This window comes from Periweissella beninensis (genome assembly GCF_016908275.1).
In the GTDB taxonomy this organism is placed as follows: Bacteria; Bacillota; Bacilli; order Lactobacillales; family Lactobacillaceae; genus Periweissella; species Periweissella beninensis.
Genome location: NZ_JAFBDN010000003.1, coordinates 1 through 57,671, shown reverse-complemented (window position 1 = coordinate 57,671; position 57,671 = coordinate 1). Strand labels below are relative to the sequence as shown.

53 protein-coding genes, 1 tRNA gene and 1 riboswitch (1 of these 55 running past the window's edge) are annotated in these 57,671 nt (G+C 35.2%); of the genes, 9 read left to right on the top strand and 45 right to left on the bottom strand.

The window, feature by feature from the left end; translation table 11 throughout:
• The 17 genes from mreB to JOC59_RS01770 all read right to left on the bottom strand — a co-directional run.
• A protein-coding gene (gene mreB / locus JOC59_RS01850; protein WP_205143102.1) for a rod shape-determining protein crosses the window boundary here: on the bottom strand, positions 1–602 show its 5' portion. It extends 397 nt beyond the left edge of the window; the window shows 602 of its 999 coding nt (coding positions 1–602); it begins with the start codon at positions 600–602; its stop codon lies off the left edge, out of view.
• Positions 603–711: 109 nt separating this feature from the next.
• The gene (locus JOC59_RS01845; protein WP_205143101.1) at positions 712–936 is read right to left on the bottom strand and encodes a DUF1146 family protein; all 225 of its coding nucleotides are present in this window, start codon (positions 934–936) and stop codon (positions 712–714) included.
• An 82-nt stretch (positions 937–1,018) separates the two neighbouring features.
• Positions 1,019–1,444: a F0F1 ATP synthase subunit epsilon gene (locus JOC59_RS01840; RefSeq protein WP_205143100.1), complete on the bottom strand. Its 426-nt coding sequence runs from the start codon at positions 1,442–1,444 to the stop codon at positions 1,019–1,021.
• 10 nt (positions 1,445–1,454) lie between these two features.
• On the bottom strand, positions 1,455–2,858 hold the full coding sequence (atpD, locus tag JOC59_RS01835; RefSeq protein WP_205143099.1) for a F0F1 ATP synthase subunit beta: 1,404 nt from the start codon (positions 2,856–2,858) through the stop codon (positions 1,455–1,457).
• 36 nt (positions 2,859–2,894) lie between these two features.
• Positions 2,895–3,794: a F0F1 ATP synthase subunit gamma gene (locus JOC59_RS01830; RefSeq protein WP_205143098.1), complete on the bottom strand. Its 900-nt coding sequence runs from the start codon at positions 3,792–3,794 to the stop codon at positions 2,895–2,897.
• Between the two features lie 31 nt (positions 3,795–3,825).
• Positions 3,826–5,340, bottom strand: a complete 1,515-nt coding sequence (gene atpA, locus JOC59_RS01825; protein ID WP_205143097.1) for a F0F1 ATP synthase subunit alpha — start codon at positions 5,338–5,340, stop codon at positions 3,826–3,828.
• A 22-nt stretch (positions 5,341–5,362) separates the two neighbouring features.
• Complete coding sequence (gene atpH, locus JOC59_RS01820; protein WP_205143096.1) at positions 5,363–5,908, bottom strand: ATP synthase F1 subunit delta; 546 nt, start codon at positions 5,906–5,908, stop codon at positions 5,363–5,365.
• Positions 5,898–6,419 (bottom strand): F0F1 ATP synthase subunit B, encoded by a 522-nt coding sequence (gene atpF / locus JOC59_RS01815; RefSeq protein ID WP_205143095.1) that lies wholly within the window; start codon positions 6,417–6,419, stop codon positions 5,898–5,900. The genes atpH and atpF overlap by 11 nt, the downstream gene beginning before the upstream one ends.
• A gap of 39 nt (positions 6,420–6,458) precedes the next feature.
• The gene (gene atpE / locus JOC59_RS01810; RefSeq protein WP_205143094.1) at positions 6,459–6,689 is read right to left on the bottom strand and encodes a F0F1 ATP synthase subunit C; all 231 of its coding nucleotides are present in this window, start codon (positions 6,687–6,689) and stop codon (positions 6,459–6,461) included.
• A gap of 59 nt (positions 6,690–6,748) precedes the next feature.
• The gene (gene atpB / locus JOC59_RS01805; RefSeq protein ID WP_420875264.1) at positions 6,749–7,468 is read right to left on the bottom strand and encodes a F0F1 ATP synthase subunit A; all 720 of its coding nucleotides are present in this window, start codon (positions 7,466–7,468) and stop codon (positions 6,749–6,751) included.
• A gap of 288 nt (positions 7,469–7,756) precedes the next feature.
• Complete coding sequence (locus JOC59_RS01800; RefSeq protein WP_205143092.1) at positions 7,757–9,055, bottom strand: solute carrier family 23 protein; 1,299 nt, start codon at positions 9,053–9,055, stop codon at positions 7,757–7,759.
• Between the two features lie 236 nt (positions 9,056–9,291).
• Positions 9,292–9,921 (bottom strand): uracil phosphoribosyltransferase, encoded by a 630-nt coding sequence (gene upp / locus JOC59_RS01795; RefSeq protein ID WP_205143091.1) that lies wholly within the window; start codon positions 9,919–9,921, stop codon positions 9,292–9,294.
• A gap of 99 nt (positions 9,922–10,020) precedes the next feature.
• Positions 10,021–11,256: a serine hydroxymethyltransferase gene (glyA, locus tag JOC59_RS01790; protein WP_205143090.1), complete on the bottom strand. Its 1,236-nt coding sequence runs from the start codon at positions 11,254–11,256 to the stop codon at positions 10,021–10,023.
• A gap of 208 nt (positions 11,257–11,464) precedes the next feature.
• A complete protein-coding gene (locus JOC59_RS01785) occupies positions 11,465–12,490 on the bottom strand; it encodes an L-threonylcarbamoyladenylate synthase (protein ID WP_205143089.1) in 1,026 nt (341 codons plus the stop codon).
• A 20-nt stretch (positions 12,491–12,510) separates the two neighbouring features.
• The gene (gene prmC / locus JOC59_RS01780; protein ID WP_205143088.1) at positions 12,511–13,323 is read right to left on the bottom strand and encodes a peptide chain release factor N(5)-glutamine methyltransferase; all 813 of its coding nucleotides are present in this window, start codon (positions 13,321–13,323) and stop codon (positions 12,511–12,513) included.
• Positions 13,316–14,404 carry a peptide chain release factor 1 gene (gene prfA / locus JOC59_RS01775; RefSeq protein ID WP_205143087.1) on the bottom strand — a complete coding sequence of 363 codons (1,089 nt, stop codon included), beginning with the start codon at positions 14,402–14,404 and terminating at the stop codon, positions 13,316–13,318. The genes prmC and prfA overlap by 8 nt, the downstream gene beginning before the upstream one ends.
• Before the next feature lie 61 nt (positions 14,405–14,465).
• On the bottom strand, positions 14,466–15,041 hold the full coding sequence (locus JOC59_RS01770; RefSeq protein WP_205143086.1) for a thymidine kinase: 576 nt from the start codon (positions 15,039–15,041) through the stop codon (positions 14,466–14,468).
• 192 nt (positions 15,042–15,233) lie between these two features.
• Here JOC59_RS01770 and JOC59_RS01765 point away from each other — a divergent pair, with 192 nt between their 5' ends.
• Positions 15,234–16,586 (top strand): Mur ligase family protein, encoded by a 1,353-nt coding sequence (locus tag JOC59_RS01765; RefSeq protein ID WP_205143085.1) that lies wholly within the window; start codon positions 15,234–15,236, stop codon positions 16,584–16,586.
• On the top strand, positions 16,586–17,299 hold the full coding sequence (locus JOC59_RS01760) for a type 1 glutamine amidotransferase (protein ID WP_205143084.1): 714 nt from the start codon (positions 16,586–16,588) through the stop codon (positions 17,297–17,299). The genes JOC59_RS01765 and JOC59_RS01760 overlap by 1 nt, the downstream gene beginning before the upstream one ends.
• An 87-nt stretch (positions 17,300–17,386) precedes the next feature.
• On the opposite strand, the gene htpX is transcribed toward JOC59_RS01760, so the two are convergent.
• The 4 genes from htpX to JOC59_RS01740 all read right to left on the bottom strand — a co-directional run bounded on the left by htpX (position 17,387) and on the right by JOC59_RS01740 (position 20,945).
• Entirely contained in the window at positions 17,387–18,283 is an 897-nt protein-coding gene (gene htpX / locus JOC59_RS01755) for a zinc metalloprotease HtpX (protein WP_205143083.1), read from the bottom strand.
• Between the two features lie 17 nt (positions 18,284–18,300).
• On the bottom strand, positions 18,301–18,870 hold the full coding sequence (locus JOC59_RS01750) for a LemA family protein (protein WP_205143082.1): 570 nt from the start codon (positions 18,868–18,870) through the stop codon (positions 18,301–18,303).
• A 64-nt stretch (positions 18,871–18,934) separates the two neighbouring features.
• A complete protein-coding gene (locus JOC59_RS01745) occupies positions 18,935–19,579 on the bottom strand; it encodes a JAB domain-containing protein (protein WP_205143081.1) in 645 nt (214 codons plus the stop codon).
• Positions 19,580–19,634: 55 nt separating this feature from the next.
• Entirely contained in the window at positions 19,635–20,945 is a 1,311-nt protein-coding gene (locus JOC59_RS01740; RefSeq protein ID WP_205143080.1) for a bifunctional folylpolyglutamate synthase/dihydrofolate synthase, read from the bottom strand.
• Positions 20,946–21,066: 121 nt separating this feature from the next.
• Here JOC59_RS01740 and JOC59_RS01735 point away from each other — a divergent pair, with 121 nt between their 5' ends.
• Positions 21,067–21,534, top strand: coding sequence for a GAF domain-containing protein (locus JOC59_RS01735; RefSeq protein ID WP_205143079.1), 468 nt, complete (start codon positions 21,067–21,069; stop codon positions 21,532–21,534).
• A gap of 286 nt (positions 21,535–21,820) precedes the next feature.
• On the opposite strand, the gene adhE is transcribed toward JOC59_RS01735, so the two are convergent.
• The 3 genes from adhE to JOC59_RS01720 form a co-directional block, all read right to left on the bottom strand.
• On the bottom strand, positions 21,821–24,511 hold the full coding sequence (adhE, locus tag JOC59_RS01730; protein ID WP_205143078.1) for a bifunctional acetaldehyde-CoA/alcohol dehydrogenase: 2,691 nt from the start codon (positions 24,509–24,511) through the stop codon (positions 21,821–21,823).
• Positions 24,512–24,877: 366 nt separating this feature from the next.
• On the bottom strand, positions 24,878–25,858 hold the full coding sequence (pta, locus tag JOC59_RS01725) for a phosphate acetyltransferase (RefSeq protein ID WP_205143077.1): 981 nt from the start codon (positions 25,856–25,858) through the stop codon (positions 24,878–24,880).
• A 30-nt stretch (positions 25,859–25,888) separates the two neighbouring features.
• Positions 25,889–26,560 carry a uracil-DNA glycosylase gene (locus JOC59_RS01720; protein ID WP_205143076.1) on the bottom strand — a complete coding sequence of 224 codons (672 nt, stop codon included), beginning with the start codon at positions 26,558–26,560 and terminating at the stop codon, positions 25,889–25,891.
• 150 nt (positions 26,561–26,710) lie between these two features.
• Between JOC59_RS01720 and JOC59_RS01715 the strand changes: the two genes are divergently transcribed.
• Positions 26,711–27,304, top strand: a complete 594-nt coding sequence (locus tag JOC59_RS01715) for an LURP-one-related/scramblase family protein (protein WP_205143075.1) — start codon at positions 26,711–26,713, stop codon at positions 27,302–27,304.
• 135 nt (positions 27,305–27,439) lie between these two features.
• On the opposite strand, the gene JOC59_RS01710 is transcribed toward JOC59_RS01715, so the two are convergent.
• The 4 genes from JOC59_RS01710 to pepV form a co-directional block, all read right to left on the bottom strand.
• Entirely contained in the window at positions 27,440–28,894 is a 1,455-nt protein-coding gene (locus JOC59_RS01710; RefSeq protein WP_205143074.1) for an ABC transporter substrate-binding protein/permease, read from the bottom strand.
• A gap of 231 nt (positions 28,895–29,125) precedes the next feature.
• On the bottom strand, positions 29,126–29,863 hold the full coding sequence (locus JOC59_RS01705) for an amino acid ABC transporter ATP-binding protein (protein ID WP_205143073.1): 738 nt from the start codon (positions 29,861–29,863) through the stop codon (positions 29,126–29,128).
• Positions 29,864–29,888: 25 nt separating this feature from the next.
• Positions 29,889–31,337 (bottom strand): amino acid ABC transporter substrate-binding protein/permease, encoded by a 1,449-nt coding sequence (locus tag JOC59_RS01700; RefSeq protein WP_205143072.1) that lies wholly within the window; start codon positions 31,335–31,337, stop codon positions 29,889–29,891.
• Positions 31,338–31,674: 337 nt separating this feature from the next.
• Entirely contained in the window at positions 31,675–33,087 is a 1,413-nt protein-coding gene (pepV, locus tag JOC59_RS01695; protein ID WP_205143071.1) for a dipeptidase PepV, read from the bottom strand.
• Positions 33,088–33,211: 124 nt separating this feature from the next.
• On the opposite strand from pepV, the gene JOC59_RS01690 reads away from it, so the two are divergent.
• A complete protein-coding gene (locus JOC59_RS01690; protein WP_205143070.1) occupies positions 33,212–34,045 on the top strand; it encodes an NAD(P)H-hydrate dehydratase in 834 nt (277 codons plus the stop codon).
• Between the two features lie 171 nt (positions 34,046–34,216).
• On the opposite strand, the gene JOC59_RS01685 is transcribed toward JOC59_RS01690, so the two are convergent.
• From JOC59_RS01685 to leuS, 4 genes are all read right to left on the bottom strand, one after another.
• Entirely contained in the window at positions 34,217–35,443 is a 1,227-nt protein-coding gene (locus tag JOC59_RS01685) for a carboxylate--amine ligase (RefSeq protein ID WP_205143069.1), read from the bottom strand.
• 23 nt (positions 35,444–35,466) lie between these two features.
• A complete protein-coding gene (locus JOC59_RS01680) occupies positions 35,467–37,131 on the bottom strand; it encodes a putative polysaccharide biosynthesis protein (protein WP_205143068.1) in 1,665 nt (554 codons plus the stop codon).
• A 256-nt stretch (positions 37,132–37,387) separates the two neighbouring features.
• Positions 37,388–38,425 carry a lipid II:glycine glycyltransferase FemX gene (locus JOC59_RS01675; protein WP_205143067.1) on the bottom strand — a complete coding sequence of 346 codons (1,038 nt, stop codon included), beginning with the start codon at positions 38,423–38,425 and terminating at the stop codon, positions 37,388–37,390.
• A gap of 363 nt (positions 38,426–38,788) precedes the next feature.
• Positions 38,789–41,206, bottom strand: a complete 2,418-nt coding sequence (gene leuS, locus JOC59_RS01670; protein WP_205143066.1) for a leucine--tRNA ligase — start codon at positions 41,204–41,206, stop codon at positions 38,789–38,791.
• A 473-nt stretch (positions 41,207–41,679) separates the two neighbouring features.
• Between leuS and JOC59_RS01665 the strand changes: the two genes are divergently transcribed.
• Complete coding sequence (locus JOC59_RS01665; protein ID WP_205143065.1) at positions 41,680–42,321, top strand: phosphatase PAP2 family protein; 642 nt, start codon at positions 41,680–41,682, stop codon at positions 42,319–42,321.
• A gap of 2 nt (positions 42,322–42,323) precedes the next feature.
• The gene (gene mnmM / locus JOC59_RS01660) at positions 42,324–42,884 is read left to right on the top strand and encodes a tRNA 5-(aminomethyl)-2-thiouridylate-methyltransferase MnmM (protein WP_205143064.1); all 561 of its coding nucleotides are present in this window, start codon (positions 42,324–42,326) and stop codon (positions 42,882–42,884) included.
• Between the two features lie 262 nt (positions 42,885–43,146).
• On the opposite strand, the gene metK is transcribed toward mnmM, so the two are convergent.
• Positions 43,147–44,352, bottom strand: coding sequence for a methionine adenosyltransferase (gene metK / locus JOC59_RS01655; RefSeq protein ID WP_205143063.1), 1,206 nt, complete (start codon positions 44,350–44,352; stop codon positions 43,147–43,149).
• Positions 44,353–44,435: 83 nt separating this feature from the next.
• A riboswitch (SAM riboswitch) is annotated at positions 44,436–44,530 on the bottom strand.
• 95 nt (positions 44,531–44,625) lie between these two features.
• Here metK and JOC59_RS01650 point away from each other — a divergent pair.
• Complete coding sequence (locus JOC59_RS01650) at positions 44,626–45,420, top strand: hypothetical protein (RefSeq protein ID WP_205143062.1); 795 nt, start codon at positions 44,626–44,628, stop codon at positions 45,418–45,420.
• A gap of 75 nt (positions 45,421–45,495) precedes the next feature.
• On the opposite strand, the gene JOC59_RS01645 is transcribed toward JOC59_RS01650, so the two are convergent.
• The 12 genes from JOC59_RS01645 to JOC59_RS01590 form a co-directional block, all read right to left on the bottom strand.
• Positions 45,496–46,500 (bottom strand): LTA glycolipid anchor biosynthesis glycosyltransferase, IagA/BgsA family, encoded by a 1,005-nt coding sequence (locus JOC59_RS01645; RefSeq protein WP_205143061.1) that lies wholly within the window; start codon positions 46,498–46,500, stop codon positions 45,496–45,498.
• Entirely contained in the window at positions 46,500–47,318 is an 819-nt protein-coding gene (locus JOC59_RS01640; RefSeq protein WP_205143060.1) for a Cof-type HAD-IIB family hydrolase, read from the bottom strand. The genes JOC59_RS01645 and JOC59_RS01640 overlap by 1 nt, the downstream gene beginning before the upstream one ends.
• A gap of 196 nt (positions 47,319–47,514) precedes the next feature.
• Positions 47,515–47,585: transfer RNA gene (locus JOC59_RS01635), tRNA-Cys, on the bottom strand.
• A gap of 63 nt (positions 47,586–47,648) precedes the next feature.
• Positions 47,649–48,443, bottom strand: coding sequence for an alpha/beta fold hydrolase (locus JOC59_RS01630; protein WP_205143059.1), 795 nt, complete (start codon positions 48,441–48,443; stop codon positions 47,649–47,651).
• A complete protein-coding gene (gene citG / locus JOC59_RS01625) occupies positions 48,443–49,294 on the bottom strand; it encodes a triphosphoribosyl-dephospho-CoA synthase CitG (RefSeq protein WP_205143058.1) in 852 nt (283 codons plus the stop codon). The genes JOC59_RS01630 and citG overlap by 1 nt, the downstream gene beginning before the upstream one ends.
• The gene (citX, locus tag JOC59_RS01620) at positions 49,272–49,835 is read right to left on the bottom strand and encodes a citrate lyase holo-[acyl-carrier protein] synthase (protein ID WP_205143057.1); all 564 of its coding nucleotides are present in this window, start codon (positions 49,833–49,835) and stop codon (positions 49,272–49,274) included. Before citX ends, citG begins: the two co-directional genes overlap by 23 nt.
• Before the next feature lie 79 nt (positions 49,836–49,914).
• Positions 49,915–51,453 (bottom strand): citrate lyase subunit alpha, encoded by a 1,539-nt coding sequence (gene citF, locus JOC59_RS01615; RefSeq protein WP_205143056.1) that lies wholly within the window; start codon positions 51,451–51,453, stop codon positions 49,915–49,917.
• Complete coding sequence (gene citE / locus JOC59_RS01610; RefSeq protein WP_239516982.1) at positions 51,443–52,357, bottom strand: citrate (pro-3S)-lyase subunit beta; 915 nt, start codon at positions 52,355–52,357, stop codon at positions 51,443–51,445. The genes citF and citE overlap by 11 nt, the downstream gene beginning before the upstream one ends.
• Positions 52,357–52,650, bottom strand: coding sequence for a citrate lyase acyl carrier protein (citD, locus tag JOC59_RS01605; RefSeq protein WP_205143054.1), 294 nt, complete (start codon positions 52,648–52,650; stop codon positions 52,357–52,359). The genes citE and citD overlap by 1 nt, the downstream gene beginning before the upstream one ends.
• On the bottom strand, positions 52,640–53,695 hold the full coding sequence (citC, locus tag JOC59_RS01600) for a [citrate (pro-3S)-lyase] ligase (RefSeq protein ID WP_205143053.1): 1,056 nt from the start codon (positions 53,693–53,695) through the stop codon (positions 52,640–52,642). The genes citD and citC overlap by 11 nt, the downstream gene beginning before the upstream one ends.
• A gap of 26 nt (positions 53,696–53,721) precedes the next feature.
• Positions 53,722–55,029, bottom strand: coding sequence for a 2-hydroxycarboxylate transporter family protein (locus JOC59_RS01595; RefSeq protein WP_205143052.1), 1,308 nt, complete (start codon positions 55,027–55,029; stop codon positions 53,722–53,724).
• Positions 55,030–55,043: 14 nt separating this feature from the next.
• Positions 55,044–56,195, bottom strand: a complete 1,152-nt coding sequence (locus tag JOC59_RS01590) for an NAD(P)-dependent malic enzyme (RefSeq protein WP_205143051.1) — start codon at positions 56,193–56,195, stop codon at positions 55,044–55,046.
• Positions 56,196–56,424: 229 nt separating this feature from the next.
• On the opposite strand from JOC59_RS01590, the gene JOC59_RS01585 reads away from it, so the two are divergent.
• A complete protein-coding gene (locus JOC59_RS01585) occupies positions 56,425–57,375 on the top strand; it encodes a sugar-binding transcriptional regulator (RefSeq protein WP_205143050.1) in 951 nt (316 codons plus the stop codon).
• The last annotated feature ends 296 nt before the right edge of the window (positions 57,376–57,671 follow it).

Below are 57,671 nucleotides of genomic sequence, written 5' to 3'. Positions count from 1 at the left end.
GTCCGTTCACCAATAACCAAATTATGATTATGTTTAATATACCCTACAATGTCAGAATTCATCCGATCACCAGCAACACGAATTGATTCTGATGCTACAATATCACCAAGTGATAAAACTGCAATATCTGAAGTTCCACCACCCATGTCAATAACCATATTACCAGATGCTTTAAAAATATCTAACCCTGCACCAACTGCTGCAACCTTTGGTTCATATTCAAGATAAACTTTAGCACCACCTGATTTTTCAGCTGCTTGAATAATTGCTTTTCGTTCAATTTCAGTAATATTGGTTGGTGCACAAATCATAATATTTGGCTTTGACATAAAACCCTTTACATTTAATTTATTAATAAAGTATGTTAACATCGCTTCAGTAACATCAAAATCCGAAATTACTCCATCACGTAATGGCCGAATTGCACGAATATTGCCTGGAGTCCGGCCAACCATTTGATATGCATCTTCCCCAACCGCTAACACACGATCAGTTTTAGCATCAACCGCAACCACCGATGGCTCGTTTAATACAATTCCTTTTCCTTCGACATAAATCAGAACGTTTGCCGTTCCTAAGTCGATTCCGATATCTTTTGCCATTTTTTTTATATCTCCCTTTGTTATCTAAAAATTCAAAATATAAACAATTATAACATTACCAACCGCTAGCTTCAAAACTATCCTAAGGTCTTTTGAACTTCTTTAAATTTTATTGCACAATTCCGTGTAAATCTTGCACCTGTTGAATAAAAGTTATTAAGAATGAACTAACTAAAAAGCCTAACCCAATTGCCAAAAACAGTTTTAAGATTGGCACAAATTTAGCATTTTTAACAATATGTTCAAATGGAATTTGATTAATAATTAAAAATGTAACATAAATAAACAATAACTCTATACTAATATTAAAAAGTGCTACTAATCCGGTCGTCATTTTATTACTCCTTTAATTGTCTCTAGTCAAATTATAATATGTATCAAAAAAGATTGGCACTAAAAATGCCAATCTTTTTTGTTTATTTACCGCCAGTAACAATTCTAATCCGATTAACGGCACGTGCTAAAGCAACCTCTGCTCTAGCAAGTTCATTTGGATCATGCACCTCATTAGCATGGCTAATATGTTCTTGTGCCCGTTGTTGGGCAGCTTGAGCACGCGCTAAATCAATATGATCTGGCGTTTCCGCACTGTCAGCAACGATTGTCATTGTATTGTTTGAAAATTCCGCAAAGCCACCATTAACAGCTACATGTTGTTCTTTATCATCAACCAACTTAATTTTGACATCATCAATTTTAAGGGCTGAAACGATTGGTTGGTGGTTGGCCATAACCCCAACATTCCCACTCAATGTATTCAAAACAACTAATTTAGCAGTATCTTGGCTATAAATAACACCATCTGGAGTTACAATACTAACAGTTAAGGTATGTTCAGCCATAAGAGCCTCCTTACTTAGCAGTCATTTTCTTAGCTTTTTCAACCGCTTGTTCAATTACACCAACATTCCGGAAAGCATCTTCTGGTAAGTTATCATGCTTACCTTCAAGAATTTCTTTAAATGAGCGAACAGTTTCAGCAACTGGAACATATTCCCCATTTAAACCTGTAAATGTCTCAGCCACTGAGAATGGTTGTGATAAGAAGAACTGAATCCGACGAGCCCGGTTAACCGTAGTCTTTTCTTCATCAGACAATTCATCCATCCCTAGAATTGAAATGATATCTTGCAATTCTCGGTAACGTTGTAAGACGTGTTGAACTTCTGTTGCAACATCATAGTGTTCTTGCCCAACAATTTGTGGATCAAGTGCGGATGATGTTGATGCCAATGGATCAACCGCTGGATAAATACCTTGTTGTGTTAAGGCACGTTCCAAGTTAGTAGTTGCATCCAAATGGGCAAAAGTTGTTGCTGGTGCGGGATCAGTGTAATCATCAGCAGGCACATAAACCGCTTGAATTGAAGTAACTGATCCCCGCTTTGTTGAAGTAATTCGTTCTTGTAATTGACCCATTTCAGTCGCCAATGTTGGTTGATACCCAACTGCTGATGGAATTCTTCCAAGTAGCGCTGAAACTTCTGAACCAGCTTGTGTAAATCGGAAAATATTGTCAATGAACAATAACACATCTTGCCCATTAACATCACGGAAGTGTTCAGCAATTGTCAAGCCGACTAATGCTACACGCATCCGGGCACCAGGTGGTTCGTTCATTTGCCCATAAACCATGGCTGTTTTCTCCAAAACGCCTGATTCCTTCATTTCATAATACATATCATTACCTTCACGAGTTCGTTCACCAACCCCCGTAAAGACTGAAATACCATTGTGTCCAGAAGCAATATTGTGGATCAATTCTTGAATTAGAACTGTTTTACCAACTCCCGCTCCTCCAAACAATCCAATTTTACCACCTCGGATATATGGTGCAAGTAAATCAATAACCTTAATTCCTGTTTCCAAGATTTCCGTTGAAGTTGCTAATTGGTCATAATCTGGGGCTTCCCGATGAATTGGATCACGTGGAGCATCAGGGCCAAATTTTTCGCCACTATCGATTGTTTCTCCTAAGACATTAAACACCCGACCAAGGGTGGCTTCACCAACTGGTACAGAAATTGGTTTACCGGTATCAGTAACTTCCATTCCCCGTTGTAACCCATCTGTTGAATCCATCGCGATGGTTCTAACAACCCCATCACCTAGAGCTAATGAAACTTCAACTGTTAATGTTGCTGTTTCATCTTTCTTAATGATTAAAGCATTGTTAATATCTGGCAACTTATTGTCTAAAGGAAATTCAATATCGACAACTGGACCGATAACTTGTAAAACTTTACCAGTACTCATAGTTACGTTAGTTCCTTTCTCAAATTAAGTTAAATTTTATTCTAAGGCTGCCATACCACCCGTAATTTCAGTAATTTCGGTGGTAATTGCGGCTTGTCGTGCACGGTTAAATTGTAATTCTAAATGTGCAATTACATCTTTAGCATTATCTGATGCTGAACTCATAGCATTTGAACTAGCAGCATGCTCAGCTGTTTTAGCATCTAAAATTGAACCATATAGAACGCTTTCAGCATATTGAGGTAATACGGCTGCTAAAATTTCTTCAGGTGATGGGTCCATCTCATAACTCGCCGTTAGTTTGGTAGCCTCAGTTACATTCTCTGCGACTTTGGTTAACGACTCACTCGTAATTGGAAATAGCTGATGTACCTGAAACTCATTTGAAATTCGGTTAATGTAGTGATTAAAGGCAACAAATAAGCGATCATAATCTTCATTAGTAAACATCGTTGAAACTGCTTTCACAATTGTCCGAATTTCATTAAAGCGTGGTACATCACTAACACCACGATATTCATATGCTACCTTATATCCACGTTTTTTGAAGAAATCAGCACCTGTTCCACCAACTGCCAAAATAACTGTATTTTCTGAATTTAGCTGATTAGATGCAATAAAATCAAGTGTTTGTTTTAGCACATTACTATTGTAACTTCCAACTAAACCTCGATCAGAAGTAACCACTAATATACCTGTCTTAGTGACCTCACGTACAGCCCATAATGAACCGGCTTGTGATTTAGCTAAAACATTACTTTGTGCAATGTGGGCAACTACACTTTCAATTTTTTCAGCATATACCCGATAACCTGCCGTGTGATGTTGAATTTGATTTAACTTAGCTGTTGACACCATTTGCATTGCGCTAGTAATTTGACCGGTTTTTTTAGTCGACCCGATACGCCGTTGAATATCTTGTAATGAAGCTGGCATTTATTAACCCTCCTAACTTTTAAATTTGCTATTACTTAGCGTCTGAAGCTCGGAAGGTTTCCTTGAATTCTTTAATAGCTGCATCCATCTTATCTTCCGCAGGTAAATTCTTTGTTTCTAAGATTTCATCAAAAAGCACTTGATGTGATGCACTAACGGCCTCAATCAACTCATCTTGGAAGCGTTGAATATCATCAACTGCTACATCATCAATAAAGCCATGTGTCAATGCATAGAGAACCAACACTTGGTGTTCAACTGGCATTGGCTTATGTAATGGTTGCTTTAAGACTTCAACAGTACGGCGTCCACGTGCTAATTTAGCTTGTGTAGCTGCATCTAAATCAGAACCAAATTGTGCAAATGATTCCAATTCATGATAGGAAGCAAGATCAAGCCGTAACGTACCGGCAACTTTCTTCATTGCTTTGATTTGTGCATCCCCACCAACTCGGGAAACAGATGTTCCGGCATCAATCGCTGGGCGAACACCTGAATAAAATGAATCAGCATCCAAGAATATTTGCCCATCGGTAATTGAGATAACATTGGTTGGAATATATGCTGAAACATCACCTGCTTGTGTTTCAATAAATGGTAAAGCCGTCATTGACCCACCACCTAATTCATCACTTAGCTTAGCAGCTCTTTCAAGCAACCGTGAGTGAAGATAGAAAACATCACCAGGATATGCTTCACGACCAGGTGGCCGACGAAGAATTAATGATAATTCACGATAAGCGGTTGCTTGTTTTGACAAATCATCATATACGATTAAAACATGTTTACCGTTGTACATGAATTCTTCACCAATCGCAGCACCTGCATATGGGGCAATAAACAACATTGGTGCAGGTTCTGAAGGCCCAGCCGTAACTACAATTGTATAGTCCAATGCGCCTAGTTTACGAAGCGTTTCCACTTGCGTTCTTACTGTTGAATCTTTTTGTCCAATCGCAACATAGATAACAATCATGTTTTGATCTTTTTGATTTAAAATAGCGTCAATGGCTAATGAAGTCTTACCAGTCTTACGGTCACCGATAATTAGTTCACGTTGGCCACGACCAATTGGTACTAAAGCATCGATCGCCTTAATCCCTGTTTGTAGTGGTTCAAAGACTGACTTACGTTGCATAACCCCTGGAGCTTTTACTTCGACAGGGCGTGTTTTATCTGTTTTAATTTCACCAAGCCCATCAATTGGTTGACCTAACGCATTAACTACACGTCCAATCATTGCTTCCCCAACTGGTACTTCCATGATACGGCCAGTTCTTTTAACAATATCGCCTTCGCGAATGTTTGAGTAATCACCTAAAATAACGATACCAACATCATTTGATTCTAGGTTTTGTGCCATACCATAAACACCATTAGAGAATTCAACCAATTCACCAGCCATCGCATTATCTAAGCCATGAGCACGCGCAACACCGTCACCAACATATGTTACGGTTCCAGTCTCTTCAACTGTAAGCTCATCTTGATAATTTGCTAATTGCTGCTTGATGAGAGCACTGATTTCCTCAGCTTTAATGCTCATACCGGTTTCACCTCTTTATTGTTTATTTAACAACTAACATGCGTTTTAACTTAGCAATTTTTGTAGCAACACTTCCATCGATAATCCGACCGGCTGATTCGATAATAACTCCACCAATAATCGAACTATCAATTGTTGTGTTAATAACAACTTGCTTTGCGCCAACACGTTTAGCATATTCTGTCGCTAAGCGTTGTTTTTGTTCAACTGTAAGTTCTACAGCTGAGACAACGTTCGCTGCGATAATTTGTTTTTGTTCATTAACTAATGTTTCAAAAGCTACACTAATTGCAGGCAAAGCTGCGAAATGGTTATAATCAAAAACCATTTGAATTAAGTTAGCAACTAACTTATGAGCATCTTGCTTTAAAGCAACAATTATTTGTTGTTTTGCAACTTGCGGTAAGTTAGGACTATCGATTGCAGTAATAAAATCAGGATTATTTTTTAAAATTATAACTAGTGATTTTAAATCTGTCATAACTTCATCGGTTTGCTGATTTTCAATTGCCAATTCAAAAAGGGCTCGTGAATAGCGTTTTGCTATAGTTTGTTGATCAAGCTTCATGCTTTGTACCTAACCCTTCAATATAAGAGTCGATCAATGCTTTTTGATCTTCAAGTTTTAATTCTTTTTGAATAATCTTTGTTGCAATTTCAACTGATAAGGCTGCCACGTCATTTTTGACACCATCCAAAGCATCACGACGCTCTTGCTCGATTTCCGCACCAGCTGTTTTCTTCATTGCAACAACGTCATTTTGCGCATTTGCAACAATTGTTTCACGTTGCTTATTTCCTTGCGTTTTAGCGTCGGCGACAATTGTTGTTGCTTCTTGACGAGATGCTTGAAGCTGTTGTCTGCGTTCCGTTGCAAGTTTTTCGGCATCATCACGTGCATTTTCAGCTGCATCAATATCATCAGCAATCTTATCCGCACGATCGGCCATCATTTTTGTAACAGGACCCCATGCAAATTTTTTAACAAGCAGTAATAAGACAATGAATGAAACGATAATAAAAAACATATCACCCGAATTTAGGCCTTCTGCTGTTGTTAAAACATCAACTGAAAACATTTTGCTACCTCACTTTCCACTAAATTTTATAAGGATTTCTTACTTGCTAAGTAAGAGTAATGAGATAACGAATCCAAGGATTGGCACAGCTTCAACAAGTCCAACCCCAAGGAACATTGCTCCACGTAATTTACCTTCTAATTCAGGTTGACGTGCAGTTCCTTCAATCATAGCAGCAATAACATGTCCGTTACCAATACCGGCACCAATAGCGGCTCCACCAGCAGCAATACCTGCACCAATTTGAGCTAAGTGACCAATGTTTTCCATTTTGATACTTCCTCCGATTAAATAATTCTATACTTTAATAAATTAAAAATAACGCAAAATTAAACTTCTTCGACTACCGTCTTTTCAGAAATATAAACCATTGCCAATGTAACAAATACATATGCTTGCACACTACCGATAAATACTGAGAAACCTTGCCAGATAACTTCAATTGCAAGGGCTGGGATAAAGCTTAATACCCCATGTGAATATGCTATTCCCGCAATCAAATTAAGCAACATTTCACCAGCCATAATATTACCAAACAACCGAAGTCCTAATGTTAGGAAACTCGTAAATTCTTCGATAATATTAATGGGTAATAAAAATACGAATGGACTTAAGTAATTATTTTTAAAATATTTCTTAAATCCTAGCGTTGCTACCCCTAAGTAATGTGCCATAACAAGCATTACAAGTGCTAAAGTCATTGTAACAATTGGATCAGCCGTCGGACTCTTTAGATAAGTAATATCGCCAAGCTTGACTTGTAAAATCAAACCTATTTGGTTACCTATAAAGATAAAGACAAATAATACAAATGCTAATAATCTTAGACCTTGTCCTGTACGGTTTGGCAATGAAGATTCTACAATTCCATTTGTAAAATCAATAATCCATTCTAAAACATTTTGTCGTTTACCTGGCCTAATTTGCGGACTTCTAGATAACCAGAAAATCAGCAAAAAAGTCAAAATGGTAACAACTGTTATCGAAATTAGATTAGTCCCATTAAACGTTAGCCCCAGAAATTTGAACATAGGAGCTTTTTCACCCACAAAATTTCACCTCTTTTCTATTACTAAATTTGTCAATCGATATTTTGCAATAGTTTAATAAACAACGCACTAGTTAGTTTAAATAAATACCTCAAAATACAATGGATATATTACTCCATTGTTTCCAAACTTACAATATTAATATCTGAAAATAAAAACCGCTTATAAACTAAATCCTTGATTTAAAAAGATTGTAAGCGGTTAAAAAATATTTATTTTTTCTTATAAATTATCCTATAAATATCGTTAATAAGGTTAAGTAGTCATGATTTAAAAATTGCTCAACTTTTAATTAGTTAGTTCTTTTTCAGAAGCAGCCACTTTGGGTAATATTAAATTAAGCATAATGCCTAACACAGTCGCAACTGCTAAGCCAGAAAATTGTGTGCTACCAATTTGTAAATATGCATTCCCAATCCCAATAACCAAAATAGCAGAAGCAATCATTAAGTTTCTTTTTATATTAAAATCAATTTTATTATCAACAATAATTCGCAATCCTGATGAAGCAATTACCCCAAATAACAAGAAACTGATCCCACCAATTACCGCACCTGGAATTGATTGAATTAGTGCTGATAATTTACCAACGAAGGCAAATAATATCGCAAATGTGGCTGCCCCACCTAAAACCCATACTGAATGAACCCGTGTAATCGCTAAAACTCCTATGTTTTCACCATATGAAGTCACTGCTGGTCCCCCAAAAAAGCCAGCAATAATTGAAGCGGTCCCATCACCAGCTAAAGTTCTTTTTAAGCCTGGGTCTTGAAAAAAGTTACGATTTGTCAATTTATTTAAAACCATAATATGGCCCATATGCTCAGTCATCGTGACCAACGCTAATGGTGCCATTGCTAACATTGCACCAAAATGCCAACTGGGTTGATAATTCAAAAATGGAATTTGAAACGCTGGCAATGCAAACCAAGGCGCTGCAATTACCTTACTAAAATCAACTAAATGTGCTGGAATAGCTATCAAGTAACCACTAACAATGCCTAACAGAATTGGAATTAAGCCTAAAAAGCCCTTCAAGAACATATTAAAAGCAATTGTAACTAAAAGAGTTGCTATTGCTACCAAAAATACTCGAATATCGTAAACACTCTTAGTTGTACTTATTTGCAGTAGTGTCGCATTTTTAGCTGCTGAACCAGCTAATGATAAGCCAATCACCATAACAATTGGTCCGACCACAATCGGTGGTAAAATATAGTCAATCCATTTGGAACCAATAACAGAAACAATAATTGCTACTATTAAGTAAACTAGTCCCACTGACCAAATCCCTTGGGCAATACCTGGATAACCAGTGGTTGACATCAAGGCTAACATGGGTGTAATAAAGGCAAAACTTGATCCCATATATGCGGGAATCTTACCTTGTGTAATCAGTATATACATTAGCGTTCCAACCCCAGAACTAAATAAGGCCACCCCTGGATTCATACCAACTAATAATGGAACTAATACCGTTGATCCAAACATTGAAAACATATGTTGCAATGAAAGGCCCATCCACGCACCAAATTTTGGTCGATCAGCAATATCCAGTACGACGTTTCTTGTTGTTTTATTTTCCATTTTTTCCTCCAGATTATCTAAAAAAGCCCCAAGCCAGTATTAGGCTTAGGGCTTTCATCAATATGCTTGGTCACAATTAGTTGTGTCTTTGTAATCTTAAATATTAATTGATGAAATCCTTAAGCGCCTCACTGGACGACTTTTAAAGGATTTAGTATTTCTAAATATATTACATAAAAAGCGCTGCTTAGTCAATATCTTTTCAACTAAGCACCGCTCATATTCTAATTTTTTAATTATTTAGTACCAAACAAACGATCACCGGCATCACCTAAACCTGGCACAATGTAACCTTCAGCATTTAGTTTTTCATCTAACGCTGCTGTAAATATATCAACGTCTGGATGCGCTGCTTGGACAGCTTTAACGCCTTCTGGCGCTGATACTAATACAACTAATTTAATAGTCTTTGCACCACGCTTCTTTAAAGCCTCAATCGCCATATTTGCTGAGCCACCGGTCGCCAACATTGGATCAACTACTAATACCTCACGTTGATCAATATCTTCTGGTAATTTAACAAAATATTCAACTGGTTGTAGGGTTTCTTCGTCACGATACATCCCAATATGCCCAATTCTTGCCGCTGGAATCATGTTAACAATCCCATCTACCATTCCTAGCCCAGCTCGTAAAATTGGCACAACTGCTAGCTTTTTACCAGCTAACCGTTTTTTCACTGTCGTTGTAATTGGTGTTTGAACTTCAACATCTTCCAAAAGCATATCACGTGTTACCTCATATGCCATTAACATAGCAATTTCATTCACCATTTCACGGAAAACCTTTGTTCCGACCTCTTTATCGCGAATAATTGTCATTTTGTGCTGAATTAAAGGATGATCTAAAACTTCGAACTTACCCATTTTTACCTACCTCTTATTGTGTTTATTTAAGTATAGCAAACTAGCAACTTTCTTGAAACTGAAAGTTATTAATATTGTTGGATTCACATTTTTTTGCAATTAACGTGTAATTGGATGTGCATTTGTAAGTGCTTTTACCGCTTCTGCGACTTCATTTAATTCAGTCTCATCTGTTGGCTTAGCTAAAACACGTAGGATTAATTTAGCTACTTCGATACAATCTGTTTCTTTAAAGCCACGCGATGTAATTGCCGGTGTCCCTAAACGTAAGCCTGACGTTTTAAAAGGGCTTAGTGTTTCATTAGGTATTGCCTCTTTATTAGTAGTAATTGCGACCGTATCTAATAAATCTTGTGCCTGTTTACCGTTTAAACCTGTTTTCGTTAAATCAATTGTCATAAGATGATTATCAGTACCACCTGAAATCACTCTAACTAATCCTGACACATTAAATACCTTAGCCATTACTTGTGCGTTCTTAATGACTTGCTTACTATAATCAATAAATTCTGGTTGTAAGGCTTCTCCAAAAGCAACTGCTTTTGCAGCAATGACATGTTCTAATGGACCACCTTGTGTGCCAGGAAAAACTGCTGAATTTAGTTTTTTAGCATATTTTTCTTTAGCTAAAATCATCCCACCGCGTGGTCCCCTTAGCGTTTTATGAGTAGTAGTTGTAACAACATCCGCAACTTCGACCGGATTAGGATGTAAACCGGTCGCTACTAAGCCCGCAATATGAGCCATGTCAACCATCAAATATGCGCCTACTTCATCAGCAATTTTTCTAAATTCATTAAAATCAATTAATCGACTATAGGCTGAGGCCCCCGCCACGATTAATTTAGGTTGATGTTCTCGAGCAAGCTTTGCAATCGCTTGATAATCTAATAATTCGGTTTCTAAATTAAGCCCATAAGGCACAAAATTATATAATTTTCCTGAAAAGTTAACCCTTGAGCCATGTGTTAAATGGCCTCCCGCATTTAAATCCATTCCTAAGACAGTATCACCCGGCTGTAATAATGCTTGGTATACAGCAGCATTAGCTTGTGATCCTGAATGCGGTTGAACATTCACATATTCAGCTGAAAATAATTTTTTAGCTCGTTCAATTGCTAAATTTTCAACCTCATCAACATATTCAGTCCCCCCATAGTAACGTTTTCCAGGAAATCCTTCTGCATACTTATTCGTCAGAACTGACCCCTGTGCTGCTTGGACACCTTGTGAAACAATGTTTTCTGATGCAATTAACTCAATATTTTGGGCTTGCCGTTTTTCCTCACGGGCAATTGCATCCCAAAGTTTTCGATCTAAATCTCGATAATTCATGCTGTGTGACCTCACTTTTTAAATGGTAATAACACCTTAAATATAGCTCATTAATACGTTCTTTAGCAAGCTTTTCCTAGTTCTATCTTTAACTAATGTTTAGGTATTAATTTACGTCCGTTCCTATTAGTAACCCTACTCAATATATCTAGAACGCAAAAAGGCCGAAAAATTTATTTCCGCCTTTTTGGCACTTTTGTTCAATTTTTTAGTTTTCATTTACAAAAAATTGACCACTTGCTGCTTTCCCTAAACGATTATCATAGGCTAAGGCCAACCCATCCTGCTCAAAATAATGAACTAGGATTAACTTAACATCATCTCGATTGTCAAAATAGCGTAAGCCAGCAAATAATTTAGCATTGGCAGTTGCTACACCACTTCCTAATGACCACACAAAGTCCATTCCTTTTAATTGTTGGGCAGCGATTATGTCATCCGGTGCCATAATACCAACGGTAGATAACTGTTGTTGCGCCCAAATGATTGCTGCCTTCCAGTCATTTGGTTTAACCATATAGACGGGGACGTCTGGCGCATAGTGCCGATACTTCATTCCGGGAGCTTTCGGTGTTTCCTTTTGTCCCACTTTTCTTTTTTCTGAAGCTACTAGCCCTATAACTGCTTCAAGCTGTTCTGGTGTAACTGCACCTGGTCTTAAAATAGTTGGTACGGGGGTTGTTACATCTATAACAGTTGACTCAACACCAATTTCTGTTGCACCATCATTAATAATTGCTGCAATTTTGCCTTGCATATCATGCAAAACATGTTGCGCAGTAGTTGGCGAAGGCTTTCCAGAAATATTAGCACTTGGTCCAACAATTGGAGTATCCGCTAATTCTATCACCTTTTGTGTCATTGGATTAGCTGGTAACCTAAAGGCAACGGTTGTTAAACCACCGGTCACAATTGGTGACAAAGCACCTTCTTTAAACCTCATAATAATTGTTAATGAACCCGGCCAAAAATTTGCAATCAATTTTTTGGCAATATCAGGAATCTCTGATACAAAACGTTCAACCATTGCTACACTAGCGACTGTTACAATTAAGGGATTATCACTTGGCCGATTCTTAGCTGCAAAAACTTTTTTAACTGCTTCTTCACTTGTGGCATCTGCGCCTAATCCATAAACTGTTTCTGTCGGAAAAGCGACAACTTGGCCTTGATTAATTAATTGAGCTGCTAGTTCCAAATCACTTGCACTTGTTGATAACATTTTAGTTTCCAAAATAATTCCTCCTTAATTTTTTATACACCAACTTTGATCATCCGATCATTACCAGCCATATCTTTTTGCAAACTAACAGTTGCATCTGGTAGAGCTTTTTTAAAAATTGCTATAATTTGTGGCCCTTGTTGGTAGCCAATTTCAAAATATGCCGTTCCATTTGTTAATAAATGGTCCTTTAAATTAAGCGCAATTTGCTGATAAATCGCTAACCCATGATTGGGTGCAAATAATGCTAAATGTGGTTCATACTTAAGTACTGTTTGATCCATAACCGTGATTTCGGTATCGGCAATATATGGCGGATTTGAAATAATTAAATCATACTTATCGTCGATATTATTAAAAACATCGCTTACAATAAAATCAACATTTGCTTTTAAACTTGTACTATTCTGCTTAGCAACCGCAATCGCATCTTTTGAAATATCACTAGCTGTAACTTGCCAACTGGGTTGCTCACATTTAAGCGTTATAGCAATTGCCCCTGAGCCAGTACCAAGATCCAATACTTTTTGATGACTTTGCTGATTATCCGCTAAAACCCATTCAATTAATTCTTCAGTTTCCATTCTTGGGATCAAAACTCGTTGATCAACATAAAAAAAACGATCATAAAAATGTGCTTGCTTTAAAATATATTGAATTGGCTCATCATTACGCGCACGCCTAACATAGGCTTCAAAAATTGGCCAATTTTGGCATTCATCCCTTAAATGTAGAATTAATTGGCTATATGTCCAATCATTTAGCCCCATTAATAGCAAATCAACATCAGCTTGATTAAGATAAGAAAAAGCCCACTGACGGACTTCAAAATTTGTTTTAGTCATTGTTTTTTAAGTTTTCTAATTTAGCAGTTTGATCAGCAATAATTAAAGCATCAATCACATCATCTAATTCACCATTAACAATACGATCTAATTTATTTAATGTTAAACCAATTCGATGATCAGTTACCCGATTTTGTGGGTAGTTATAGGTCCGAATTCGTTCAGACCGATCCCCAGTTCCGACTGCTGATTTACGTTCTTGTGCATAAGCAGATTCATTTTGTTGCGCATAAAAATCATATACTCGCGCTTTCATAACTTGTAATGCTTTAGCTCGGTTTTGTTGTTGTGATCGTTGATCTTGCATTGAAACTACAATTCCAGTTGGTAAGTGCGTCATTCGAACAGCTGAACTAGTTTTATTAATATGTTGACCACCGGCCCCAGAAGCGCGGAACACATCGACACGTAAATCCTTATCTTCAATCTCAATATTTACATCTTCATATTCAGGCATTACACCAACCGTTGCAGTAGACGTGTGGACTCGCCCAGCAGATTCAGTTGATGGTACCCGCTGTACACGATGGGCACCACTTTCATATTTAAGTTTAGAATAAACTGAAGTACCAGTAATCATCACAACAACTAATTTGTATCCACCGACTTCCGTCATTGTTTCATCGATAATCTCAGTTTGCCATCCTTGATTTTCAGCATAGCGCATGTACATATTTAATAAATCACCAGCAAATAATGAAGCTTCATCTCCACCAGCAGCACCATGAATTTCCATAATAATATTCTTATCATCATTAGGATCTTTAGGTAACAATAAAATTTTTAAAGTTTCTTCCAATTCAACTTTTTCTTTTTTTAGTTCACTAAGCTCTTCTTTGGTCATTTCAGTTAATTCAGCATCTAACTCTTCTTCTGATAACATTTCTTCGTCATCAGTAATTGTTTGGATTACTTCTTTATAATGTTTATAAACTTCATTTGTTTCACGTAATGAACCCTCTTCTTTTGAAAGTTCCATAAATCTTTTTGTATCACTAATTACATCAGGATCACTTAGCATTTCTGCGACTTCATCATAGCGATCCACTACTGATTGTAATTTTTCAAACATTTCATCCATGTAAAAATTCTCCTAAATATCTTGGCCTATCTTGGCAATTGAACATAACTAGCATTGCTTGCTATTTATTTAATAGTGGGTGAAAATAGTGTTCACGACAAACTGGGTAATAACTTTCATTACCACCAATTTGTACTTGTTCACCTTCATAGACAGGTCCATTGTCATTTACTCGTAAGTTCATGGTTGCCTTGCGACCACAGAACCAACAAATAGTTTTGATTTCTTCAATTTTATCAGCAAATAATAATAATGCTTCTGAGCCTTCAAACAAATGATTTTGGAAATCATTTTTTAAACCAAATGCCAAAACGGGAATATGTAGTTGATCTACAATTTTCGTTAATTGCAAAACATTATCACGTGTTAAAAATTGTGCTTCATCAACCAAAATAGCCGAAATATTTTTGACATTTCTACTAATTTCACTATAGATATCAGTTTCAGGAAAAATTGGTTGGGCATCTCTTTTCATCCCAATGCGCGAAGATACTTTGCCTAACCCATCACGATTATCTAAACCACTTGTCATAATGATGACATGTTTTCCTTGTTCTTCATAATTGTGGGCAACTTTCAAAATTTCAATTGTTTTACCGCTATTCATTGCACCATATCGAAAATATAATTGTGCCAAAATTTTCCCCCTAACAAAATGAACTTTGTTATCTACTTTTAATAATACCGCCTACCATTATAGCGGAAATTTCAACAAATGGTAATTAAAATCTTCTAAAAAAAAGCAAAGGATTACGAAAAATTGTCATGCTTGCTAGGAAACATGTATAATATTAAGAATAATATCGCTTTAGGAAAGGAAGTCGTCGTAATGTCACTTCGTAGTTCATTAGCTACTGCTGCTGGTAAATCTAGTTACTGGCTCTTACACGATATTTTACACCGTGGTGGAACATCACTTCCGGGTAAAATTGCTACCAAATTAGATCCCACTGTCTTAAAAACAATTGCTAACAAATTCGATTTTATCATTATTACTGGTACTAATGGTAAAACACTCACAACTGCTTTAACGACTCGCGTTTTACGTGAAAAATTCTCACAAGTAATCACTAATCCTTCAGGTTCAAATATGATCCAAGGAATTACTGGTACGTTACTAACTGCTAACGCGAGTAAGTCTGGTGTAAAGCCTTTAGCTGTTTTAGAAGTTGATGAAGCAAACGTTGCTTTAATTACTAAATATATCAAACCCAAAGTTTTTTTAATCACTAATATCTTTCGTGATCAATTAGATCGCTATGGTGAAATTTATAGTACATATCAAAAAATTATTGATGGTATTAAACAAGCACCTGATGCGGTTGTAATTGCCAATGGTGATTCGCCAATTTTTCAGCGCGATACTTTAAAAAATCAAAAAATTTTCTATGGTTTTAATCATCAGCCAATGGTCGGTGATATCAAAGCACCTGCTAATACAGATGGTATTTTATCACCAACTGATGATTCAATATTACATTATCACTATATTACGTATGCTAATTTGGGCAGTTATTTTTCAACTACCGATAATTTCAAACGCCCTCATTTAACCTATGCCGTTACTAAGTTACATGAGTTGACACCACTTAGCTCCACATTTGATATTGATAACTCATCGTTTAAAATTGAAGTTGGTGGCCTTTATAACATTTATAATGCCTTAGCGGCATATGCTGTTGGTCGCTATCTAGGTGTTTCTAATGAACAAATTCATACCGCTTTTGATGCTGATGCTCAGATTTTTGGCCGCCAAGAATCAATTAAGGTTGATGATAAAGAAGTAACCATTGTCTTAGTTAAAAATCCTGTTGGTGCTAATCAAACAATTGATATGATTGCAACTGAAAATGCTGATTATTCATTAATGGCCCTTTTAAATGCTAACTATGCTGATGGTATCGATACTTCATGGATTTGGGATGCTAATTTTGAAAAATTACACGCTACTAATATTAAAGCGGTGATTACTGGTGGTGAGCGCTATCAAGACTTTAATGTTCGTCTTAAAATGGCCGGTTTTACGCAACAAAGTGTTTATCCCAATTTGGCTGATGCCCTTATGGCAATTAAAGCAGTTCCCACCAAAAAAGTTTACATTATGGCAACTTACACCGCGATGCTTCAATTAAGAGCACTTTTAGCACAAAAAGGTTATATCAAAGGAGGAATGGGGGAATAATGCTAACTGATAACTATGCAATTAACGTTGCTCATTTATATGGCGACCTAATGAATACTTACGGTGATTACGGCAATATAATTGCCTTGAATTATTATGCTAAGCAAGTTGGTGTTACCGTAAATTCACAACTAATTTCCTTAGATGATGCATTTAACGCCGATGATTTTGATTTTGCACTTTTTGGTGGTGGGCAAGACTACGAAGAATCAATCGTAGCGCAAGACTTACCGCGTATTTCAAGCGAAATTACCCGTTTCATTGAAAATGATGGCCCCATGGTTGCTGTTTGTGGTGGTTATCAATTACTAGGTGAATATTTTTTACTTGCTGATGGTACTAAAATTAAAGGAATTGGTGCGCTTAAACACTATACCTTAAATCAAAGTGATAATCGCTTTATTGGTAATATTACTATCAAAAATGCGGAAACTGGTGAGGAATACCATGGCTTTGAAAACCATCAAGGTAAAACATTTCTCAGTGATAATGAACGAGCCCTTGGTACGGTATTAAATGGTAATGGTAATAACGGGACTGATAAGACGGAGGGCGTGATTTATCGTAATGTCTATGGAACCTACTTTCATGGTCCTATTTTAACCCGGAATGGCAACCTTGCCTTACGGTTACTTAAAATTATCTTGCTTCGAAAATACCCTAATGTTGATTGGCAACGTAAATTAGCCAATATAACTCCTGAATTTTTCTAATATTAATTAGTTCTTTGATTCCTCTAAAAAGCGGCTACAGCAATCCAAAACTCGATTGCTGTAGCCGCTTTTAATTTGGTATTTATATCACATTTTTTCTAGTCGAGCAATTCTATCACTTGTTGCTGGGTGTGTTGAAAATAGATTTGCAAATGATTTTTTCTTAAATGGATTTTCAATATACAATGCAGCTGAATTGGGATCAGCATGTTGCATAGGCTCTGAATTAGATATTTTTTCTAAGGCACTTATCAATCCTTGTGGATTTCTGGTTAACGCGACGGCACTTGCATCAGCTAAGTATTCACGATTTCGTGATATTGCTAATTGAATTATTGTCGCTACTAATGGCCCAAATATCATCAATAATACCGACAATAGCATTACCAATATTTGAAATTGACCACCTTCTTTGCGTTCATCTTCATCTCGATTTCCCCCACCTAGAAACCAAAAATTAGATCCAAAATTTACAAGCATTGAAATAACTGCTGTTAAAGCCAATGCAATTGTAGAAATGCGAATATCGTAGTTACGAACATGACTCATTTCATGGGCCATCACACCCTCTAATTCTTCACGGTTTAAACGATCCAAAATACCAGTCGTTGCAGCAACTGCTGCTTTTTTGGGATTACTACCTGTTGCAAACGCGTTAGGACTAGCATCATCAATAATGAATACCCGTGGCATTGGCACTTGTGCGACCATCGCCATATCCTCCACTACATTCCACAATTGGGGCGCTTGACTAGGATTAGTAATTTCTTGTGCATTATTCATATTCATAATGATCTCAGTCGACTGTTCAATCATCAACCAAGCATATATTGCTCCACCAACTAGTGCAATAAACGCCCCAGTTTCTAGTGAATTAAAAAACAAATACCCAATGGCTGCTCCCACCAAAGTCACTAAAATCATAAAGCCTAATAGTAAAAAAATAGTTTTACGTTTATTACGTGCAATTTGTTCAAATAACATTTTAATTTCCTCAGTTACTATTTACCATCAGGTCCAAAAGAAACTTTAGGTACTTCTTTTTCAGCAGTTGGTGTTTCCAAAAACTCACTTGGTTCAAAATGGTGAACCTTAGCTACAATGTTAGTTGGAAACGATTGTAATTTACCATTATAGTTAGCGGTACTTGAATTAAATAATTGTCGTGAATATGAAATTTTATTTTCAGTATTCGTTAATTCTTCCATTAATTGACTGTATTGAACGTTAGCCTTTAAATCTGGATATGCTTCTGCTACGGCGAAAATGCCTTTTAATGAAGATGACAATTGATCCGATAATTCCATTTTTTCATCATGATTAGCATTTGGCACCTGTGCAATTTGATTACGTAACCCAATTACTTTTTCTAAAGTTCCTTGTTCAAAATTGGCGTAACCCTTAACAGTTTCAACTAAATTAGGAATCAAATCGTTCCGTCGCTTTAATTGAACGTCAATTTGACTCCATGTTTCTTGTGTATTCATGCGTGTGCGGACTAAACCATTGTAGATGCTAATCCACATAAAAATAAGTACCGCAATGATTATTATTGTAATAATTATTGACATTATCTTTTCCTCCATTTTGGTATACTTAATATTTTAACATAGTTTTAAATAATCTGAAAACCAGTTATCCTTCAACAAATAAGCCTAATTCTCGCAAACTACTATAATTTTGATTACCAATAATAAATGAATCTAACAACTTTATATCTAATACTTTTACAATATCTGCTAGACGATTAGTCAACGCAATATCATTTTTAGATGGATTTGGATGCCCACTGGGATGATTATGCGCAATAATGATACTTTGACTATTATATTTCAAAGCGTATCGCACGATATCTCGAATAAAAAACGGGCAAGAAGTAATCGATCCAATATGAACAGTCTTTTTCATGATAATTTCATGTTTCGCCGTTAGGCCATATAACCATAACTCTTCTTGGGGTAATAGACCCATACTAGCTATCAATAATTCACCAAAGGATTGGCTTGATACTACATTGCCAATTTTCAAAGGTGTTGCCCGTTCAATTCGTCGACCTAACTCAATTGCCACAAATAATCCCGCTTGTAAGCATGGATTCTTATCTAATAATTTTTGATAGTCCGTGATACATGCTTGTCGATAAGCTAATTCATTCTTAAAACAAGCTTGATATTGATTTATAATTAACTGCCTTTTGGTATTACTTAACCCGTGTGACCAATAGAATATATTTAATAACTCAGTGACTGAATATTCATCTAACTTACTAATTTTAAACATTATCCGTGTTTCCTTTTATTTACTTTTTTAAATAAAATACGGATATTATCCTTCGTTAGTGTGTTAATATCGTGCGAACCTCACTAATAAAATATAATGAACCAGTTACTAAAGTTAACGTCATTGGGTTATTCTTAGCTACGTCCCTTAACGTTTCTTCCCAATTATCACTAAGATTAACCGCTGGTAACATTCGTTTAATCAGCATTTCATCTGCAATTTGCCGATTACCAGGACCACTAAATTCTGTCACGTACAAGCTTACATTTGGAATATTAATTAAAATTTTAGCCATTGCTATAAACTGTTTATCCGCTAAGGCTGCAAAAATAATATTAATTTGTTGATAATTTTTGAATTTACGCATTAATAATTCACTCAGACCATTCATTGCCGGTACATTATGTGCCCCATCAATCACAATTTGTGGCTCTTTGCTTAACACCTCAAAACGCCCGGGCCAAGTTGTATTCGCTAATCCTAACTGTAATTTAGCTAAACTAAATGACACTATTTTCTTTTCAACCAATAATAAATAAGCCATAATTGCTAGGATGGCATTATCGATTTGATATTTCCCTAATAACTTAATCGTAAATAAACTTTTAGCCATGTCTAACTTTTTGTTACTTATAGTAAATGTCTCTGTCCACTGATCGGAATTAACTATTTCGATAGTATTATCTTCCATTGTATATAATGGAACTTTCTGTGCAATGGCTTTTTGCGTGATAACTTTTCCCGCCTCATCTTGCCGCCTTCCACCATAAATCACAGGACTATTCTTAATAATACCCGCCTTTTGTTGTGCAATAGCTGTAATTGTGTGCCCTAAAACATGCATATGATCAAAACCAACATTCGTTATGATACTTAGTAACGGTACTAAAACATTAGTTGAGTCATAAATGCCACCAATCCCAACTTCTACAAGCACAATATCAACTGGATTTTGGCTAAAATATAAAAACATCATCGCTGTAATAACTTCAAATTCAGTTGGTGCTACTTCATCATTTTTTAGTTCGTGCTCAATTTCAGTAACAATTGGTTCAATTTGTTGGACTAATTGTAACAGCACAGCATCACTTATCATCTGATTATTTACTGAAATTCTTTCGTTAAATTTAGTAATATAAGGTGATGTAAAACTACCTACTTTCAGTCCGTTCATTTGCAAGATATTATTTAAAAAACTAGTTGTCGATCCCTTGCCGTTGGTACCTGTAATATGAACAAACTTATTTTTAGTTTCTGGATTTCCTAGTAATTTTAATAAATGTCTAATGCGGTCCAATGTTGGTGTTTTTTTCCAAACAGAACGACCATGAATATATTCAATTGCTTGTTCATAAGTTGTTATCATTATTAATTATTCTCCCAGTAAAATTATATTCCTTAGCATGCCGCAATAATTAAAAATAAAAAAGAAACTTTGTTTTTTCTAATAAAATTGTTACAATTAATTAAAAAAAATGAGGCTTTCTATGGAAAATTCAACCCCCCTTTTAGTACAACAACTAGATGCATTATTAGCAAATGAAAAAAATAGTATCGCAAATTTAGCAAATGCATCAGCATTATTAATGGATACGCTTCTTGATATCAATTGGGCTGGGTTTTACCTTTTTGATAAAAATGCTAATGAACTAATCCTTGGGCCCTTTCAAGGCAAAGTTGCTTGCATGCACATTGCTCTTAATAGTGGTGTCGTTGGCAAGGCATATGCTACTAAGCAAACAATCATTGTCCCCGATGTTCACGCTTTCCCCGGTCATATTGCTTGTGATAGTGCATCAAATGCTGAAATTGTAATTCCAATAGTTGTAAATAATCAATATTACGGTGTTTTAGATATTGATTCGCCAAGTTTAGATCGTTTCTCTGAGCAAGATGCTAAAACACTTGAAATATTTGTCACCACGCTCGCTAGCCATCTAGCAGAGTCACGTTAACTTTAATAAAGCACTCAACTCATAAATTATTTAAGTGCACCAAATAGTTAACTTATGAGTCAGGTAAGCTATTTCGCTATGTCAATATATATTTTAGAATATTTGAAACTAAATGTTAAACAATAGATTATACCATAGTGTCCTGATAATAGTTATTTACTACCAAAACAAGTGCTACAACCATAAAATACGAAAAAGGACTGAATTTTAAAAATTCAGTCCTTTTTATATTTTCGCTTTAGCATCCTGATAATTTTTTTCCAGATGTTATTTTAGCCATTTTTTATTAAAACTCTGCCTTAAGTAATTCTTTAATTTCGGCTAATGAAGGTTGGCGAGGATTTCCTGGTGTACATTGATCGTTGTACACTAGATCAACTAATTTATCCAACGACTCTTCAAAATGTTTCTTATCAACGCCATTAGCTGATAGTGTAGTTTCTACTTCGACACTCTTAGCCAATTGAGCAATTTTATCAAGCAATGCCGTCACTAATTTTTCATCGTTATCACCTGTTAGTCCTAGATACCGGGCAATATCTGCATAATCTTTTTGTGCAGTATATGTTTCATAGCGTGGATATGGTGTCCGTTTAACATTACCTGTAACTGCATTAAATTTAATTACGCGTGGCATGGCAATTGAAATTGCCAAACCGTGTGGTAGGTTAAATTCACCTCCGATTTTATGTGCCAACGAGTGATTTAATCCTAAGAACGCATTCGCAAATGACATTCCGGCTAGTGTTGATGCGTTATGCATATTTTCTCTGGCAGCAATACCTTCTTTGGTTGGATGTTTTGGATCATAGTTATATGATGCAGTTAAGTTTTCAAAAATTAGCTTAATTGCGCGTAATGCCCATGGTCGATTGTAGTCAGAAGACATAACTGAAACATATGATTCCAAGGCATGTGATAAAGCATCTAAGCCTGAGAATGCAACTGTACGCTTAGGTACGGTCATTACAAATTCTGGATCAACAATAGCTACTTGCGGTGTCAATTCGTAATCTGCTAATGGATACTTAACATGCGTTTCATCATCGGTAATAACAGCAAATGGGGTTACTTCAGAACCAGTCCCTGATGTAGTTGGAATTGCAACCATTTGTGTTAAATCTTGATGTTCAAATTTAACAATTCGCTTCCGAATATCCATAAATTTTTGTTGTAGTTCTTTAAATAAGTCACGTAAAGCAACTGCGTCTTGTAAAACGCCTTCATGAGTTGCTGAATATTCATATAATAATCGTGCAATTTTGGCAGCATCTAGGGCTGATCCACCACCAATTGCAATAACTGTATCAGGTTTAAAATCAGCCATTTGTTGCGCAATTTCAATAGCTTGATCAATGGTTGGATCAGGTTTCACTGCTCCATAAATTGATGTTTTTACATGATCAGGTCGTAATTCAAATTGATCAATAATTTTATCAACAAAACCAAACTTAACCATCCCAGGATCAGCAACAACAAATGCTCGATCTACATGTGGTAGTTCTTGTAAATATGTGATTGCGTTACTTTCATAGTAAATATCTTTTGGTAAGCGTACCCATTGTGGCCGATTACGACGACGAGCTACTGTTTTTACATTTAAAAGGTCATATGTTGATAAATTATGTGACAATGAATTTTTCCCCCATGATCCAGTTCCAAGTGTTAAACTAGGCCGTAGTGCATCAGTATAAATGTCTCCAACACCACCTATAGAGTCTGGTTGATTTACTAAAATTCTTGAAGCTTCAACAGCATCGGCATATTCTTTAACAAATGGATCATTTTGCGCACCAATTTGAATAGCAGCATTGTGCCCGGCCCCTTGGTAAGTAAGTAATGCACGCACGATTGCAATTGCATTTTCACGTGATTTTGATTTATATAGTGATAAAATTGGGCAGAGTTTTTCTGAAGACAACTTTTCACCAATATTTTTTTCATCTAGTTCAACTAATAAGACATCTTTACCTTCGGGTAAGGAAATACCGGCTTGTTTTGCAATCCACCGACCACTCATACCGGCCACTTTTCCATTAACACCATGGCCTTCTGTAAAGACAAAATCAGCTAATTTATCGTATTCAGCTTTTGGTACTAAATATGCTCCTTGTTCCATTAATTGCTTAACAAACTGATCATAAATTTTTTGATCAATGACCGCTGAGTTTTCAGTTGCACAAATCATCCCATTATCAAATCTTTTTGAAAGTAATAAGTCTTCAGCAGCACGTTGAATATTTGCCGTATAATCAATGTAAATTGCACCATTACCAGCACCAACACCCATTGATGGATTTCCTGATTTCAAAGCTGCATTTACCATTGCTGGTCCCCCAGTTGCTAAAATAGAAGCAATATCGGGATTCTTAATTAAGGCACTCGTATTATAAAGTGATGGTGTTTCAATCCATTGAATAAAGTTTTTTGGCGCCCCTGCTGCAACTGCCGCTTCGTAAACAACCTTAGCAGCATGAACTGATGATTTTTGTGCTTGGGGATGGAAAGCAAAAATTATGGTGTTTCGCGTTTTTGCTGTTAACATTGATTTAAAAATAGTAGTTGATGTAGGATTAGTTGTTGGCACAATTCCAGCTAAGACTCCAAGTGGTGCTGCAAGTTCGACTTTACCATTCACTGGATCTTCACTAATAACACCGACTGTTTTATCATTTTTAATTGCGTGAAAAACTGACTCTGAGGCAAAGCGATTTTTGGTATCTTTATCTTCAACTACACCACGTCCAGTCTCATCATGCGCTTCATGTGCTAATAATAATGAATTTTCACTACCTGCTAATGCCATTGCTGCGACAATTTTATCTACCTGTTCTTGTGAATAGCTCGCAAATTCAGTCAATGCTTTCTTTGATTTTATAACTAAGTCATTGGTAAGTTTCTCAGCTTCTAGTGCTAGTTGTGCTTTTTCTTCTTCAGTCAAAACTTTCTTTGGAGCTTTTTTTGTTGTAGTTGCCATAATTATTCTCCCTATACTAGTTTGTTCAATTCTTAACAAAGTTAATAATAAAACACTTTTAAATATATTGCAAGTACTTTTTTTTATAAAAAAATCAGTGAAAAAGGCCTTTTAGACACGTTTTATAACGGTTGTAAGCGCTTTCTGATTAAATAAAACAAAAGTTATTAAATTCACAATATCTAGATAAATGCACCCCATTTTATTTTTAAATAATTTATCCATCATCTTACATAATATATAGACGTAAATTTAGCCTAAAAATACACTAATTTAATATAAAAAATAAAAACCATCAATGTTATACCTCAAATAACATTAATGATTTAAATAATTAATTATTAATAAACAAAATAATCGTCGCTCTTAAGCATCTAGCGCCTGTGCTGCAGTTATTAATGAAACTTTATACACATCATCTTCATTACAACCACGTGACAAATCAGAAATCGGTTTAGCTAATCCTTGTAAAATAGGCCCAATAGCTTCAAACCCGCCCAGTCTTTGAGCAATTTTATAACCAATATTGCCAGATTGTAAATCAGGAAAGATAAAGACATTTGCATATCCCGCTACTTGCGAGTCTGGCGCTTTAGCTTGCCCTACACTCGGAACAAAAGCAGCATCAAACTGTAATTCGCCATCAAGCACTAACTCTGGTGCTAATTGATGGGCAATTTCTGTTGCTTGAGCAACTTTAGTAACTTGGTCAGCCTTGGCTGATCCCTTTGTTGAAAATGATAGCATTGCTACTTTGGGATCAATTCCAAAAATTTTAGCCGTATTTGCAGATTGCACAGCAATCTCAGCCATTGTTTCCGCATCAATATCAATATTGATTGCAGCATCAGAAAAAACATAGCGTTGATCTGCTTTTTGCATAATAAAAGCACCTGATATTCTTTTAGAGCCTGGCGCCGTTTTCACAATTTGTAATGCTGGTCGTACCGTATCACCAGTCGGATGTGTCGCCCCAGAAACCATCCCATCAGCAATTCCCATGTAAACTAGCATGGTTCCAAAGTAGTTTACATCAGTTAGCCATGCTTTAGCTGTCTCTTTGTCTGTTTTACCATTACGGCGCTTTACCAATGCTTCAATCATTGTCGTTAATTTTTCAGTTGGATATATTTTGGGATCGATTACTTCCAATACATCTAAATTATATTGATTAGCTTGAGCAGTGGCTTTAATTGCCGTTAAATCACCTAATAGAATAGGCTTTACTAAGCCATCTTGTGCTAAGCGCAAAGCTGCACCCTGAATTCTAATGTCATCACCTTCTGGAAAAACAATAACTTTTCCTTGACCTGCGACTTTTTTCCGTAATTCTTCAAATAATCCCATTATAGGACCTCCTCGGTTACTTTTAAAATTTTATGGTAATTGCCAATTAATTGGCGTTTGGTTTGATGCAATTAAAAATGCATTAGCTTGCGAAAAAGGCTTGGAACCAAAAAAGCCCCGATATGCTGACAATGGTGATGGATGGGCACTCATTATGACAAGATTTTTTGTTTGATCGATTAATTTTAATTTACTTTGTGCTGGTTTGCCCCATAAAATGAATACGACTGGTGTTGGTTTATCAGATAATGCTTTAATTGCAACATCACTTAATACCTCCCAACCAATATTTTTATGTGAATTAGCTACTCCTTGCCGGACTGTTAGGACATTATTCAATAATAGTACCCCTTGTTGCGCCCATGCTTTTAATGAACCAGTTGTGGGTTTTGGCACACCCAAATCATCGCCTAATTCCTGATAAATATTTCGTAGGCTTGGTGGCAATTTACTCTTATCTGCTACCGAAAAGCTTAGACCTTCAGCTTGACCACGACCATGATACGGATCTTGACCTAGAATAACTACTTTAGTAGCGCTAAAAGCAGTTAGATTAAATGCCATAAAGACCTTTTCTTTGGGCGGAAATATTATTTTTTCTTGATATTCACTGTGTAAATAATTAAATAAATCTTCAAATTGTTTTGACCTTAATACTGGTGCCAATATTTGCCACCAATCATTATGAATGTATGGCTCCATGTCTTTCTCCTAAAAATTAAATGGATTAACTACTCTTACGTTTCCTATTATAAACTTAATTAGTTTATTTACACAATAAGCATAATTTACTTTATCATGCTAAAATAATCATTATTAGGTAATATTTAATTTTGTTACTAGGAGGTTAATATGCGTAAGTTGTATTTAAAACAACAACACAGTCATAATTTACAAACTGCAACAACTGTTCGAGATAGCGACGGCAAGGCGCAATATTTAGTAACTGGACAATTTGGCCGTAAAAATGCATTCATTCATGTCTATAATAGTATAGGCACGTTAGTCGCTGAATTTCGGCAAGTATCATATGGTGTATTACCTCGATTTACCATCAAAATAAATAATAAAATAGTTGCCTCAATTGGCTTATCATTTGGTTCTTTATTAGATGTCATCTATATTCGTAATCTTAATTGGCTAATTAGTGGCAGTTTAATTAATGGTACGTATCATGCTCACCACCGTCAAGAGTTATTGCTTGCAGTAAAACCTGCTAGATTGTTAGGAACACAGTACAACGAGTTACGTATCACATATTTTGAACATGAACCAATTTTTATCGGCATCGTTGTCATATTAAATCGTTGGTTATTCAATACAAAACCGACCGTTTTAAAAAATATTTTACGTTATCCTGTTACCCTCGCTTATCAGCAGCAAACAATCACTAGTCACAGACAACCATTACGCAAAATTGCTAAAAATAACCAGACTAAATCATAATATTTAACCTTTTAAAAAATTTTTTACATAATTTATGTACGATTTATCTATAAAATACGAAAAGGAACTAAATTTTATTAAACTCAGTTCCTTTTCGTATTTTATTTGATATTTAGTTGACTTGTGACACGTTCTCTAGTGCTTTAATTTTTTATTGGCCCAATTTGCGAAAAATGTTAATAAAGTAATCATTACTAAGTACATAATTGCTACAATAAACCAAATTCTAAAGCCTTGCATATTACGTGAAATAATCACCGTACCGGTTTGAGTTAATTCAATAATGCCAATCGCTGATAAAATTGAAGTATCTTTTAGCGTGATGATAAATTGATTAATAAAAGATGGCACAATAATTCTAAAACCTTGTGGCATTACAATGCGGCGCATGGCTTGCCAATAACTTAGTCCTAATGATCGGGCTGCTTCCATTTGACCATTATCCACTGCCTTTAATCCACCCGCAACAAAGGCAGCAATGTATGCTCCTTCATTCAAGGTTAGTGTCAATAAACCAGCAAACATTGCCGGTAATTTATGTCCAGTTAACGATGGGATCCCAATGTAAATGAAGAAAGCCAAAACTAATAACGGTAATCCTCTAAAAATATACACAATAATACCTGAGATTGCTTGGCATAGTTTGTTAGGTACAATTGCTAGTAGTCCTAAAATTACCCCCAAGATTGTCGCAAAAATAATTCCTAAAATCGTCAATTGAATTGTCTTTAATAAACCACTAAGGAATTGATCTTTATTTTGTTTAACTAAACCCCAAATTGAGTTATTTGTTTTGGCACTACCTGAAAATTCAGACTGACTAGCTCCTAAATATTTTTTTACAATTTTATTGTAGGTTCCATCGGCTTTAATTTTGGCAAAACCACTATTAAAGCGACGAATCAATTCTTTATTTTGACCTTTTTTAACTCCAAATCCATAGTAGCCTGAGTTAGCCGGTTTCGTTATAATTTTTAATTTTGTTCCATTTTTAATGGCATATTTCATCACAGGATCGTCTTCAAATGTTGCAACTGTATTACCAATTGCAACATCGTTATACATGGTATTTGAATCATTGAAATAGGTTACTTTAAATCCATATTTTTTCTTAATTGAAAGTGCATAGGCGGCTGCGCCAGTCCCCGTTTTTAGTGCTACTTTTTTATCTTTTAAATCAGCTAATGATTTTATTTTACTATTCTTAGCAACTGCGACAATTACCCCTGTTTTATAATATGGCGTACCAAAATCATAAACCTTACGTCGTTCCGGTGTAATTGCCATTCCGGCCATAATGCCATCAAATTGTCCTGATAGAACAGCTTGTGCCCCTGAATTAAATGACATTGGCACTAATTTATAAGTAAAATTTTCTTTTTTAGCAATAGCATTCAAAATTTCAATATCTATGCCAACATACTTACCATTTTTATTTTGCAACTCAAAAGGTGGATAAGTTGTATCCGTTGTAATTGTATAATGTGCTTGCTTGTTAGCTGCATGTGCATCAGCACTACTAAAACTAAATAAGATTAAGATTACTATCAGTGGAAAAAAGATTTTTTTCAATAAAACACGAGCATTCATAAGTAAATTCCTACACTTTCAATTTTTAATTACCATAAATTTAAAGAAAAAAGACAAGTAAGCCATTTTACCTTACCTGTCTTGAAAAGTATCAGTTTAACAATGTTAGAGGACTAAGCTGATAACGCAAGATAGCTAACGCAAATAAGTGCACACTATTATTAGCACTCATCTTATTATTACCATTATTAGCTAAGATTAACATTGCTATTCCTCCATTATTAATTAATTCTATACATTTAAAACTTTATCCAAGAAATCCTTCGCACGCGGATCTTGCGGATTATCAAAGACCTCTTGTGGTGTTCCCTGTTCCCGAATATATCCATCTGCAAAGAAAACTACGCGATCTGCAACTTGTTTAGCAAAGCCCATTTCATGGGTTACCACAATCATTGTCATTCCCTTTTCGGCTAAGTCTTTCATTACTGCTAACACATCCCCAACCATCTCTGGATCCAAGGCTGATGTTGGTTCATCAAATAGCATAATACTTGGCTTCATAGCTAGCGCGCGAGCAATAGCCACTCGTTGCTTTTGTCCACCTGATAATTGGGCTGGCATTGCATCTGCTTTTTCACGCAAGCCAACTTGGTCCAATAAATCTAAAGCTTCTTTTTTAGCTTCGCTTGAATCAGCTTTTTTTAATTCAGTTGGTGCTAACATAACATTTTGTAAAACAGTTAAATGTGGAAATAAGTTAAAATGTTGAAATACCATTCCAATATTTTCACGGATTTTATTCAAATTAGTTTTAGGATCTAATAAATTTGAACCATTGATCGTAATTTCACCACTTGTTGGTTCTTCTAATTTATTCAAAGTTCTTAAAAAAGTACTCTTCCCTGAACCAGATGGTCCAATCATCACGACAACTTCATTTTCTTGAACGTCAAGATTAATACCTTTTAAAACTTCATTGTCTCCATAAGATTTATGCAAATCTTTAACACTAACTTTTACAGTCATTTATTATTCCTCCGTATTTTATTGATTATTTCATTTTTGTTTTAACCCAGTTTGATAACCAAGTTAACAGTGTAATAACTACTAGATAGATAATAGCGACAATTAACCAAACCTTAAATCCTTGCATATTACGTGAAATAATCACCGTTCCAGTTTGTGTTAATTCAATAATGCCAATTGCTGAGAGAATTGAAGTATCTTTTAAAGTAATAATAAACTGATTAATAAATGATGGAATCATGATTTTTACACCTTGTGGCATAATAACCTTGCTCATTGCTCGACCATATGGTAATCCTAACGAACGAGCAGCTTCCATTTGCCCTTTATCAACGGCTTCAATCCCACCACGGACAAAGGCACCAATATAGGCCCCTTCATTTAACACTAGCGTTACAATCCCTGCAACAAATGCCGGAATTTTATCCCCAGTTAGGTTTGGTAGCCCAATATAAATGAAAAATGCTAATACCATTAATGGTAATCCACGGAAAATGTATATAATCGTTGTTGATAAACCTTGTAGCCACTTATATGGTGATACACCAAGTAGTCCTAAAATAATTCCCCATATTGACGCTAATAAAATACTAATTATTGTTAATTGGATGGTTTTAACTAACCCATTAATAAATTGTGTTTTATTAGATTTAATTAAACCCCAAAAAGTTGTATTATCTGCTTTTGATCCAGAAAATTTACTTGCAGAAGCATCTAAATATTTATTAACAATTTTTTGGTAAGTACCATCCGCTTTAATTTTGGCTAAGCCACTATTGAATGCTTGTAAAAGTGCTTTATTTTGACCTTTTTTAACCGCAAAACCATAATAACCGGCTAATGTTGGCTTCGTAACAATTTTTAAGGCAACCCCATTTTTAATCGCATACTGCATAACAGGCATGTCTTCAAATGTCGCATCTGAATTACCAACTTTAACGTCATTATACATTGTATTTGAATCATTAAAGTATGTTACTTTAAAGCCATATTTCTTTTGAATTCCCCGCGCATATTCCGCTGAACCAGTTCCTGTTTTTAAAGCAACCGTTTTACCTTTTAAATCAGTCAGCTTTTTAATTTTACTTGCTTTATTTACAGCCATAATGATTCCTGTTTTATAATATGATTTACTAAAATCAAATACAGCTTCCCGTTCATCAGTAATCGTCATTCCTGCAATTACACCATCAATCTGTCCTGATAAAACAGATTGCGTTGCTGAATTAAAACTCATTGGGGTCAACTTATAAGTAAAATGTTCCTTTTTAGCAATTGCTGCTAATAAGTCCATATCAATTCCAACATACTTTCCATTTTTTCCTTGAAATTCAAATGGTGGAAAAGTGGTATCTGTTGCAATCGTGTAATGTGGCTCAGTCGTTGCACTTACTTGCTGTTCGGTGTTCACAATGCTAAATCCTATTAACACTGCAAAGCTGACTGCGATATACCCTAACCATTTTTTAAACATGTGATCCTCCTGTGAATACGCTTATGTCGAAATATAATTTTACATAAATAAAAAGCAGACTTTGCAATAATTCACATAGCCTGCTTTCACCAACATTTTTGACTATTGTGTCAAACATCAGAAAACTATGCAAAATAAACACAATTATTACTTGTGTTATTTTCATTGTTATTCTGATTGTTATCAAATTGACACATGTAAGATATACCTCTAAAATTTTTATTCATATAAAATCTTATCATTTTCTCAATAGTTTGTCATGTTATTCTTAGCATTTTTTCAATCTTTAATAAAAAAAGCGGACAATAAGTCCACTTTTTTATTAATAATTAGGTTTTTATCCTTGTGTAGCTAATCGTTCAATTGCTTCACCATAAATTGCGGCGGCTTTAATTAATGAATCAATTGTCATAAATTCATTTGCTTGATGCATTGTATCTTCATCACCGGGGAATAATGCACCAAATGCGACACCACGTTCCATTAATCGACCGTAAGTTCCGCCACCGACAACTTCAGCAACCCCGTTCAAACCAGTTTGACGATTGTAAACATCAATTAATGTTTTTACAATTTCATCATCGGATGGTACATAGTGTGGTGCCATATGATGCCCACCTAAAACTACCTCTGCTGATAGTGTCGTTAATTGTTTATGCAACATTTCACCGATGACACGATAATCAACCCCTTTAGGATAACGGAAGTTAAGATTAATAAAACCAGGTTTGTCAATTTCAAATTTTTGAATACCAATGTTCATTGTTAGCGGACCCATCACATCATCAACATGCGCTACACCTAATTTTTGACCTAGTGCATCATCGTGCAATACTCCACCAAGTAAATCTAAGTAACCTTTTGCTTGACCATCAAAAGCAAATTCTTTTAAGAACTTAGCCAAATATGTCCCCGCATTTTCACCAATTTCTGGGCTTGCCCCATGAACCTGTTTCCCATTAATAACAAATTGTATCCCTTCTGGTAACGGTTCAAAATATCCACTAATTTGTGGTTGATTCTCGAGAAATTCATTAAATTGCTCAATCATTACACTAGCATCTGGAGCTTGTACAAGAGCAACTGCTTTCCCAGGTACCATATTGGGGCGTAATCCTGAAGTAAAACTCAATAGCTTAAAATCACCATTGTTTGTCCCATTAAATTTAACTTCATATGTTACATTTCCCTTTTCACCATTAATAACGGGAAATTCAGCATCTGGTGAAAAGCCCATCGTTGGTTGTGGCTCAACAGAAAAATACTTATCCATATCACCCCAATCATTTTCTTCATCAGTTCCCACAATAAATCGTACGCGGCGTTTTAATGGTACATTTAACTCATTTAAAATTTTCATTCCATAAAAAGCTGCCATTCCAGGGCCCTTATCATCCGATGCCCCACGCGCAATCACTTTACCATCCTTAACAATTGGTTCAAATGGATTTGACTCCCATCCTTCACCGGCTGGCATAACGTCAACGTGTGCTAAAACAGCCACTGATTCTGGTGCGTCAATGGGGCCAATTTCAGCATAGCCAACAACATTATCAATATTTTTCGTTCTAAATCCAGCTTCCTTGGCAATTAATAAAAATGTTTCCAATGCTTCTTTTGGTCCAGGACCAAAAGGTGCCGCTGCACTTGCTTGACTATCATCACGAACACTTTCTACACGTAACATAGTTTTTAAATCTTCTAAAAACGCTTCTTGGCGCTTTTCAATTTCAGCTCTCCACTCAATCATTTTTTATTACCCTCCAATAAACTGTTAATAGCCTTATTTTATCACAATCTCTTTTGTTATAATTAAATTAATCTTGTTAAACTTTAATTATTTAACAATTACTTTATAATGGGGTAACTATATAATGGATATCATTTCAGAGAATTTAATTAAAACTGTCATCACGCCACGTCCATTAACGACTCACAAGGGAAATTATGGTCGAATTCTTTTAATTGGTGGCTTTGATAATTATCATGGCGCCATTATTATGGCTAGTAAGGCAACTGTCTTTAGTGGTGCTGGCCTAGTAACGACCTTAACTGACCAAGCAAACGTTAGTAACTTAAATATTGCCATTCCTGAAGTTATGGCTTTGGGATATACTAAAACTTTAGCTTTACCATCATTAATAAAAAATTATGATGTTATTTTAATTGGTCCAGGCTTAGGACTCAGTAAAATAGCTACTAACCTATTACGGACTGTTTTAAACTCCATCCAAGTAAATCAAACATTAATCATAGATGGATCAGCATTAACCTTAATGGCACAAAATTGTTATTCTTTACCCAAAACAGCATTAACCGTTCTTACGCCACATACAATGGAATGGCAAAGGATTAGCAATATTCTTATTAAAAACCAGACCGTTAATGAAAATCAAAGAATGGTTAACATATTGAATGCCCATGTTGTATTAAAAAAATACCATACTGAAGTCTATCAACCACATGGTACCCCGCTGCGCCTAAATGTAGGTGGCCCCTATCAAGCAACTGGTGGTATGGGTGATACATTAGCTGGTATCATTGCTGGTTTCTTAGGCCAATTCCCAAAAAATCAGCAAACAGTTGCTGCTGCTACCTTTATCCATAGCAAAATCGCTGATGAGCTTGCCAAAACACAATATGTCGTTTTACCTACCCAAATTACAGCTAAGCTACCGGAATTCATGCACTATTATAGTAATTTTTAACCATCCTACTCACTAAAAGCGTCTGGAAAATTTATTCCAAACGCTTTTATCTTTTTTATTAAAACATATTCAACATAACTAGTGCTCAGTTTAATGGCTAAGATGCCTAGCGTAGCCCTTTATTTAAGCAGACCTAAGGAATAACTGTGACACCCTTTAACTAAATTAGCATTAAGCTTTAAAGTATTTCTCAAAGTATTTTGAAAAATTGCGATTAGCCCGCCAATAATTCAAAAATCTGCGATAGTTCCAATCAGCCTCATATTTATAGGTATAACCATACTTACCAGCAGCAATCAATTGTAACGCTTGCTGACTGGCAGCATTCGCACGAGCATATTTTTTAAACAAGCGTGGTGTTATCGCTAACCAAACTTGCCACTCAGTTTGATTTTTATTAGCAAACAATACTGGTTCATTAGTTAGTGTGCCATCATAATCAGCAATTAAATAGCTCATCCAATTAACACCATTTAAACTGGCCCAAAAATTTGATCGTCCAAGTCGAACATTCATTTCAAAAACCTTATATGTATCATCTCTTTGATCATACTTTAAATCAAAATTGACAAAACCTGTAATTTTTAAATCCTCTAAAAAATTAACATATTGCTGATAAATCGTTTCATTATAATCAGGCATAATTGCCATATGATTTCCACGTCCTTGTGGCCCAGGATCTTCAATTAAAGCATGGCCCATTGAAATAACGCGTACCTTATGATTTTGATCAATATAAGCTGTCAGATTACGTTCAAATGAATCATCACCAGGAATCATGTCTTGCATCGTAAAGGTACCAGTGTAGCCATTTGTGTATGCTAGTTTAATTACCTTATTTAATTCTTCATCTGAATTAATAAAATAAATTTTTTTATGACCTACAAACCATAAATCCATCCATTCTACAGAATTATCGGATTTTAAAATAACCGGATAACCCCAATCTGAATGTAAGTCACCCGTTACATCAGCTTTACTTAGGCGACGCGTTGCCGGCATTGCTAAGTTATATTTTGCCGCAATTTTTTCAAAAGATTCTTTATGATTTAATTGAATCATTTGATCATAATCAACATATGGGATCACAAAGTATGTGCTTAACTCGTGTTTGTGTTTAGCAATTAAAGCGGCATATTTATCACCTGAACCAATTAAAATTGTGGGTTGTTGTTGTTCTTTGACTTTTTCTCCTAATTTTAGCATTTCTTTAATAAATTTAGGATCATCATTTATACCGTTAATTATTTTAATATTTACAATTTGACTATCTCGCGTCGCTGTTAACGGATTAGCAGCTGCAATAATTGTAGACTTAACGCCATATTTTTCATGAATTTCACGTGCTGAACCGTAAATACTTTCATCACTACCTAAAAACAAAACTTGATGTTGCACGATAAATCACCTCACTATTAATATTATTTAAGTTTGATACGTAATTTTCGTCGGAGCATGGCAACACGATTTCCTAATAGTTGATCTGGAATTTTAGTCTTAAGCATGATATAGCTATAAACTAACCCACCAAGACTGACTGCCATTATTATAATCATGATTTGCATTAAACGACTAGTTGGTGATACAAATAACAGCATTCCTTGTGTTATGCCAAATGATACCCCACCCATAATTAAGGCCGCAAATGTTACCCAATTTAAAGTCATGACACAGTGTTCTAATTTTAACTGATATATTTTTTGTAATCCATATAGGATATACCCACTTGCCAATAAAAAACCACCCATCGACGCTACCAATGGTCCCATTGCACCTAGCAAAGCGACTGCTGGTATCTGCAAAGTTAATTTTAGTAAAACACCATAAAATAACGCTTTTAAGGCAATATCATTTCTTGAAACGCCTTGTGTAATCGTTGAAAGTAAAGTAAATAGCCCAAACATGATACCTAAAAATGACGAAAATTGTAAAATCAAAGTGCCAGATAAGGCTTCAAGTGCTGAATCATAACCATAAAAAGTGACATACAATGGTTGCGCAATCGCTGCCATGCCAATCGCAGCTGGAATCATAACAAACATAAATAATTCAAGTGTGAAGCGGATCTGACTCGCAATTTCATCATTATTTTTTCTAACATGCGCGGCTGCCAATAAGGGGATGGCAGTGGTTCCCAGCGCAACTGCTAATGAAATCACAATCATTATCAACTTATTAGCATTGAAGTCAAAGATTGCATACTGTCGATTTAACATATCATAAGAAAAATCACTAAATATTTGCATAATTTTGAAAAATGAATATTGATCAATAATTTGATAAATTTGAATAGCAGATCCTACAATGACAAACGGAATTGCTTGTTTGACAACTTGCCAAATTAAGCTTTTTTCTGAAATTTTGATTTGATCTAAACTTTCCTGCTTTTTCAAAATAAACCAATTACGTTGATTCCACAAAGTCCAAGCTAAAACAGCAATTCCCCCTAGCGCACCAACAAAAGCAGCAAATGTTGACTGCACTACTGCATCTTGCCAAGCACCATTATTTAGTATTAAAAGCATCCAAGTCATAAATAACATATAAATAACTCGAACCAGTTGTTCAATAAATTGCGACATCGCGGAGGCTACCATTTGATTATTCCCTTGTAAAAATCCACGAGTCATACTCATCACCGGAATTACAAATACCGCGGGTGCTAGTGAATGTAATACCGGAATAACATTTACATCCCCCGCAGCTAACCATGGTGCCCCAAACCACAAAATACCAGCAGCAATAAAACCCGTAACTAAACCAATCTGCAGTGATTTTTTATATAGTCTAAACGCTAAATTATACTCTTGTTGCGCATTATAACGTGCTACTAATTTAGAGACGGCTGATGGCACCCCTGCAGTTGACGCCATTAAAAATAGGGAATAAATATTATAGCCCTTTGAAAAAAGTGCATTACCCTGTAGCCAAAACGAACCAAACATGGCGACCCAAGGAATTACATACAATGCTCCAAGGATTCTTGACATCAGACTCCCTGCGGTCATCCAAAATGAACCTTGTAACATTTTTTTTTGGTTACTATTATCCACTTGCTTACTTGCTGACGAGGTTTGTCCCATCATCTTTCTCGACTTTCTTTTATCCATCATAAAAATTTTATTAACTATCTAATTTTAACTAAATTATAGTTAGCTAGCAACCTAGCTTAGCTACAACAAACAAGCAGTACCAAAAATTAATTCTACAAACAACCAATGGTTATTTTATAATGTATAAAATACATAAAAAAGGGCCGAAAAATTTATTTTCTTACCCTTTTTCCTATCTTTTACCTTATTATTTGCTAGCTATCGTAGTTTTTTTCAGATTACGTATTAACTAATCTTGGGAAGCTGTTGCTCGATCCTTTTGCCGAACTAATTCTTCATAAACCGCATCATCTAAGACATATTCAATCTCACCAATGTATTCACGTGGTTCATCTTTACCTAAAAAGCCAACTTTAAAGCGGTAAAGATTATCATCAGGATCAATTTCACCAACTCCACCTAAGTCATAAGCATGTTTACCGGCTGCAACTGCCCATTCCATCATCGCAACTTGCATAACACGGGGTGCTTCAAAAACTTCCCCTGAAACTGATCCCGCATACATGTACCAAACCTTGTCCCCAAATGCAAATCCAAGTCCAGTTGCAAGTACTTGATTATCTTTTTCACAAATGTATATCCGCATAATATCGTCATTTCCAAAAGCCTTTAACATCCTTTGAAAATAATCATATGGTCGATAAGTAATACCATGCCGATCTGCCATCTCTTGGTATATTTTATAAAAAATGGCTAAGTCTGTTTCATCATTACTATATCTTGTGGTTACTTCATTTTTCCAACCTTTACGGACTTTATTTCTTGTTTTTGCAGTAAATCCGGCTACAATTTCATCCTGTGTTGTTTTACCAGTTAAATCAACCACCATATTAAAACGTGGTTGAATTGTTCCATGCAATCCTAACGCATTAACATTACGTGTTTCATAACCGTGTTTTTTTATTTCAGCATCAAACTCTTTAGAATAATCAACTTCTGGATCCATTCTTAATAAATAGACATTTTTTGCAAGTAAAGTTGCTTTAGCTTCTGCAACTAATTTATCAACTAAGTCTAAATTGTGAACATCCATGACCGGACCCTTACTTGCATATGCAAAGCGAGAACCATTTGGCAATTTTGTCATTAAAATTGACATCGCAGCGATAATGGCTCCTCCATCTTCAAGATAAACATGTAATGGTTCCCAATTATCTTTTACGTCTGCCCAACCAAGATCTTGGGTAATCTGTCCATACTTTGAACTACGCACAAATGTGGTAAATTTTTGGACTTCTTCTTGATTATTAATATCTAGTACTGGCAATGTTAATCCCAACTTTCTTTAAAATACTGTAATAATTTTACAAAGCTTATTTCACTTAAAGCTTTACTTTTAGTTTTGTAACTAAGCTTAATTTTAGCACAACTTAGGCACTTTAAATATTTTACACCACAATATTAAATTTATTTTTAAAATACCGCTTAATTTTTGGCCATTTTCTCATTTTTCGCTACCTAACAAATCTTGCAGTCATTGCTTATGCCCAGGCTACCCGCAGTATTTAAACTTATATTACTTTCTAAATAGTAAAAAAGTCGATTTAATTCCAAATTAATCGACTTTTTATTATTTTAAAATTTGTGTGCTTAACTTAAAAATATTTTAACTACGACAGTGCTACTAATGTTAGTTAGCAACCACGTTAATCAATTTATTTTTAATATTAATAACCTTACGAATTGTTAGGTCTGCTAATTGTTTTTGCATATTTGCTTCTGCTAACGCACGTTTTTCAAGTTCTTCCGGTGTGATATCTGCAGCAACAATAATCTTACCACGAACTTTACCATTTACTTGTAACACGACCTGAATTTCATCTTCTACTAATTTACTTTCATCATAGGTTGGCCAAGCCGCATAAGCTAAGCTATTATCTGGATGGAATTGACTCCAAAGTTCCTCAGCAATATGAGGCACTACCGGTGCTAAGAGTTTAATGAAGCCTTCAATATATGCTACTGGTAATTGTTCCACCTTATACGCGTCATTAACGAAAACCATTAATTGTGAAATCGCGGTATTGAAGCGTAATCCTTCATAGTCACTTGTAACTTTTTTAACAGTTTCATTATAAATTTTAGCTAATTTGCCGTCATTATTATCAACGATGTTCGCTTTAAGTTTATTTTGATCATCCATAATCAAACGCCATACTCGATCTAACCATCGTCTTGAACCGGCTAAACCATCTTCAGACCAGGCAATTGATTGATCAAGTGGCCCCATAAACATCTCGTACAATCGTAAGGTATCAGCCCCATATTGTTCAACAATATCATCAGGATTGACCACGTTGCCTTTTGATTTAGACATTTTTTCATGATTTTCACCTAAAATCATCCCTTGATTAACTAATTTTTGGAATGGTTCCTTCGTTGGCACAACCCCTAAATCATATAAGAATTTATGCCAAAAACGAGCATATAATAGGTGTAACACGGCATGTTCTGCACCACCAACATATAAATCAACGGGGCCCCAATATTTAAGTTTGTCTAAGTCAGCCAAGGCTGTTTGATTATCTGGATCAACGTACCGTAGGAAATACCATGATGAACCAGCCCATTGTGGCATCGTATTAGTTTCACGACGTCCCTTACGGCCATTTTCATCAACAACATTAACCCAGTCTGTAATATTAGCTAATGGTGATTCACCATTACCAGTTGGCTTAATATCATCTGAATATGGTAATTTTAACGGTAATTCTGCTTCTGGTACTAAAGTAGTTTCCCCATCTTCCCAGTTGATAACTGGAATTGGTTCACCCCAATATCTTTGTCGCGAAAAGATCCAATCACGTAACCGGAAATTAACTTTCTTTGCCCCACGGTTATGCGTTTCTAGCCAAACAATTATTTTCTCAATCGCCGCTGTTTTATCTAAACCATTTAAAAAATCAGAATTGATATGTTTACCATCGCCAGTGTAAGCTTCTTTGTCAATGTCGCCACCTTCAATTACCGCTTTAATTGGTAATGCAAATTTTTGTGCGAATTCATAATCACGCGTATCATGTGCCGGTACGGCCATGATGGCCCCTGTTCCGTATGATGCAAGAACATAATCAGCAATCCAAATTGGCAACTTTTCTCCATTAACCGGATTAATTGCATATGCTCCCGTAAAAATACCAGTTTTGTCTTTATTTAAGTCAGTTCGTTCCAAGTCTGATTTTGAAGCAATGGCTTTACGATATTCTTCAACAGCTACTTGCTGAGCGGGTGTTGTGATTTCATCAACTAACTTATGTTCAGGTGATAAAACCATATAACTAGCCCCAAATAATGTATCTGGTCGTGTTGTAAATACTTCGATTTTTTCATTATTATTTTCAATATCAAAAAAGACACTCGCACCTACTGAACGCCCAATCCAATTTCTTTGTTGTTCCTTAATTGACTCTGGCCAATCTAAGTCATCTAGGTCATCAATCAAACGATCAGCATAGGCTGTAATACGTAATACCCATTGGCGCATTGGTACACGATATACCGGAAAACCACCACGTTCAGTTTTACCGTCAATTACCTCTTCATTTGCAACTACTGTCCCACCCAATAAATCAGGTGCCCAATTAACCATAATTTTATCTTCATAAGCTAAACCACGTTTATATAATTGTTCAAAGATCCACTGTGTCCATTTATAATACTTGGGATCAGTTGTGTTAACTTCCCGATTCCAATCATATGAAAGACCTAGGCTTTTCATTTGTTTACGGAAATTAGCAACATTTTCCTTAGTAATATCTGCAGGGAACCGCCCAGTTTTCATTGCATATTGTTCTGTTGGTAAACCAAAGGCATCAAAACCCATTGGATGTAATACATTAAACCCTTGCGCTCTTTTCATTCTTGATACAATATCAGTTGCAGTGTAGCCTTCTGGATGACCAACGTGTAACCCTTGCCCTGATGGAAATGGAAACATATCTAACGCATAAAATTTAGGTTTATCTGTCTTTTCAGCCGTTTTAAAAGTTTCATGTTTATCCCAAAAATTTTGCCATTTTTTTTCAATTGTCTTATGATTATATGCCATTATTAACTCCTTATACTTGATCATCAAATTTTATTTAGCTGAACTAAAAAACCGTAGCCAAATTGCTTTGACTACGGGACGATTTCATCGTGGTACCACCCGAATTTATAGAATTCCTTCTACCTCATTCTTACTCCATTATCGTTGGAAGACGGTAACTTTTAAAAATTAACGAGTTCATCAGTCAACAACATGGATTTGCAGCAAGTATCCACTCTCTAAGCTTGTTTTCTAACTAGTACTTTAATTTAGTTACAGTTATTTGCAATTGAATTAATTTTAACAACTTCTTCCTAATTTAACAACCGTTTCTCGTGTTATAATTATATTTACTTACTATTAAGTTACTGGCTTAATTAATTTATTACCACTCACATCAATATATAATTAACAATTTAGAAAGGAAAAACTGCAAGTACTGTGCCAAATAATATCAATTTTTTTAAGATATATTCTTAGCAGTTAATCTATTAATGAAAACCGCTGTAAAAATCCAATTAAGTTGTGCTTTTCTTGCTTTACTAATCTTTATCCTGATTGCTTTCGGGGTTGTCGTCGATTCTACCTGGCTTGCCCATTTTGATACTTGGGGATTTAGCCTAGTACGTGAACCTTTGAGCCCCAATCGAACTTGGTTTTTTAAAAACGTTACGCGGGCTGGTAATGAAAAGTGGTCGTTAGTTTTAATGTTTACTTTAGCTATTTTGTTCATTTTTCAAAAAAAATTACGTGCCACTTGCTTTTTATTAATCAACGTAGGAGTTTTTGGTTACGTTTTTGCTAATTTATTTAAGTATTTAATTCATCGTCCACGCCCACATATTGTTCATTTAATACAGGCTAGTGGCTTTAGCTTTCCCTCTGGTCATACGATGAATGCAGTTTTGTTGTATGGCTCATTAATCATTTTAGCGAATTACTACTTAGCTAATGACGGACTACGTTTTGCAGTTAATTCATTCTTAGGGGTCATTATTGTTGCTTTACCGTTAAGCCGCATCTACCTGGGCGTTCATTACCCGAGTGACGTTGTTGCTGGTTATTGTCTAGGTTATGCCATGCTAGTATTTTCAAATTTCTTTATTTTTAAATTTAACCAACTTAAAAGGAGCTAATTATGCTTGAAAATGCTTTAACCTTCAGCCATTCTTTACTAAAAAATACAATCAATCAGGGTGATTTAGTCATTGATGCTACTGCGGGTAATGGCCATGACACCCTTTTTTTAGCTAAGCTAGTTGGCCCAGAGGGTCGTGTTTTAGCCTTTGATATCCAACAACAAGCAATTGACAATACCCAAACTTTACTTAGTGAACATAATATACTTAACACCTCCGTTATTCATGATGGCCACCAACATCTGAATAAATACCTTAGTGAAAATACTCTTATTAATGGTGCTATTTTTAATTTAGGATATTTACCTGGTGCTGATAAAAAGATTATTACTAACAAAGATTCTACCCTAGCAGCAATAAAGACTATCTTACCCAAACTAGCAAACCATGGCTTAGTTGTTTTAGTTGTCTATTATGGCCATCCTGGTGGTCAAACCGAGCTTAGCGCATTACTTGATAGTGTCACACAATTACCACAACAAAAATATGCCGTTTTGCAATACCAATTTATCAATCAGGTGAATCAGCCACCTTTAGTTTTAGCAATTCAAAAAAAGTAAGCCATGCATACTACTCAAAAAAGTGACGTCTAAACGATAGCATCTAGTTTAGGTGTCATTTTTTTAGCAACCAACCTTTTAAGGCTAAATATAAAACCACTTTAAGTAATATCCTCACTATTACTACCCACTAAATTTTTCAATTTGAACCATTTTCTAGTGCATAAAAACCTGTTGCCAAATATATCTTGGCAACAGGTTTTTATTAAATATTATTTAATAGCATTTTTTAGTGCGGACTAAGTTAACTTTCATTTTTATCTTATTTATTAAAATACGTCTTCAATGCATCAACCTTGTCCAAACGCTCCCATGGTAAGTCCAATTCAGGCCGACCAAAGTGACCGTATGCAGCAGTTGCTTCATAGCGTGGCTTACGTAAATCCAAGTCTTCAATAATTCCAGCCGGCCGTAATTCAAATAAATCACGAATAGCCGCAACCAATTGCTCATCACTAACTTTAGCTGTACCAAATGAATTAACACTAACAGAAACGGGTTTAGCAACACCAATCGCATAGGCAACTTGAATTTCAACCTTATCAGCCAATTCAGCAGCAACGATGTTCTTAGCGATGTGACGCGTGGCATAAGCAGCACTACGATCAACTTTAGTTGCATCTTTACCAGAGAAAGCACCACCACCATGGCGCGCATAACCACCATATGTATCGACAATGATCTTGCGCCCCGTCATACCAGCATCCCCCTTAGGCCCACCAATTACAAACCGGCCCGTTGGATTAATATAGTAGCGCGTTTGTTCATCAACCATATCATCAGGTAAGATTGGATCTATGATATATTTTTTAACATCGGCCCTTAATGTTTCAAGTGATACTGCATCGCGATGTTGCGTTGATAACACCACCGCATCAATCCGTGTGGGTTTATCATCTGCATCTAATTCAACCGTTACTTGTGCTTTAGCATCAGGCAGAAGATATCCCAATACCCCTTGTCGTCTAATTTCGGCTTGTTTCTTTACTAATTGATGTGAAAGTACCACCGATAATGGTAAAAATTGATCGGTTTCATTTGTGGCAAAACCAAACATTAAGCCTTGGTCTCCAGCTCCAATCTGGTCAAGCGGATCAATTCCGCCTTCTTCTCGTTGCTCAATCGCCGCATCCACGCCTTGCGCAATATCTGGTGATTGTTCATCTAATGTTATTCCCACATGAATGTCATCCGCTAAAAAGCCAGCTTCAGGATCATCGTAACCAATACGCTTTAATGTTTGGCGAACAATATGATTAATATTAACGTAAGCTGTTGTTGAGATTTCTCCAAAAACATTAACGTAGCCCGTTGTCACTGACGTTTCAATTGCTGTTCGTGCTTGTGGATCCTCTTTTAACACAGCATCCAATATGGCATCACTAATTTGATCTGAAACTTTATCTGGGTGACCCTCTGAAACTGATTCTGAGGTAAATAGGCGTCGTTCTTTTTGTGTTTGTGACATTTTATAATACTCCCTTAAAATAAAAAATTGCGACCATCCTTGACTCGGATAGTCGCAATTGCCCAATACACAGTTAACAACTATCTTCATCGAATCTTGTCTTACCACCTTGCATCCTTTGCAAATGTAGGTTGGTGTGCGATCATCGGGCAAGTCCCTTACGCACTCTCTATGAAGAATGATACGAATTATATGATAACATAATTATTGAGAATTGCAATAATGCTTGTTAAAATTAGTAACATTAATATGTGAATGGAGCAAACATAAAAAATGGATGAACAACAAACTCAACTAAAACGGACCAACTTACATCCCCAAAGTTCACACTATCCTTGGTTAAGCTTATTTAAAAATAGCCGATTTCAGCTTACGTTAATGGCGTTAATTGGTATTTTTTTACAAAATGTCATTTGGTGGGTCTATCCACTTATTTATGGTCAACATCTCAACGCTCAATTACCATTAGATCTGCAATTTTTACTAGGTTATACAATTAGTTTAGCGCTAGCAATTTTCTTAATGCTCTATCATCAATTTCACTCAATTGGGGCTTTACTGATTTTAGCAATTAATGTTTTATTTACCTTTTCAAACCTAATAAAGGGTGATATTTTAGTTTTTACAGCACTATTAAGTTTTACCTTTTTTTTAGTGGCTTTACAATTTAAATGGTTTAAACTACGATCAATTTGGGGCTTAATTACCTTTGCTTTAGCAAATGCTTTTATCATTCCGCTAACTGTTTTTTATTTACAAAACAAATATGTCACACAGCCCTTCATCTTAACCTTGTTCCCATTATTTTTATGTTATTTATATTTTATGACACCACTTTTCATCGTTAATATTACTAAAAAACGTCTAACTAGTCTTGGCTTAGGAATTTTACTCATTATCACATTATTGACATTACCAATTAACTTTTGGACGATTTGCGCAATCGCTATCGTTATCAGTACTTGGTTAATATTAATTAATTTAAAGCTTAGTTATGCTAAGCTTGTTCCTTTATTACTAGCTATCCAAGCAGTTACCGTTTTAATTTTATTTTTACAACAATATTAACTAAAAATTACAAGAACGGCCATTAAAAAGCTCATGTTCTAGCGTCTAAACTTTTTAATGGTCATTTTTTTATAACTATTTTGTCAATAGGCTTTGATAAACTGCTTTTAACTGTTCTCCGACAGTTGTAATTGAGCGCGCCTGCGCGACTTTTACACCCGCATTTTTAATTAATTTCGTATCATGTTCTAAAACATAATGTAATTGTTGATTAAATTCAGCAATGTTGCGCGCTTTAAAAACATTTTCATGATTGGTTAACCAATCGGCATAAACTGGGATATCACGTATTATGACATTTTGACTAGCAGCAAGTGCCTCTAACACAACAATTCCTTCTGTTTCCTCACGTGATGGAAATAAAAAAGCATCGGCCCCACTATATGCGCCTTGAATGATGTCACCAGTAATGTAACCTGGAAAGATTACATTAGCTGGATGGTTAGTTTTTACTAATTTACGAATTTTACGGGGAATTGTCGCAAAATTAATGTGGCCAAACCAAATAAACGTAATTTCTGGATTCAATTCTGCTAATTTAACAAAATCATCAATTCCTTTTCTCTCAAAGAATAATCCGACACTGATAACGACTTTCTTGTGTACATCTAATTTAAAATAATTACGAAAAGCAGTAATTTTAGTTTCATTAATTTGGTATTTGTTAATATCAATCCCATTTGAAATCGGGTAAATTGGCATTTTCAAACCATAATTAGTTAATAATTTTTTAGCATACGGGGTTGGTGTTATTAAGACATCCGCTAATTGATACAAACTTTTCAAGTATTTACCATATAACGGTGCTAATTGATTAGAACCAATAAATGAATTTTTAAAATCTTCTTGTGTTGAATGTGCATGATAAATAACCGGTTTATGCGCTTTCCGTGCTTGCTTAATAATTTTTCGACTCTTTAATCCATAGGTATTAATGTGTAAAATATCGTATTCATCATTGGGATCTAAAGTATATGCAATCTTATTAGCCCTTAGTGCAGCCATCTGATGATGCATTGCATTACCAATTCCTGAACCGGCAATTAACTTTTGTCCTTCAAAGTACAGTAATATTTTCATTAAATATTCTCCAATATTTGATCAATCGTCACTAATACACCATCATGATTATTATCAGCTAATGCTTCTTTGAACCCAACTTCATGCATTGCTGGATAAGCGTTCGGCATTACATAACCTGTTCCAACATAGTTTAACATTTCTAAATCATTGTTGTTATCACCAAATGCAACAATTTCATCGGCAGTAATATTATACGCTGCTTGCAACTTGCTTAACCCACTTGCCTTATTAACCCCCCGGGCTAAAACATCAACACTGCCAAATCCTGACCCAGTAGCGTGTAATTCATCACCAAAAATTGCTAACAGGGCCGTCACATAAGCTTGCACTTGCTTATTTGGCCAAACAAATGTAACTTTAAAAATTTCATCTTGTATTTCTAATAGTTTTTCAACTTGATAAACTGGATTATAAAAACTTTTAACTTCAGTTAAAACTTGATCAACTGCATGATTACTGACATATGCACCGTGATTACCAGTTAAAATAATCAAATTATTATGACTGGCAGGATTTTTAGCATTCCATTCAATAACTTTTTGTAATTGTTCCCGCGTAACAGTAGCTTCATAAATCAATTTATTGGCCATAAAAATGCGAGCACCATTATCCGCAACAAAATCTATTTTATATTGGTTAGTAATTGGCGTAAAAAAATCTTTCAATTGATAAAATTGATTACCACTTGCAGCAACAAATTGAATTTTTTTTTCATCCATAAATTTTAATTGCTCACGAAAACGGTCAACATCATACTTTTTATCATCCCGTAAAAAAGTTCCATCCATATCTGTTGCAATCATCTTTACTGTCATTCAAAATTCCTCCATGTTTTACCAGTTTAAAAAAGAATTGTATCATATACTTACGTTTAATAATCGTTAGCTAACTAAATTTTTATAAGATACAAAAAAAGCGGCCAATTGTTACAATTAACCACTTTTCGTGTATGATCCACCCTTTTATAGGGCCTCAATTTAGCTACACAAGCTCATTAATATAATTCTTATAAGGTGGTAATCGGATTCGAACCGACGATCAAGGTTTTGCAGACCCATGCCTTACCACTTGGCTATACCACCAACATCAATAACTCATTTATTATACAAAATTATATAAGTGGTTGTCAATAATTTATTACTGGATTATTCATTAATAAATGCTATGACCTGAGCCATAAAACTCAGCGGCTCTTCTAAGTGTGGTAAATGCCCACTTTCTTCAAGAATAATCACTTGTGTACTATTGTTTTGATATTTTTCTTGGCAATACTGATTAAATTTGTTTCCCCAAATCATTGATTTACCACCCAAAAGCATTAAATGCGGAATCTTAATTGTCATGACCACATCACGCCAATCTTGAACAAGATGATTCTCTAATAATGGATGAGTCTGTTGCTGATTAAAAGGATGGCAACGGTGTCTCTCCTTTAATAAATCCCACATTGTTTGATCTACTCTTTGCGCTGTTAAGCTAGTAGTTAAAATCATATCAGCTTTCAATGCTAGGTTTTTATAAGTAATATCAAAAGCACCAAAGTGCCAATCATCCGTATTCAAGGCTTTAGGTGATTGATCAATAGTAATTATTTTGATTATTTTAGCTGTACCAAATAATGATATGTAAGACCAAATAATACTGGCACCCATCGAGTGACCTAATAAAATCGCACTAGTCACGCTAAGTTTCTGCATTAAATTTGCTAGATCCATTGCCAACCGGCTAATTCGTAGACCAGTTGCTCTATGACTAGATGCCCCATGATTCCGACAATCAAAAGTAATCACTCGCCAACCTTGTGTAGTCAATTTTTTTTGGATAAGTAACCACTCTTCTTTTATACCAGAATAGCCCGCAATTAAAATAATTGTTGGTTGTCCTACTTTTCCTGTATCATTATAAACCAATCTAAGCTTATCATTTGTCATTAATTGCATTAAAGTATGTCCTCAACTAAACCTAAATATATCGTTAAAATTAATAAATCTGCTGATCCTCCTAAGCTAAGATTTTTTGCAATCAAGATTTTATCTAATGATTGCAAATATTGGTACCCCATGGCTGTTTTACTGCCACCTAGTTCAAAGTAACGTTGACATTTGCTACTAAACCACACCGTAATACTGGGGGTGTGTGCTCGTTTAATTAAATTAGAATCTTGAGTATTTTGGGCAATTTTCATCAATGTATCTAATAAGCGCTGATTTATCGTTCCACTACTTTTTCTAAGCATTGGTAGTCCAAATTGTAAGACGGTTGGAAACCCAGCTTGGGCTTCACCACGAATTCCCGTTTTACCGTATTTTAAATACTGTTGTTGCCCTGCTGTTAATGGCTTATTCGGCTTTAAATTAGCTAAATCATCATTCACTAAATTAGCTAGCATCCTTTTAACTACATCTATTATATTAGTAATATTGATTGTTCTTGCATGTTGGCTCACATATGCTGTAGCACACACCAATATTCCTAGCGAAAAAATGGCTCCTTTATGAGTATTAACCCCATTTGTCGCTGTAAACATAGTACTTTCAGCAAGTTGCCCCTGTTTACGTAATGTTTGAAATAATTTTGGTAAATCATTCTCGTTACCTTTAAATGTTAATCCTAAATCACTAGCTGCTTCAAAATAACTGTATAGACTTACACTACTATTAATGAAGGTAAATACATCCATATCTTGATGCGCCCCATTACTAATTGGATCAACTAGGCCTGGCTTTGGATTAACTGATACTTCATATAAAAGAGCTTTTTGGGCATATTCAACAATTATTTTTGATTTCATTTTGACTTATTTCATCTCTATAGATTTTATTTAAAAAATTTTTTATTAACTGCATCGAGTGACACTGCGATCGGGCACATACTTTAGCATTAGCACCGCATACATAACAACTACGCGGTGAATACCCTAACTGAGTTCTCGATAATTGCGTGTTATTTTGTGTAATTACATCAACATCAAAAATCCGACCAAGCTTACTTTCATCTTCAAATTGAATACTAATTTTCTTTAATTGCTCACCAGCAGTATCAATAACTAAAATAGCCTCTGGTCCGGTCGCCCTTTTTATTTGGAGGACTTTATCGATTACTATACAATTTGCCAATTTTAGTTGTTTGCTTATTTGCTGATATCCTTGCACGAATAAATTACTTAAATAATCGTTATTTTTAATTGAACCAGGAATATTTAATTTTAAACTAAGCAACGTTGCATGTTGATTTTGCCTGAGCAAAAATTGTTGTTGTTGCTTACGCCAATCTTTATTGGCTAAGACTGTTATTACAGTTTGAGGTTCCCCTTGGCTAAATATATCAATCATAAACTAACCTACTTTACTTATATGTACTAAAAATCTCAAGCAAAAATTTATTTTGTGAGATTTTTTAAATTACTATGTGTTAATCTTTCACTTCATGAATCACATCAATTAATGATCCATCCCGATATTCAATTAAAGCCACCACTTTGTCAGTAAATTCTAAAGGTTTAGCTGTTCCAACCTTTTGAACTGCCATTTGTTGAAGCTCTTCAATTGTATATACTGGTACCCCTGGTAAATCACGTAATGCTGTCATCAAATCTTGCCGTTTTGGATTAATCGCAATACCAACTTCAGTAACGACCACATCAACTGAATCACCTGGTGTCACAACAGTTGTCACATCATTAACAATTGTTGCAATTCGCCCACGTACAAGGGGCGCTGAAATAATTGTCAATTTAGCAGTAGCCGCATCTTGGTGTCCCCCAATTGCTCCGCGAATAACGCCATCCGAACCAGACATTACATTAACGTTAAATTTAGTATCTAATTCCAAAGCTGACAAAATGGCCACATCTAGTTTATCAACCATTGCACCTTTATTAGCTGGATCAGCATACCATGAAGCATCAATTTCCTGTTGATTCTTATTTAAATGCATTGATTCCGCGGCCCCTTTATCAAAGTCTTGGACATCCATCACTTTAGCAACTAAGCCTTCTTCTAACAGATCAATCGTTGGTTTAGTAATGCCACCTAAGGCAAAACTAGCTTTAATATGCTTATCAAGCATTGCTTGTCGTAAGAACCGTGTTACTGCTAGCGCTGCCCCACCAGAACCCGTTTGAAATGAAAACCCATCTTTAAAGTATGGTGAATTAATAATTACGTCATTGACTGTTTTAGCAATTTTTAATTCCTTTGGATCCTTAGTAAACCGTGTAGCCCCTGAACCAATTTTATCAGGATTACCCACTGCATCAATTTCAACAACATAATCTACTTGTGTTTGTTTAATTGATGCCGGTGTATTAGGATATGGTTTTATGCTATCCGTTATTAAAACAACTTTATCAGCATATTGTGCATCCATTAATGCATAGCCTAGTGAGCCAAATGCAGCCTTACCATCCATACCATTTGCGTTACCCATTTCATCAGCATTAGGGACTCCCAAAAAAGCTACGTCTATTTTTATGGCACCTGTTTCGATTGCCCGTGCTCGATTACCATGTGATCTGAAAATCACTGGATTAGCTAGCGCACCATGCGATACTGCATCCCCCAAACTGCCTCGCATTCCTGAAGATGTAATATTAGTTACGACGCCTTTGTCAATTGCCTCAACCACAATGTCGTTCATGACATTTGTAAGTGATGACGGAGCTAACGTTAAATTTTGATAACCATTATCAATAATAAGCCGCATTACTTGATTGAAAACATAATCACCTTCTCGGAAATGATGATGGAATGAAATTGTCATACCATTATGCAAAGTCTTTTCAATCACTTCGGCCAATGATGCTACTACTTTACTATTACCAGTTGTTGCGGTTACTTTTGGCGCTACTCTTTGAATATCCGGATTACCAAATTCAACACTATCAAATCCCGTATAACCTTGTTCACGCATTATCTCGTCTGGTATATTGCGATTAATTTTATTTTTCAATGTAATTTCCCTCCGCATCAACTAAATTAGCAGCATTAGCTAAATTCATAACTCTTTGCGCTCGTAATACTACGGGCCGATCAACCATTTGTCCATTCATTGAAATAACTCCTGAACCTTTTAAACGCGCTTCTTCAATGGCTGCAATCACATTTTGTGCTTTTTCAATTTCTTGTTTTGTGGGTTGATAAACTTTATTCACCATTGCAATTTGACGTGGATTAACTAATGATTTTCCATCAAAACCTAGTTGATGAATTAATTCGGTTTCTCGATAAAAACCAGCTTCATCATCCATATTAGTAAAGACCGTGTCAAAAGCAGCAATCCCCGCTGCACGCGCTGCATGTAAAATAACATTCCGAGCATATAATAACTCCTGCCCATCTGGATAACGATGCGTTTTCATATCTGTTGTATAATCTTCAGCTGATAAAGCAATCCCAATCATTCGTTTTGATGCCGCTGCAATCTCATTTGCATGCACTACTCCCTTAGCAGATTCAATAGCGGCCATTAATTTTGTGGTACCAACTTCACGGTCAAAATTTTTTTCTGCGTCAGCAACTAATTTTTCCAGGGTGTGCATCATTTCTGCTGATTCAACTTTTGGTAAGCGAATAACATCAATTCCCGCTTTGACCATTGCTTTAATATCATTTTCATAATATGGTGTGTCTAAGCCATTAATTCTTACTACTAATTCAGCATTACCATAATCAATCGTTTGTAAGGCCTCAAAAACTAAATAACGCGCCGCATCTTTTTCAGTCATCGCAACGGCATCTTCTAGATCAAACATAATTGAATCTGCGCCAAATATACCGGCATCCTTTACCATGGCTGGATTGTTTCCTGGAACAAACATCATTGTTCGACGTAATCGCTCATTTTGCTGATTCATTAAAGTACCTCCCATTGTGGTTCATCAACGATGTCTAATGCTCGTTGAACGGCAGTAATTGTCCTGGCTTTAATAACCATATCCAAAGCACCTTTATCAACGACTTTAACGTGCACATTTTCAATTTTATAACTCAGCAAAACTTTTTTAATTGTTTCCTCAATTTGATCACCAAATTGCTTCTTTACATCCGATTGTAAATCAATTGTAATTCCATCAGTCGCTGGACTTAGTAAAATTTGAACATCAGATGATTCTAGTGTTCCTGCTAATGCACTTTTTTTAATTTCCATTAATTTTTTGTCCTTTCTGAATACGTTCCTGTAATATATTAAGGTTATTTTTTATAAATTTAAAAGTCGTTAATGGTACCAACTCTTTAATTAACAATAAATCCGTCTCTTTAATAGCTAGTCTTATTTTAGTTGCTGAAATAATTTGCGCGTCAATCATTTTTCGTTCAATAATTTTAATACTAATCACATCACTTAATTGTTGTTGTAATATTTCATTATAGCGCTTCGTAGTTTTCGAAAATGGTTCACAGCCAAGATAACGACTGGTAATTTTAAGTTGTGGAACCACCCAGTTTTTAAAGATTTGTGCATCTAAGGTTGTTTGATAATCAATTATATCAATAGGACTATTAATAAAATAAGCTGGAAAAGTAACAAAACTCACCATATATGGACCACCTAACACAACCTTAACATTTGTTAAATCACTAACACCTTGCTTTACTAATTTAACTCTTTCATTTGTCGTAAATAATGATACATCTTGTTCAACTACAAAAACATATACTAAATCATTTTCCAATGCTGCTTGCTCAACTAAAAAACGATGCCCTTTAGTAAACGGATTAGCATTCATCACAATACTTGCGATTTTTTTATTTTCCAATTTGCTTGAAGCATTTATAGCCATTAAATAGCTATTTATATCTGGCATCCCCTTTTCTAAAATTACCCCTTTTTCTGATGTAGCTAGCAACGAAAAGCCTACATGTTCGAAAGTTTTGCTATACTCCGGTTTAGTAAATACAAATATGTGAAAGATCCCTTGATTAGCTAAACAGCTAACTAATGCTGAAACAATTTTATTAAAAAGAGCTCCTTTACTTTCATTAGTTTCATTCTCAACAGCAACATACTTTATTACATTACCAGCAATTGAGCCAGTCGCAATTAAAGAATTTGCTTCAAATAACCCAATTGTTGTATCAATGTTTGTTATTTCATTATCCGCAAAATTACTAATACCACGCTTTTTCAAAAAATTTTGCCATTTTATTTTAACTGATTGTTTATTAAGATCCAAACTCTCTATTTCTGGCACAGCATACCTCTTCTCAGATAGTTTTTTTAATGGACTAAAATACCCATTAAGAAAATTGCAAACGTGACTGTCATGGCACCACCTAGGCGTACAGCTACTTGTGCAAAAGGCATTAACTCCATTCTATCACCCGCAGCTAAAATTGCTAATGCCCCAGTCCCACCTTGTCCTGAACAGCAAGATACTGCAATTGCTGTATCAACTGGATACAAACCTAATAATTTGGCGGCAATGAAAGCAGTAATAACAATTGCAATAACAGTTGCAGCGATTGCTATCATGGATGCGGGACTTTTAAATACTTGAATTAATTTATTCCAATCTGTTGATGCTACCCCTACTCCAAACAATAATGGTGGCGTAATGCCCTTTACAGTAAAACCATATAATGAATTACCACCTTGCTCGATGTTGTTAGGAATGTACCCTAACATTTTGGCTGCCATTAGTACAATTAATAAGATAATCGGTGCTGGTACTGCCACTCCAACATATTTTTGAATAACAAAATTTAACCAAACTGCTAAAAAGTATAAAGTAATTGCTAAAATACCAGCGATTAATGTTTTTTCAATACTAACCTCACTTGATTTTCCTTTAAGACTTTCCAATTCATCATCCGCTCCATCAATCAACTTACCATTACCTGTTAATTCTGGATGTACATCACCAATCTTTTTCATCAAACCAGACAGTACGACTGCAACCAAGCTTCCTAACATAACTGCAGGCAAAATTTCACCAAAAACATTTCCAGCTCCTGTAGCCGTTAAAACCGCTGCATAACCTAATGATAATGGCATTGCACCTTCACCAACCCCACCAGCCATAATGGGCGCAACAATGAAGAAATAGGCTTTCCACGCAGACAAACCAAATACCATACCGATACCAGTTCCAACCAATGATCCAATTACATCACATAAGATTAAAATCACGATAATACGTGAAGTTGCTTTAATTAAGGTTTTTCGATTCATTGAAGCAATTGAGCCAACCACTAATAATGTAATAAAAAACATTAAAAAGTTATTATCTTCCATAAAATTAGAAACTGAAGTGATTGTTGATTTTGGTAACCATCCCGCATAGACAAAGTAAGCGGGTAAGAAAGTAACAACTAAGACCTTACCACCTAATGAATTTAAAACTGGAATCCTTTTACCAATTTCTTCAAGTAAATAAGCAAATACTGTCATGATTCCTAAGGATGCTAGCATATCGTTTGTCGGCACTGTTTTAGTAACCGTTAATAAAATATAGCCTAGTAATAAAACAAGATATAGTGGTAATGGAATAAAACCTATTTTAAAGCTCTTAATTTTTTCAAGCATCTTACTTACTCCGATTATAATTTATTTTTTGCATAGTTGAGGACAGCTTGGGCTACATTATTTACTACACTTTCATCAAAAACACCGGGAACAATTTTGGTAGCAGTCGGTTTGGCAACCATGTCAGCCAAAGCATTAGCCACTTCAATTTGTAACTGTAAATCAACATGCTTTAATCCACTTGCTAATAATCCTTTAAATAATCCTGGAAATGCTAGTATATTATTAACCTGATTAGGCCATTGTGATGAACCCGTTGCCACAACACCAGCGCCTACTTCTAAAGCTTCTTTTGGATTAATTTCAGGAATTGGATTGGCTAGAGCAAAAATAATTGGTTTAGCACTCATTCGCGCTACTTGATGTTTATTTAAGACATTAGCGACTGATAATCCAATAAAAACATCTTGATTATCAATGACATCATCCAACTCTGCACCCGTTGCTTGCTGTATATTTGCTACTAATTTTCGTTGATAATCATTATACGTTGGGTTATCTGATTTTACGACGCCTTCAATATCAACTAACGTTAAATTTTTAAGCCCAGCTGCGATTAAAATTTTAGCTGTTGCTACCCCAGCAGCACCAATGCCGTTAATAACTACTTGCAAATCCTTTAACGGTTTATTTACAACCTTGGCTGCATTAATTAAACCAGCCAACACAACAATGGCGGTGCCTGTTTGATCATCATGATAAACAGGTATCACTAACTCTTTACTCAACCGTTCTTCGATTTCAAAAACTTTAGGTGCAGCGATATCTTCCAAATGAATACCAGCAAACGATGGTGCAATTGTTTTAATTGTTTTAACAATATCGTCAACCGAGCTTTGTTCTAACGCTAACGGAATTACATTAACATTAGCAAAATTTTTATACAATAAGGCTTTTCCTTCAATAATTGGTAAACTAGCAGCTGGTCCAACGTTCCCTAGCCCTAAAACTGCTGAACCATCTGAGATAATAGCAACTAATTTTCCACTAATAGTATAACGCTCTTTTAATTCTGGTTTTTTCTCGATTCGTTTAGCTAAATCAGCTACTCCAGGGGTGTAAGCCTCGGCTAAATCATTACGATTATTAACATTAAATGTGCCATCTATTTTTAAAACACCAATATTTTTCTCATGTAATGATAAAACTTTATTCATATCAACCATATATTCATTCCTTCCAACTTTGAACACGTACGTACTGCTTATTTGTTCAATTGTTAACAACTAAATAATAACGCTCAATAATACTAATGTAAACAAAAAATGTTTAATTTTTTAAAATATATAGCGTTATTTTTTAAAATTTTAAATAATTAAAAGCAGTTTAATTATTTAAATTTAAATTTTTTAATTAAATGTTATAATAATAAAAAAAGATACGAAGGTTACTTATATGAATATTGCTCAACGTGAAATGCTTGCCAATCTTGCCCAGGATTACTATCTCTCTAATTTATCATTAGCTGACTTAACTGAAAAATATCATTTAAGTCGATACCTAATTAATAAATATTTGGACGATGCTAAACTTGAAGGAATCGTTACTATTAACATTGCTTCCCCAACAGCTCGGAATCTTGAATTAGAGCAACATTTTGAAAAAAAATTTAATATTAAAAATTGTTATATTATTAAAGATACTGTTAATCCCAATGATAATGAAGAAAATATAATTAAATATGCAGCAAAACAAATTGAATTACTAATTGCACAAAGCCATATTGTCGGTACAACTTGGGGGGAAACAATTTATAATATAACTAGTCATTTTGAAACTTCTATTTTAGAAGATGTCAAATTCACCCAATTTATGGGTGAAAATATGAAATATAACTCAGCTGCGGGCTCAATGCGTATGGTTGAACGTGTTGCTTCCAAATTTTCTGCCGAGTATATTACCATGGTTGGTCCTCTATATATTACGGATGATCGTACTAGAATTGGTTTAGTACGTGAAATATCATCGCAACCTGCTTTTGCCGCAGCGTCCCGAATGGATTTAATTTTTGCTGGTTTTGGCACACTTTCTTCGGTTAACTCCATTCCAGCTTGGCGGCAAAATATTAATAAAATCTTTCCCAATATTTCCTTAGATCAAATCGCTGGCATGTTATATGGTCGTCCATATGATATCTATGGTAATTTTTTAAATGTTAATGATGATAAAATTTTTGGCATTGATTTACCAACTGTATTAGCTACTCCGCGCCGTTTTTGTGTTTTGAAAAGTAAATTTAAAACTCGTGCTGCTTTAGGTGCTTTACGTGGAAATATGCTAACCGATTTTGTTACCAATGAGTCATTAGCCCATAGAATTTTAACTGAAATGGCTATCGCTGATTAGCTAAATTTTGCATAATTTTAATCCTAATAACAATAGCACCACTGTTCTCATTATTAATGTTTTTAATATGTCTACTATATTTAATATGGTTATTAAAACAAAAAGCAAGCAATTCAAATTTCGAATTACTTGCTTTTTGTTTTAATTATTTAGTCTATCAGCACCATTTGACAAAGAGCCAAAAAAATGACCAGTCTTGCAGGACTGACCAACCTTATAAATCAATGTCACTCTTAGCAAAAAATATTTACATGTTCCTTGCTGATCGTCAATCTTATTCATATACTTCCGTAGCT

Bases quoted from the DNA above. Each gene is read 5' to 3' on its own strand.
- JOC59_RS01845 (WP_205143101.1), bottom strand. From the start codon at position 936: ATGACGACCGGATTAGTAGCACTTTTTAATATTAGTATAGAGTTATTG.
- JOC59_RS01840 (WP_205143100.1), bottom strand. From the start codon at position 1,444: ATGGCTGAACATACCTTAACTGTTAGTATTGTAACTCCAGATGGTGTT.
- atpD (WP_205143099.1), bottom strand. From the start codon at position 2,858: ATGAGTACTGGTAAAGTTTTACAAGTTATCGGTCCAGTTGTCGATATT.
- JOC59_RS01830 (WP_205143098.1), bottom strand. From the start codon at position 3,794: ATGCCAGCTTCATTACAAGATATTCAACGGCGTATCGGGTCGACTAAA.
- atpA (WP_205143097.1), bottom strand. From the start codon at position 5,340: ATGAGCATTAAAGCTGAGGAAATCAGTGCTCTCATCAAGCAGCAATTA.
- atpH (WP_205143096.1), bottom strand. From the start codon at position 5,908: ATGAAGCTTGATCAACAAACTATAGCAAAACGCTATTCACGAGCCCTT.
- atpF (WP_205143095.1), bottom strand. From the start codon at position 6,419: ATGTTTTCAGTTGATGTTTTAACAACAGCAGAAGGCCTAAATTCGGGT.
- atpE (WP_205143094.1), bottom strand. From the start codon at position 6,689: ATGGAAAACATTGGTCACTTAGCTCAAATTGGTGCAGGTATTGCTGCT.
- JOC59_RS01800 (WP_205143092.1), bottom strand. From the start codon at position 9,055: ATGGAAAATAAAACAACAAGAAACGTCGTACTGGATATTGCTGATCGA.
- upp (WP_205143091.1), bottom strand. From the start codon at position 9,921: ATGGGTAAGTTCGAAGTTTTAGATCATCCTTTAATTCAGCACAAAATG.
- glyA (WP_205143090.1), bottom strand. From the start codon at position 11,256: ATGAATTATCGAGATTTAGATCGAAAACTTTGGGATGCAATTGCCCGT.
- prmC (WP_205143088.1), bottom strand. From the start codon at position 13,323: ATGACTAAAACAAATTTTGAAGTCCGTCAGTGGGCTTTTTCTTATCTT.
- prfA (WP_205143087.1), bottom strand. From the start codon at position 14,404: ATGGATGAAATGTTTGAAAAATTACAATCAGTAGTGGATCGCTATGAT.
- JOC59_RS01765 (WP_205143085.1), top strand. From the start codon at position 15,234: ATGTCACTTCGTAGTTCATTAGCTACTGCTGCTGGTAAATCTAGTTAC.
- JOC59_RS01760 (WP_205143084.1), top strand. From the start codon at position 16,586: ATGCTAACTGATAACTATGCAATTAACGTTGCTCATTTATATGGCGAC.
- htpX (WP_205143083.1), bottom strand. From the start codon at position 18,283: ATGTTATTTGAACAAATTGCACGTAATAAACGTAAAACTATTTTTTTA.
- JOC59_RS01750 (WP_205143082.1), bottom strand. From the start codon at position 18,870: ATGTCAATAATTATTACAATAATAATCATTGCGGTACTTATTTTTATG.
- JOC59_RS01745 (WP_205143081.1), bottom strand. From the start codon at position 19,579: ATGTTTAAAATTAGTAAGTTAGATGAATATTCAGTCACTGAGTTATTA.
- JOC59_RS01740 (WP_205143080.1), bottom strand. From the start codon at position 20,945: ATGATAACAACTTATGAACAAGCAATTGAATATATTCATGGTCGTTCT.
- JOC59_RS01735 (WP_205143079.1), top strand. From the start codon at position 21,067: ATGGAAAATTCAACCCCCCTTTTAGTACAACAACTAGATGCATTATTA.
- adhE (WP_205143078.1), bottom strand. From the start codon at position 24,511: ATGGCAACTACAACAAAAAAAGCTCCAAAGAAAGTTTTGACTGAAGAA.
- pta (WP_205143077.1), bottom strand. From the start codon at position 25,858: ATGGGATTATTTGAAGAATTACGGAAAAAAGTCGCAGGTCAAGGAAAA.
- JOC59_RS01720 (WP_205143076.1), bottom strand. From the start codon at position 26,560: ATGGAGCCATACATTCATAATGATTGGTGGCAAATATTGGCACCAGTA.
- JOC59_RS01715 (WP_205143075.1), top strand. From the start codon at position 26,711: ATGCGTAAGTTGTATTTAAAACAACAACACAGTCATAATTTACAAACT.
- JOC59_RS01710 (WP_205143074.1), bottom strand. From the start codon at position 28,894: ATGAATGCTCGTGTTTTATTGAAAAAAATCTTTTTTCCACTGATAGTA.
- JOC59_RS01705 (WP_205143073.1), bottom strand. From the start codon at position 29,863: ATGACTGTAAAAGTTAGTGTTAAAGATTTGCATAAATCTTATGGAGAC.
- JOC59_RS01700 (WP_205143072.1), bottom strand. From the start codon at position 31,337: ATGTTTAAAAAATGGTTAGGGTATATCGCAGTCAGCTTTGCAGTGTTA.
- pepV (WP_205143071.1), bottom strand. From the start codon at position 33,087: ATGATTGAGTGGAGAGCTGAAATTGAAAAGCGCCAAGAAGCGTTTTTA.
- JOC59_RS01690 (WP_205143070.1), top strand. From the start codon at position 33,212: ATGGATATCATTTCAGAGAATTTAATTAAAACTGTCATCACGCCACGT.
- JOC59_RS01680 (WP_205143068.1), bottom strand. From the start codon at position 37,131: ATGATGGGACAAACCTCGTCAGCAAGTAAGCAAGTGGATAATAGTAAC.
- leuS (WP_205143066.1), bottom strand. From the start codon at position 41,206: ATGGCATATAATCATAAGACAATTGAAAAAAAATGGCAAAATTTTTGG.
- JOC59_RS01665 (WP_205143065.1), top strand. From the start codon at position 41,680: ATGAAAACCGCTGTAAAAATCCAATTAAGTTGTGCTTTTCTTGCTTTA.
- mnmM (WP_205143064.1), top strand. From the start codon at position 42,324: ATGCTTGAAAATGCTTTAACCTTCAGCCATTCTTTACTAAAAAATACA.
- metK (WP_205143063.1), bottom strand. From the start codon at position 44,352: ATGTCACAAACACAAAAAGAACGACGCCTATTTACCTCAGAATCAGTT.
- JOC59_RS01650 (WP_205143062.1), top strand. From the start codon at position 44,626: ATGGATGAACAACAAACTCAACTAAAACGGACCAACTTACATCCCCAA.
- JOC59_RS01645 (WP_205143061.1), bottom strand. From the start codon at position 46,500: ATGAAAATATTACTGTACTTTGAAGGACAAAAGTTAATTGCCGGTTCA.
- JOC59_RS01640 (WP_205143060.1), bottom strand. From the start codon at position 47,318: ATGACAGTAAAGATGATTGCAACAGATATGGATGGAACTTTTTTACGG.
- JOC59_RS01630 (WP_205143059.1), bottom strand. From the start codon at position 48,443: ATGCAATTAATGACAAATGATAAGCTTAGATTGGTTTATAATGATACA.
- citG (WP_205143058.1), bottom strand. From the start codon at position 49,294: ATGAAATCAAAAATAATTGTTGAATATGCCCAAAAAGCTCTTTTATAT.
- citX (WP_205143057.1), bottom strand. From the start codon at position 49,835: ATGATTGATATATTTAGCCAAGGGGAACCTCAAACTGTAATAACAGTC.
- citE (WP_239516982.1), bottom strand. From the start codon at position 52,357: ATGAATCAGCAAAATGAGCGATTACGTCGAACAATGATGTTTGTTCCA.
- citD (WP_205143054.1), bottom strand. From the start codon at position 52,650: ATGGAAATTAAAAAAAGTGCATTAGCAGGAACACTAGAATCATCTGAT.
- JOC59_RS01595 (WP_205143052.1), bottom strand. From the start codon at position 55,029: ATGCTTGAAAAAATTAAGAGCTTTAAAATAGGTTTTATTCCATTACCA.
- JOC59_RS01590 (WP_205143051.1), bottom strand. From the start codon at position 56,195: ATGGTTGATATGAATAAAGTTTTATCATTACATGAGAAAAATATTGGT.
- JOC59_RS01585 (WP_205143050.1), top strand. From the start codon at position 56,425: ATGAATATTGCTCAACGTGAAATGCTTGCCAATCTTGCCCAGGATTAC.